55 protein-coding genes, 1 tRNA gene and 2 pseudogenes are annotated in these 49,295 nt (G+C 61.1%); 29 read left to right on the top strand and 29 right to left on the bottom strand.

The window, feature by feature from the left end; translation table 11 throughout:
- Positions 1-134, top strand: a 134-nt coding sequence (locus RHIBUN_RS35770; protein WP_025661889.1) for an ATP-binding protein, incomplete at its 5' end; no start/stop codon positions are given.
- A gap of 128 nt (positions 135-262) precedes the next feature.
- Here RHIBUN_RS35770 and RHIBUN_RS0126595 read toward each other — a convergent pair.
- Together RHIBUN_RS0126595 and RHIBUN_RS36545 are read right to left on the bottom strand one after the other, a co-directional pair.
- Positions 263-652 (bottom strand): annotated as a pseudogene (locus tag RHIBUN_RS0126595) (transposase); the annotation flags it as partial.
- A 197-nt stretch (positions 653-849) separates the two neighbouring features.
- Positions 850-993: pseudogene (locus RHIBUN_RS36545) on the bottom strand (TlpA family protein disulfide reductase); the annotation flags it as partial.
- A 125-nt stretch (positions 994-1,118) separates the two neighbouring features.
- Here RHIBUN_RS36545 and RHIBUN_RS0126585 point away from each other — a divergent pair.
- A complete protein-coding gene (locus RHIBUN_RS0126585; RefSeq protein ID WP_025661887.1) occupies positions 1,119-2,492 on the top strand; it encodes a hypothetical protein in 1,374 nt (457 codons plus the stop codon).
- Here the strand turns inward: RHIBUN_RS0126585 and RHIBUN_RS0126580 are convergent.
- Positions 2,470-3,132, bottom strand: coding sequence for a TlpA disulfide reductase family protein (locus tag RHIBUN_RS0126580; RefSeq protein ID WP_025661886.1), 663 nt, complete (start codon positions 3,130-3,132; stop codon positions 2,470-2,472). The two genes, RHIBUN_RS0126585 and RHIBUN_RS0126580, sit on opposite strands and share 23 nt — an antisense overlap.
- Positions 3,133-3,173: 41 nt before the next feature.
- Between RHIBUN_RS0126580 and argH the strand changes: the two genes are divergently transcribed.
- The 6 genes from argH to RHIBUN_RS0126550 all read left to right on the top strand — a co-directional run bounded on the left by argH (position 3,174) and on the right by RHIBUN_RS0126550 (position 10,170).
- Positions 3,174-4,574: an argininosuccinate lyase gene (gene argH, locus RHIBUN_RS0126575; protein WP_018857792.1), complete on the top strand. Its 1,401-nt coding sequence runs from the start codon at positions 3,174-3,176 to the stop codon at positions 4,572-4,574.
- Between the two features lie 79 nt (positions 4,575-4,653).
- Positions 4,654-4,848: a lipoprotein gene (locus RHIBUN_RS0126570; protein ID WP_018857791.1), complete on the top strand. Its 195-nt coding sequence runs from the start codon at positions 4,654-4,656 to the stop codon at positions 4,846-4,848.
- A gap of 114 nt (positions 4,849-4,962) precedes the next feature.
- Positions 4,963-6,231, top strand: coding sequence for a diaminopimelate decarboxylase (gene lysA / locus RHIBUN_RS0126565; protein ID WP_018857790.1), 1,269 nt, complete (start codon positions 4,963-4,965; stop codon positions 6,229-6,231).
- A 226-nt stretch (positions 6,232-6,457) separates the two neighbouring features.
- Complete coding sequence (locus RHIBUN_RS0126560) at positions 6,458-9,100, top strand: TIGR02302 family protein (RefSeq protein ID WP_025661885.1); 2,643 nt, start codon at positions 6,458-6,460, stop codon at positions 9,098-9,100.
- A gap of 118 nt (positions 9,101-9,218) precedes the next feature.
- Complete coding sequence (locus RHIBUN_RS0126555; RefSeq protein ID WP_018857787.1) at positions 9,219-9,551, top strand: hypothetical protein; 333 nt, start codon at positions 9,219-9,221, stop codon at positions 9,549-9,551.
- Positions 9,552-9,720: 169 nt separating this feature from the next.
- Complete coding sequence (locus RHIBUN_RS0126550) at positions 9,721-10,170, top strand: hypothetical protein (RefSeq protein WP_018857786.1); 450 nt, start codon at positions 9,721-9,723, stop codon at positions 10,168-10,170.
- A 27-nt stretch (positions 10,171-10,197) separates the two neighbouring features.
- On the opposite strand, the gene RHIBUN_RS0126545 is transcribed toward RHIBUN_RS0126550, so the two are convergent.
- The 3 genes from RHIBUN_RS0126545 to RHIBUN_RS0126535 form a co-directional block, all read right to left on the bottom strand.
- Positions 10,198-10,557 (bottom strand): response regulator, encoded by a 360-nt coding sequence (locus tag RHIBUN_RS0126545; RefSeq protein ID WP_007789408.1) that lies wholly within the window; start codon positions 10,555-10,557, stop codon positions 10,198-10,200.
- A 138-nt stretch (positions 10,558-10,695) separates the two neighbouring features.
- Entirely contained in the window at positions 10,696-11,238 is a 543-nt protein-coding gene (hpt, locus tag RHIBUN_RS0126540; protein ID WP_018857784.1) for a hypoxanthine phosphoribosyltransferase, read from the bottom strand.
- A gap of 75 nt (positions 11,239-11,313) precedes the next feature.
- A complete protein-coding gene (locus RHIBUN_RS0126535; RefSeq protein WP_025661884.1) occupies positions 11,314-12,021 on the bottom strand; it encodes a membrane protein in 708 nt (235 codons plus the stop codon).
- A gap of 148 nt (positions 12,022-12,169) precedes the next feature.
- Here RHIBUN_RS0126535 and ftsE point away from each other — a divergent pair, with 148 nt between their 5' ends.
- From ftsE to RHIBUN_RS0126515, 4 genes are all read left to right on the top strand, one after another.
- The gene (gene ftsE / locus RHIBUN_RS0126530) at positions 12,170-12,829 is read left to right on the top strand and encodes a cell division ATP-binding protein FtsE (RefSeq protein WP_007528031.1); all 660 of its coding nucleotides are present in this window, start codon (positions 12,170-12,172) and stop codon (positions 12,827-12,829) included.
- Positions 12,830-12,884: 55 nt separating this feature from the next.
- Positions 12,885-13,832, top strand: a complete 948-nt coding sequence (locus RHIBUN_RS0126525; protein WP_245267959.1) for an ABC transporter permease — start codon at positions 12,885-12,887, stop codon at positions 13,830-13,832.
- Positions 13,833-13,901: 69 nt separating this feature from the next.
- Positions 13,902-14,609: a YdcF family protein gene (locus RHIBUN_RS0126520; protein WP_025661883.1), complete on the top strand. Its 708-nt coding sequence runs from the start codon at positions 13,902-13,904 to the stop codon at positions 14,607-14,609.
- 84 nt (positions 14,610-14,693) lie between these two features.
- Positions 14,694-15,491 carry a 1-acyl-sn-glycerol-3-phosphate acyltransferase gene (locus RHIBUN_RS0126515; RefSeq protein WP_025661882.1) on the top strand — a complete coding sequence of 266 codons (798 nt, stop codon included), beginning with the start codon at positions 14,694-14,696 and terminating at the stop codon, positions 15,489-15,491.
- A 15-nt stretch (positions 15,492-15,506) separates the two neighbouring features.
- Here the strand turns inward: RHIBUN_RS0126515 and RHIBUN_RS0126510 are convergent, their stop codons facing one another.
- Entirely contained in the window at positions 15,507-16,040 is a 534-nt protein-coding gene (locus tag RHIBUN_RS0126510) for a gamma-glutamylcyclotransferase (RefSeq protein ID WP_018857778.1), read from the bottom strand.
- Between the two features lie 51 nt (positions 16,041-16,091).
- Here RHIBUN_RS0126510 and RHIBUN_RS0126505 point away from each other — a divergent pair, with 51 nt between their 5' ends.
- On the top strand, positions 16,092-17,087 hold the full coding sequence (locus tag RHIBUN_RS0126505) for a DUF2125 domain-containing protein (protein ID WP_025661881.1): 996 nt from the start codon (positions 16,092-16,094) through the stop codon (positions 17,085-17,087).
- Between the two features lie 10 nt (positions 17,088-17,097).
- Here the strand turns inward: RHIBUN_RS0126505 and RHIBUN_RS0126500 are convergent, their stop codons facing one another.
- From RHIBUN_RS0126500 to RHIBUN_RS0126490, 3 genes are all read right to left on the bottom strand, one after another.
- Positions 17,098-18,027, bottom strand: coding sequence for a prephenate/arogenate dehydrogenase family protein (locus RHIBUN_RS0126500; protein ID WP_025661880.1), 930 nt, complete (start codon positions 18,025-18,027; stop codon positions 17,098-17,100).
- On the bottom strand, positions 18,024-19,133 hold the full coding sequence (gene hisC / locus RHIBUN_RS0126495) for a histidinol-phosphate transaminase (RefSeq protein ID WP_025661879.1): 1,110 nt from the start codon (positions 19,131-19,133) through the stop codon (positions 18,024-18,026). Before hisC ends, RHIBUN_RS0126500 begins: the two co-directional genes overlap by 4 nt.
- Positions 19,134-19,229: 96 nt before the next feature.
- Positions 19,230-20,006, bottom strand: coding sequence for a class I SAM-dependent methyltransferase (locus RHIBUN_RS0126490; RefSeq protein ID WP_025661878.1), 777 nt, complete (start codon positions 20,004-20,006; stop codon positions 19,230-19,232).
- A gap of 54 nt (positions 20,007-20,060) precedes the next feature.
- On the opposite strand from RHIBUN_RS0126490, the gene gloB reads away from it, so the two are divergent.
- Together gloB and RHIBUN_RS0126480 are read left to right on the top strand one after the other, a co-directional pair.
- On the top strand, positions 20,061-20,831 hold the full coding sequence (gloB, locus tag RHIBUN_RS0126485; protein ID WP_025661877.1) for a hydroxyacylglutathione hydrolase: 771 nt from the start codon (positions 20,061-20,063) through the stop codon (positions 20,829-20,831).
- Positions 20,831-21,253, top strand: coding sequence for a cupin domain-containing protein (locus RHIBUN_RS0126480; protein ID WP_025661876.1), 423 nt, complete (start codon positions 20,831-20,833; stop codon positions 21,251-21,253). Before gloB ends, RHIBUN_RS0126480 begins: the two co-directional genes overlap by 1 nt.
- A gap of 13 nt (positions 21,254-21,266) precedes the next feature.
- On the opposite strand, the gene RHIBUN_RS0126475 is transcribed toward RHIBUN_RS0126480, so the two are convergent.
- Together RHIBUN_RS0126475 and RHIBUN_RS0126470 are read right to left on the bottom strand one after the other, a co-directional pair.
- Positions 21,267-22,160 (bottom strand): EamA family transporter, encoded by an 894-nt coding sequence (locus RHIBUN_RS0126475; protein ID WP_025661875.1) that lies wholly within the window; start codon positions 22,158-22,160, stop codon positions 21,267-21,269.
- Positions 22,161-22,190: 30 nt separating this feature from the next.
- Positions 22,191-22,967 (bottom strand): DUF3108 domain-containing protein, encoded by a 777-nt coding sequence (locus RHIBUN_RS0126470; protein WP_025661874.1) that lies wholly within the window; start codon positions 22,965-22,967, stop codon positions 22,191-22,193.
- Between the two features lie 238 nt (positions 22,968-23,205).
- Between RHIBUN_RS0126470 and rpmB the strand changes: the two genes are divergently transcribed.
- Entirely contained in the window at positions 23,206-23,502 is a 297-nt protein-coding gene (gene rpmB, locus RHIBUN_RS0126465) for a 50S ribosomal protein L28 (protein ID WP_024316182.1), read from the top strand.
- A gap of 115 nt (positions 23,503-23,617) precedes the next feature.
- Positions 23,618-24,253, top strand: coding sequence for a queuosine precursor transporter (locus tag RHIBUN_RS0126460; RefSeq protein ID WP_025661873.1), 636 nt, complete (start codon positions 23,618-23,620; stop codon positions 24,251-24,253).
- A gap of 138 nt (positions 24,254-24,391) precedes the next feature.
- On the opposite strand, the gene RHIBUN_RS0126455 is transcribed toward RHIBUN_RS0126460, so the two are convergent.
- The 4 genes from RHIBUN_RS0126455 to RHIBUN_RS0126440 all read right to left on the bottom strand — a co-directional run bounded on the left by RHIBUN_RS0126455 (position 24,392) and on the right by RHIBUN_RS0126440 (position 29,275).
- Positions 24,392-25,423 carry an esterase-like activity of phytase family protein gene (locus RHIBUN_RS0126455; protein ID WP_025661872.1) on the bottom strand — a complete coding sequence of 344 codons (1,032 nt, stop codon included), beginning with the start codon at positions 25,421-25,423 and terminating at the stop codon, positions 24,392-24,394.
- A 21-nt stretch (positions 25,424-25,444) separates the two neighbouring features.
- Positions 25,445-27,346: a cobaltochelatase subunit CobT gene (cobT, locus tag RHIBUN_RS0126450; protein ID WP_025661871.1), complete on the bottom strand. Its 1,902-nt coding sequence runs from the start codon at positions 27,344-27,346 to the stop codon at positions 25,445-25,447.
- A gap of 12 nt (positions 27,347-27,358) precedes the next feature.
- The gene (cobS, locus tag RHIBUN_RS0126445) at positions 27,359-28,351 is read right to left on the bottom strand and encodes a cobaltochelatase subunit CobS (protein WP_018857765.1); all 993 of its coding nucleotides are present in this window, start codon (positions 28,349-28,351) and stop codon (positions 27,359-27,361) included.
- 312 nt (positions 28,352-28,663) lie between these two features.
- Positions 28,664-29,275: a J domain-containing protein gene (locus RHIBUN_RS0126440; RefSeq protein ID WP_018857764.1), complete on the bottom strand. Its 612-nt coding sequence runs from the start codon at positions 29,273-29,275 to the stop codon at positions 28,664-28,666.
- Positions 29,276-29,375: 100 nt separating this feature from the next.
- Here RHIBUN_RS0126440 and RHIBUN_RS0126435 point away from each other — a divergent pair, with 100 nt between their 5' ends.
- Positions 29,376-29,657, top strand: coding sequence for a BolA family protein (locus RHIBUN_RS0126435; protein ID WP_025661870.1), 282 nt, complete (start codon positions 29,376-29,378; stop codon positions 29,655-29,657).
- Between the two features lie 55 nt (positions 29,658-29,712).
- Here RHIBUN_RS0126435 and RHIBUN_RS0126430 read toward each other — a convergent pair whose 3' ends face one another.
- The 4 genes from RHIBUN_RS0126430 to RHIBUN_RS0126415 are packed head-to-tail and all read right to left on the bottom strand — an operon-like array spanning position 29,713 to position 33,270.
- Positions 29,713-30,192 (bottom strand): DUF2938 domain-containing protein, encoded by a 480-nt coding sequence (locus RHIBUN_RS0126430; protein WP_025661869.1) that lies wholly within the window; start codon positions 30,190-30,192, stop codon positions 29,713-29,715.
- A 53-nt stretch (positions 30,193-30,245) separates the two neighbouring features.
- Positions 30,246-31,556, bottom strand: coding sequence for an HlyC/CorC family transporter (locus RHIBUN_RS0126425; protein WP_025661868.1), 1,311 nt, complete (start codon positions 31,554-31,556; stop codon positions 30,246-30,248).
- Entirely contained in the window at positions 31,553-32,683 is a 1,131-nt protein-coding gene (aroB, locus tag RHIBUN_RS0126420; protein ID WP_025661867.1) for a 3-dehydroquinate synthase, read from the bottom strand. The genes RHIBUN_RS0126425 and aroB overlap by 4 nt, the downstream gene beginning before the upstream one ends.
- Positions 32,683-33,270 (bottom strand): shikimate kinase, encoded by a 588-nt coding sequence (locus RHIBUN_RS0126415; RefSeq protein WP_025661866.1) that lies wholly within the window; start codon positions 33,268-33,270, stop codon positions 32,683-32,685. Before RHIBUN_RS0126415 ends, aroB begins: the two co-directional genes overlap by 1 nt.
- A gap of 146 nt (positions 33,271-33,416) precedes the next feature.
- Here RHIBUN_RS0126415 and RHIBUN_RS36975 point away from each other — a divergent pair, with 146 nt between their 5' ends.
- The 5 genes from RHIBUN_RS36975 to RHIBUN_RS0126390 all read left to right on the top strand — a co-directional run bounded on the left by RHIBUN_RS36975 (position 33,417) and on the right by RHIBUN_RS0126390 (position 37,207).
- Positions 33,417-33,593, top strand: a complete 177-nt coding sequence (locus RHIBUN_RS36975; protein ID WP_018857758.1) for a hypothetical protein — start codon at positions 33,417-33,419, stop codon at positions 33,591-33,593.
- A 4-nt stretch (positions 33,594-33,597) separates the two neighbouring features.
- The gene (gene xerD / locus RHIBUN_RS0126405) at positions 33,598-34,551 is read left to right on the top strand and encodes a site-specific tyrosine recombinase XerD (RefSeq protein ID WP_025661865.1); all 954 of its coding nucleotides are present in this window, start codon (positions 33,598-33,600) and stop codon (positions 34,549-34,551) included.
- A 61-nt stretch (positions 34,552-34,612) separates the two neighbouring features.
- Positions 34,613-35,566 carry an acetyl-CoA carboxylase carboxyltransferase subunit alpha gene (locus tag RHIBUN_RS0126400; protein ID WP_018857756.1) on the top strand — a complete coding sequence of 318 codons (954 nt, stop codon included), beginning with the start codon at positions 34,613-34,615 and terminating at the stop codon, positions 35,564-35,566.
- A gap of 188 nt (positions 35,567-35,754) precedes the next feature.
- Positions 35,755-36,978 (top strand): murein L,D-transpeptidase family protein, encoded by a 1,224-nt coding sequence (locus RHIBUN_RS0126395; RefSeq protein WP_018857755.1) that lies wholly within the window; start codon positions 35,755-35,757, stop codon positions 36,976-36,978.
- 4 nt (positions 36,979-36,982) lie between these two features.
- Complete coding sequence (locus RHIBUN_RS0126390; RefSeq protein WP_025661864.1) at positions 36,983-37,207, top strand: sulfurtransferase TusA family protein; 225 nt, start codon at positions 36,983-36,985, stop codon at positions 37,205-37,207.
- Position 37,208: 1 nt separating this feature from the next.
- Here the strand turns inward: RHIBUN_RS0126390 and RHIBUN_RS0126385 are convergent, their stop codons facing one another.
- Complete coding sequence (locus RHIBUN_RS0126385; RefSeq protein WP_025661863.1) at positions 37,209-38,369, bottom strand: GTP-binding protein; 1,161 nt, start codon at positions 38,367-38,369, stop codon at positions 37,209-37,211.
- Positions 38,370-38,381: 12 nt separating this feature from the next.
- Positions 38,382-39,506, bottom strand: coding sequence for a D-alanyl-D-alanine carboxypeptidase family protein (locus tag RHIBUN_RS0126380; RefSeq protein WP_025661862.1), 1,125 nt, complete (start codon positions 39,504-39,506; stop codon positions 38,382-38,384).
- Between the two features lie 157 nt (positions 39,507-39,663).
- Between RHIBUN_RS0126380 and RHIBUN_RS0126375 the strand changes: the two genes are divergently transcribed.
- Positions 39,664-40,827 carry a M20 aminoacylase family protein gene (locus RHIBUN_RS0126375; RefSeq protein WP_018857751.1) on the top strand — a complete coding sequence of 388 codons (1,164 nt, stop codon included), beginning with the start codon at positions 39,664-39,666 and terminating at the stop codon, positions 40,825-40,827.
- A 72-nt stretch (positions 40,828-40,899) separates the two neighbouring features.
- A tRNA-Arg gene (locus RHIBUN_RS0126370) sits at positions 40,900-40,976 on the top strand.
- 44 nt (positions 40,977-41,020) lie between these two features.
- Here RHIBUN_RS0126370 and RHIBUN_RS34055 read toward each other — a convergent pair.
- The 5 genes from RHIBUN_RS34055 to RHIBUN_RS0126345 form a co-directional block, all read right to left on the bottom strand.
- Positions 41,021-41,566: a hypothetical protein gene (locus tag RHIBUN_RS34055; protein WP_051420103.1), complete on the bottom strand. Its 546-nt coding sequence runs from the start codon at positions 41,564-41,566 to the stop codon at positions 41,021-41,023.
- A 119-nt stretch (positions 41,567-41,685) separates the two neighbouring features.
- Positions 41,686-42,483 carry a 3-methyl-2-oxobutanoate hydroxymethyltransferase gene (locus RHIBUN_RS0126360; RefSeq protein WP_025661861.1) on the bottom strand — a complete coding sequence of 266 codons (798 nt, stop codon included), beginning with the start codon at positions 42,481-42,483 and terminating at the stop codon, positions 41,686-41,688.
- Between the two features lie 29 nt (positions 42,484-42,512).
- The gene (locus RHIBUN_RS0126355) at positions 42,513-43,739 is read right to left on the bottom strand and encodes an FAD-dependent oxidoreductase (protein ID WP_025661860.1); all 1,227 of its coding nucleotides are present in this window, start codon (positions 43,737-43,739) and stop codon (positions 42,513-42,515) included.
- 10 nt (positions 43,740-43,749) lie between these two features.
- Positions 43,750-44,064: a MocE family 2Fe-2S type ferredoxin gene (locus RHIBUN_RS0126350; protein WP_018857747.1), complete on the bottom strand. Its 315-nt coding sequence runs from the start codon at positions 44,062-44,064 to the stop codon at positions 43,750-43,752.
- Positions 44,065-44,095: 31 nt separating this feature from the next.
- A complete protein-coding gene (locus tag RHIBUN_RS0126345; RefSeq protein ID WP_025661859.1) occupies positions 44,096-45,184 on the bottom strand; it encodes a fatty acid desaturase family protein in 1,089 nt (362 codons plus the stop codon).
- 143 nt (positions 45,185-45,327) lie between these two features.
- Between RHIBUN_RS0126345 and RHIBUN_RS0126340 the strand changes: the two genes are divergently transcribed.
- Positions 45,328-46,359 carry a LacI family DNA-binding transcriptional regulator gene (locus tag RHIBUN_RS0126340; protein WP_084659828.1) on the top strand — a complete coding sequence of 344 codons (1,032 nt, stop codon included), beginning with the start codon at positions 45,328-45,330 and terminating at the stop codon, positions 46,357-46,359.
- 25 nt (positions 46,360-46,384) lie between these two features.
- Here RHIBUN_RS0126340 and RHIBUN_RS0126335 read toward each other — a convergent pair whose 3' ends face one another.
- Positions 46,385-47,029 (bottom strand): ThuA domain-containing protein, encoded by a 645-nt coding sequence (locus RHIBUN_RS0126335; RefSeq protein WP_025661857.1) that lies wholly within the window; start codon positions 47,027-47,029, stop codon positions 46,385-46,387.
- Positions 47,030-47,203: 174 nt separating this feature from the next.
- Between RHIBUN_RS0126335 and RHIBUN_RS36970 the strand changes: the two genes are divergently transcribed.
- On the top strand, positions 47,204-47,350 hold the full coding sequence (locus RHIBUN_RS36970; RefSeq protein ID WP_167354926.1) for a hypothetical protein: 147 nt from the start codon (positions 47,204-47,206) through the stop codon (positions 47,348-47,350).
- 7 nt (positions 47,351-47,357) lie between these two features.
- On the opposite strand, the gene RHIBUN_RS0126325 is transcribed toward RHIBUN_RS36970, so the two are convergent.
- Positions 47,358-47,624, bottom strand: a complete 267-nt coding sequence (locus RHIBUN_RS0126325) for a BON domain-containing protein (RefSeq protein WP_025661856.1) — start codon at positions 47,622-47,624, stop codon at positions 47,358-47,360.
- Positions 47,625-47,816: 192 nt separating this feature from the next.
- Here RHIBUN_RS0126325 and dxr point away from each other — a divergent pair, with 192 nt between their 5' ends.
- Complete coding sequence (gene dxr / locus RHIBUN_RS0126320) at positions 47,817-49,010, top strand: 1-deoxy-D-xylulose-5-phosphate reductoisomerase (protein ID WP_025661855.1); 1,194 nt, start codon at positions 47,817-47,819, stop codon at positions 49,008-49,010.
- A 62-nt stretch (positions 49,011-49,072) separates the two neighbouring features.
- Positions 49,073-49,295 (top strand): transposase (locus RHIBUN_RS34050; RefSeq protein ID WP_198021180.1); only part of this gene is annotated, 223 nt, incomplete at its 3' end.

Below are 49,295 nucleotides of genomic sequence, written 5' to 3'. Positions count from 1 at the left end.
CGGTATCAGCCTGGCACGAGATCATCGGCAATCCAACCTATGCTGATGCCATCCTCGATCGACTCGTTCATAACGCCCATCGCATCGATCTATCCGGGGAGAGCTTGCGGCGAAATCAGCGCCGGAAATCTTGACTCCTAACGACGATCAACTGACAACAATCACAGCCAGCAGGACCCCAGCCTCAAGGGGGCGAGATCATCCCGGAATCCGGGGGCGCAATCATCTCGGAACAAAGGGGCGGCTTCATCGGAATCGGCAGATTGCGGGCCCCGACCAGCGTGCGCGTCAACATACTGTCAAATGACTTGATTCGGACCGCTTTGTAGAAGCCGGCTTCGGCCAGCTGGGCCAAGCCATCCGCATCGTTGGCATCTGTTTTGTTGAGCGTCTCGTTCAATACCTTTTGCGCGTGCCGCGCTTCGATGCAGATAGCGGGCACTCCCTCCGCCGTCAGCGCGTGATAGAACCACGTCGACAGCGGCCCAGTCTCGAATATGACGCGTTTGGCGTTCGGAGCGTGCTTGCGGATCACCTGCGCTAGCACCTTTGGATCCGAAGCGCGCTTCCCCCGCCAGATCCGCTTCCCGTCCTCTCGGATCGAGATCGCAGTATCTTTCAATGAAACGTCGAGCCCTATATATTGGTCCATGGTTGCCTCCATTCGATGTTTGGGCCCCCGGTTCCAATCGTGAGCCCGTATTTCCATCTTATCGGGGGCAACCAACCCAGCCAGCATCATCTTGCATAAAGTTGCCGGGGGCAGTCGCACCGCGATTACCCCATGTGTAGCAGATGCCACCTAGCCCATCCGCTGTTCTGCACGCAAGCGGCCATAAGCCGCCTTGCCTACGACCCTATCGCGCCCTTGATCAGCGCCTTGGCATCGTCGCTGTCCCAAGCGGCGGGGCCGTTCATGGCGGAGATCAAGCAGCCCTTGCCGTCGATCAAAAGCGTGACGGGGAGGCCTTCCTTCTTCAGGCTGTTGAAGACCTCACCGCGGCTTCGACGGCCACCGCGACGAGCTTCTGGCTGTGTCCGCTAAATAATGTCGCTCAAAAGCATATACGATTGCTGAAGGTTTATTGATTAGCCTTGGATCGAGCCGAGGGACATCGATGAACAGCACGAGCAAGAAAAGCGCTTCGAACGACATGCTGAAAAGGCTGGCGCAGCCAAATACATGGCTTCTTGCACTGGTGGCAGTGGTCGTGCCGAATCTGATCTTCCTGCTCGCAACTCCGTACTTTCTTGTCTACCGGCTGGTTTCGCCTCCCCTTTATTTCCTGGCAGCGATGATTTCCCTTTGGCTGCGGCCACCGTTTGTTTATGTCCTTTTCGGGCTCGTGGCGATTATCGACTTAAGCTTGGTGGTCGCAGTCATGTTCTACTTACCCCTGGCAACCGCCTTTCATACGATTCGCTATCTTGCATCGATCGATGTCGCCGCATCTGCTTTTTACATCGGCGCAATTTCTCTTTTTCTTTTCAACGCGCTTGGAACAGCTTGGCTCGTAAACCGGCATAGAAAGGCGCTTTGCGCTGCCTCGCCATTGCCCGCGGCCATCCTGGCCGCTGCGCTGCCCGTGGCAGATGGCTACGTCAATCGCTCATACGTAAAACAGCCTGCCTCACATTTTGAAAGTGCGATGGCACTGAACGGCCTTGATGCCGAAAGCATAACCAAGCGCGGACGGAACCTGCTGATCGTCATAGTGGAAGGGCTTGGCTCGTTTTCCGACCCCGGGATGAAAGCCCTCTTGGCCAGCAAATTTGAAAGTGCAGCAGTTAAAGCGGGCTACAGCGTACTCTCCGGCAGAAGCAACTTTGAGGGCTCAACCACCTCTGCCGAGTCACGCGAACTATGCGGGCGATGGGGGAATTTCACCGACTATCTGCGCGCCGAACAATACGACTGCCTTCCTCGACAACTTGCCGAAAGGGGTTTCGCTACAATCTCCTACCACGGCTATTCCAGCGAAATGTTCGATCGAGATGTCTGGTACCCCCGGATTGGCATAAAAGAATCCCATTTCCTCGACGACCTTGCACGCGATCGGCAGCTCTTCCCATCCCGATGCGGCAGCGTCTTCAACGGCCTTTGTGATGGCGAAGTTGGTGACGCAGTTCATCTCCGTCTTCTGGCCAAGAGCGCGCAGCCGATGATAGTCTACTGGTTGACGCTTAACTCGCACATACCCTACGTCGCGAAACCTGGCGGCCAGCTTCATTGCAGGACCAACGAAGCAGTCATTAAGAACCAGCGCGTTTGCGAATTGACCGAGATCTGGGCAGAGGTTTTCGACAAGATTTCCGAGATTGCAGCCGATCCAAAGCTACCATCGACGGATATCCTCGTTGTCGGTGACCATACAACGCCATTGTGGGAAAAGCGGGCGGCTGTCGCGTTTACGCGAGGCAAGGTCGACTGGTATTTTCTTCAAACGCGTCAAAGTGCTCAGACACAGCTTACGAACCTATCGCGCCCTTGATCAGCGCCTTGGCATCGTCGCTGTCCCAGGCGGCGGGACCGTTCATCGCAGAGATCAGGCAGCCTTTGCCGTCGATCAAAAGCGTGACCGGCAGGCCGAAGGCGAGGCCTTCCTTCTTCAGGCTGTTGAAGACCTCGATCGTGTTGTCGCGGTAAAGCTGCAGCGCGTTTACGCCGATCTCGCTGAGAAAGGCCTTCGGCTTCTCGTCGTCGCCGGTGTCGATGTTGACGGGCACGACCTGGAACCTGTCGCTGCCCAGCTCCTTCTCGAGCGCGTTCAGCGCCGGCATTTCCTCGCGGCAGGGTACGCACCACGTCGCCCAGAGATTGAAGAGCACGGTCTTGCCGGCGAAATTGTCGAGCGTCATCGATTTTCCGTCCCCGCCTTTGAAGGAAACGGTGGTAAGCCTGCGGTGCTCGTCAGGAGCGACCATCGCCGCCACCTGTCCCTTGAGCAGCGGCGCGATTCTCGCGGCGATCTCCTTTGTCGCCGCGCATTCGCCCGAGGCCGTTTGCGTCCTGCCATTGCCAGACCCGGCTTCCCTGATGTAAACCGCTGCCGCACCGGCAACAATGCCTGCGACGGCCGCAATCCCGATCAGCTTCAGGGATGGCACGCGCAGGGACTTTCTTGTCGTCATTTCATTCTCCGAGACACGCGTTCTTCAAGGCAGGCATCGTCATGGCCGACAGCACGGATACCAAATCTTCCAACCAGATGTGGGGCGGCCGTTTCGCCTCCGGTCCCGATGCGATCATGGAGGAGATAAATGCCTCGATCGGTTTCGACAAGAAGCTGTTTGCCCAGGACATCCGCGGTTCTATCGCCCATGCCACCATGCTTGCCCACCAGGGCATCATTTCGGCAGACGATAAAGTCAAGATCGTCGAAGGGCTAAACACGATCCTGTCAGAGATCGAGAGCGGCAGTTTCGAATTCTCCCGCAAGCTCGAAGACATTCATATGAACGTCGAGGCACGCCTCGCCACGCTGATAGGCCCGGCCGCCGGTCGCCTGCACACAGCCCGCTCCCGCAACGACCAGGTCGCGCTCGATTTCCGCCTCTGGGTCAAGGAAGAGCTGCAGAAGACCGAGCAGCTGCTGACCAACCTGATCGCCGCCTTCCTCGACCGCGCCGAAGAGCACGCCGAGACCGTCATGCCGGGCTTCACGCATCTGCAGACCGCCCAACCCGTCACCTTTGGCCACCATTGCATGGCCTATGTCGAAATGTTCGGCCGCGACCGCTCGCGCGTGCGCCATGCAATTGAGCATCTGGACGAGAGCCCGATCGGCGCGGCAGCGCTTGCCGGCACCGGCTATCCGATCGATCGCCACATGACGGCAAAGGCGCTCGGCTTCCGCGAGCCGACACGCAACTCGATTGACACGGTTTCGGACCGCGACTTCGCCATCGAGTTCCTGTCGATCGCCGCCATCGCAGGCATGCACCTGTCGCGTCTGGCGGAAGAAATCGTCATCTGGTCGACGCCGCAATTCGGCTTCGTGCGCCTGTCGGATGCCTTCTCCACCGGTTCGTCGATCATGCCGCAGAAGAAGAACCCTGACGCCGCTGAGCTGGTGCGCGCCAAGACCGGCCGCATCAACGGTTCGCTGATCGCACTTCTGACAATCATGAAGGGCCTGCCCCTCGCCTATTCCAAGGACATGCAGGAAGACAAGGAACAGGTCTTCGACGCTGCCGAAAGCCTGGAGCTGGCAGTATCAGCCATGACCGGCATGGTTCGCGACATGGCCGTCAACAGCGCGCGCATGAAGGCCGCTGCCGGTTCCGGGTATTCGACCGCGACCGACCTTGCCGACTGGCTGGTGCGCGAAGCCGGCCTGCCGTTCCGTGACGCGCATCACGTGACCGGCCGTGCGGTGGCGCTGGCCGAGAGCAAGGGCTGCGACTTGGCCGAGCTGTCGCTTGCCGATCTGCAGGCGATCAATGCCGGTATCACCGACAAGGTTTACGACGTGCTGACGGTCGAGGCATCGGTTGCAAGCCGCAAGAGCTTCGGCGGCACGGCGCCGTCGGAAGTGCGCAAGCAGATCGCCTATTGGCGAGCCCGCAACTGACCTCAACAATCAGGGTGCACAAGCTGGATAAACTTCGCTATGAAGGTGTCCACCAGTGCCGCTTCCCAAGAGGAATTCCATGCAGAAGAGCTTGCCGCAGATCGTCCGCCTGACGGTTGTTTTCGCCGTGATCGGCCTTGCCGTCGCCGGGTGCGGGCGAAAGGGCGATCTCGACCCGCCGAGCGCGAACGCAACGAAGACCGGTGACTCGTCCAAGCCGACGCCGCAGCCGGGCAGGGTCGACAGGCCCTTCATCCTCGATCCGCTTCTCTAAGGCACGCGGCGATCTTTCGGATTCGCCAGCAGCGCTTTAGCCTTTGTATTTATGCATGTCCTGATCCCGAAACCGGTTCCCACGTCGGGAGACATGCTTTGAGAGGCCACTGACGTGAACCATTTCGACTACCGCGACGGCGTTCTCTACGCCGAAAACGTTCCCGTTCCCGAGATCGCCAAGGCCGTCGGCACGCCTTTTTATGTCTATTCCACGGCCACTCTCGAGCGCCACTACCGCGTCTTCTCGGAAGCCTTCAGCGATGTCGACGCGATGGTCTGCTACGCCATGAAGGCGAATTCCAATCAGGCAGTGCTAAAGACGCTGGGCAATCTCGGCGCCGGCATCGACGTCGTATCCGAGGGAGAGCTGCGTCGCGCACTGGCCGCCGGCATCCCGGCATCGCGCATCATGTTCTCCGGCGTCGGCAAGACAGCGCGGGAGATGGACCTGGCCCTCGAGGCCGGCATCTATTGCTTCAACGTCGAGTCCGAGCCGGAACTCGAGATCCTCAACCAGCGCGCCGTCAGGGCAGGCAAGAAGGCCCCTGTCTCCTTCCGCATCAATCCCGATGTCGACGCCAGGACGCATGCGAAGATCTCGACTGGCAAGAAGGAAAACAAGTTCGGCATTTCCTGGGAGCGCGCCCGCGCCGTCTATGCCCGCGCAGCAAGCCTGCCCGGCATCGAAGTGACCGGCATCGACATGCATATCGGCAGCCAGATCACCGACCTGCAGCCATTCGAAGACGCCTTCAAGCTGCTGCGCGAACTGGTCGGCACGCTACGCGCAGAGGGCCACGATATCCATCACGTCGATGTGGGCGGCGGCCTTGGCATCCCCTACCGGGACGACAACAACCCGCCCCCATCGCCGGAAGCCTATGCTGCGATCGTCACGAACACTCTGCGCGACCTCAACTGCAAGATCGTCACTGAGCCCGGCCGCCTGATCGTCGGCAATGCCGGCATCCTGGTCACCGAAGTGATCTACGTGAAGGACGGCGGCGAGAAAACCTTCGTGATCGTCGATGGCGCGATGAACGACCTCATCCGTCCGACTCTCTATGAGGCCCATCACGAGATCCGCCCCGTAGTGATCTCGGCAGCGAACGCGCCGCGCATCAAGGCGGATATCGTCGGCCCCGTATGCGAAACCGGCGACTATCTGGCGCTCGACCGCGAAATGGCGATGCCGAAGTCCGGCGATCTCTTCGCCATCAGCACCGCCGGCGCCTATGGCGCGGTTCAGGCCGGCACCTATAACAGCCGCCTTCTGGTTCCTGAAGTGATCGTCAAGGGCAACGATTTCCACGTGATTCGCCCGCGCGGCACCTACGAAGAGCTCATCGCCCTCGATTCCATCCCGGCCTGGCTGGACTGATCACTGCCTGGCGGGGGCATCACTTTTTGGCGAAGAACCGTGAAAAACCGGCATTGGCTGGGGCTTGCCCTCGCCTTCGCCACAAAGAATGCTATCCTTGATCGAGAGCGAATTGCCCCGGCAATCGCCGGAAGCGCCCTCCTGCTTTGAACGTCAGCGCGCGGAGAACGGATTGAACAAGAGCTCCAGCAAGGAGAAAACCGGAGCATTTGCCCTGAGGCCTTCCTTGGCGCGCCTGGTCGCGGCCAAGCGCTTTCTGGCGCGCCTGGTCCTGCTGTTCGAACAGATCCTACCTCTCCTGCTGCCGATTCTGTCGGTTGTGGCGCTCTACCTCACAGCGTCTTGGTTCGGTGTCTTCCGCTACGCGCCCGAATGGATTCGCGTGGCGCTACTGATCATTTTTGCGGCTGCCACCCTCGTCACCCTCCTTCCGCTGCGCCGGCTTCATTGGCCCGATGTGGCTGCTGCCGATCGGTTGCTCGAGCAGCGCAACGGCCTGCAGCATCAGCCTGTTGCCGTTCAGGAAGACGAACCCGCCACCGACACGCCTTTCGCCCGCGCCCTTTGGCGCGAACATCAGACGCGGATGGCGGAGAAGATCGCGGCGCTCGATACCGGCTTCCCACGCCCCGACATCGCCTCCCACGACCGGCTGGCCTTGCGTGCCATCCCGGCATTGCTTGTGGTAATGGCTTTCGCCTATTCGCTATCGACGAGCGGCGGTTCGATCTCGGATGCGCTGCAGCCGCGGCCCGCGCCGCAGGCAGTTGATCCTGCCGTGCGTATCGACGCCTGGGTCACGCCCCCCTCCTACACCGGTCGCGCGCCGATCTATCTGACGGCAAACGGTACCGAGCAGACGGCGATCCGCGTCCCCGAACTCTCGAGCCTGACGGTCCGCGTCAGCGGCGGAAAGACGGCGGAGAAGGTTGTCTTCCGGCACGAGAATGGCGAGGCCGAGGACATCACGCCTCAGGAAGCCGCCAAGCCCCCTGTTACGCCAGTGGCCACTCAGCAGGCCGACGGCACGGCTCCCATCAATCCCGCGCTGTCCGCCACGACGCATCTGATGAAGCTCGAGGAAAACGGCAGGCTCGAGGTCAACGGTCGCGTGTGGAGCTTCGACGTTATTCCTGACAAGGCGCCCGAGATCGCCTTCAATGGAATACCGAAGCCGACCGTCAACGGCGCTCTCGAAATCGGCTTCACGGTCAAGGACGATTACGGCGTGCAGGAAGCGCGCGCGGAGATCGTTCCTGTCGACTCCGACCCGGCCGCAACGCCGCTTTATCCGCTGCCTGACTTCCGCCTGGAGATCCCCCGCCGCAATTCGCGTGACTCCAAGGGATTGACCAGCAAGAACCTGACCGAGCATCCGCTGTCGGGCAAGCGGGTCCGCATCACCCTTATTGCCAAGGACGCCGCCGGCCAGACGGGTCGCAGCTCGCCCTACGAGATGACGATGCCGTCCCGCCCGTTCCACGAGCCGCTGGCCGCCGCCGTCGCCGAAGAGCGGCAGGTCTTTTCGCTCGACACGCGTAAGATGCTGGAAGCGATCACGCTGAACGAGGCGCTGACGCTGCGCCCGGAAGAGACGATCCCGAAGCTGACTAACTACCTGCTGCTGCAATCCGCTCTGACGCGGATGAAGCTCGCCAAGAGCGAGGAGGCGCTGAAGGATACCGCCGACCACCTCTGGGATATCGCTGTAGGCATGGAGGATGGCGATCTGTCGCAGGCAGAACGCAATCTGCGCAACGCCCAGCAGAACCTGACCGACGCTCTCCAGCGCAACGCCCCTGATGCCGAGATCAAGAAGCTCATGGACGAGCTGCGCAAGGCGATGCAGGACTACATGAAGGAGCTTGCGCAGCGCATGCAGAATGCGCCGATGCAGCCGAACCAGAATGCTCAGAACATCCTTCGCCAGCAGGATCTGGAGCGGATGATGGACCAGATCGAGAATCTGGCGCGCTCCGGCAACCGCGACGCTGCCCAGCAGATGCTCTCCGAGCTGCAGCGAATGATGAACAACCTGCAGGCCGGCAGGCCACAGCAGGGGCAGCAGGGTCAGGACAACAGCCAGATGCGCCAGCAGATGGACAAGCTTGGCCAGATCCTGCGTGACCAGCAGAAGCTGATGGAAGAGACCTTCAAGCTGGACCAGCAGTTGAAGGATCGCATGCAGCGCGGCGATCCGAACATGGGGATGAACGATCCGCTGCTGGACGAGATGCCGATGGACAATGACGGCATGCAGCAGGATCAACACCAGGGACAGCAAGACCAGAGTCAGGACCCGAACCAGAACCAACAGCAGAGCCAGAACCAGCAGGGCCAGTCGCCTTCCGACCAGATGACGGCTGAGCAGCTGCGCGAAGCCTTGAAGCAGCTGCGTTCGCGCCAGGACGAACTTGGCAACCAGCTTGGCGAGCTGCAGAAGGGTCTCGGCGACATGGGCATCAAGCCCGGTCCGGGCTTCGGCCAGGCCCAGCGCGAAATGGAAGGCGCCGGACGCGAACTCGGTCAGGGTCACGGCGAACCGGCCATCCAGGGCCAGGGACGCGCCCTCGAGGCGCTCCGTCAGGGCGCGCGTGACATGATGAACCAGATGATGCAGGCCATGCAGGGCCAACAGGGACAAGGCCAGCAGGGCCAGGTCGGGCAAGGCAATCAGAACGGCCGCGACCCGCTTGGACGTCCGCGCCGCGCCGAAGGCCCCGATTTCGGCGATCAGGTGAAGGTCCCGGACGAGATCGACGTGCAGCGCGCCCGCGAAATCCTGGATGCCATTCGCGAGAAGCTCGGCAACAACCCGCCGCAGGAAATCGAACGGCGCTATCTGGAACGGCTTCTGGACATTCAATAGCTCGGCTGTGCCAATTCAGGTCACAATAGCGTGAGATTCGCCACCTCCACGCCAGCACTCCCTATGTCTATTTTGACGCAGATCGCGCGTCGTTTGGGCACGAGTTGAGGGTATTTCCATGAAAACGGAATGGAAGCTGATCGCAGCTGTCGCTCTTGGATTCGGCATGGCTGCAAGCACGGCAAGCGCAATGGATATTGGTGGTTTCGCAACGACCAACAGCGGCGGCAGGACCCTTGCTGCCGACGGCTACGAATCGAGCCGAAGCTGGGGCGGATCGAACAGCTACCGACCGGCTCCCTACAGCATGGAGACAACGGGGAGCATTTCGTCCAGCCGCTCCAGGGCACGGCAACCCGTCAACTGTCCGCCGAGGCCGATTCCCGGCACGCTGCAGACGCAGGGCGGAAACAGCGGAACGACCATAAATCCTGCCTGCCCCGACTATTGAGAAGCTACGGGTTGGACCTTGCCAACGAGGCCATCGTCTCCATGTGGCGCGGCGAAGGCATGATCTGTGCGTGACTCGATGACAAACTTCAAATTCCGCCACCGAGGCGAGTCCCGCCTGGCGAAAGCTTCGTCTTGTCACGCTGCAGCTGAATAACTATAGCGATTCGATGGCAATTCTTTTCAAGACCGTAATCGGTGAAAACGCGGCATTCGAGTTGATCGAGAATGCGCTCTCCCGTACCGGCGAATACGATGGCTACCTAAACGTCGTGGCTGACGAAGGCGAGAAGACTCTCCCTTGGTCACCCGGCATGCATGCCGAGCAGTTCCAGGCGGAAATCACGGAAATTCTCCGTTCGACCTGGGATATCTGCCGCTTCTGGGTGATCTACGAGCGGCGCGACGACCGGCAGGACGCAGAAGCCAACGCCATCCGCAACGCGGCGTTTAGGCTGACGCGCGGCTATGCCGGCGTCATCGTCGTGACGCTCAGCCTGCTCCACAAGCGCGACAGCCTGGCCGATATCGAACTGATCTTTGTATGTTTCCAGCAGGACTTCCAGCGACGCAATTTTCGCGTCCGCTATGAAGGCAAATTCATCCCCGATGAGGGCTGAATAGTCGAGATCATGCCGTTAGCCGCCTCAGGCGGCCAACGCACGCGCGACAGCCTTGCGGATATCGGGCAAGGCAAAGGGCTTCGAGACGACATCGACGATCTTCTCCGCCAAGTCGTCCGCGCGTTCGCGCTGTTCCGCGTAGCCAGTCATCAGCAGGATCTTCAGTGCCGGGAAGGCGGATTTTGCCTGATGCGCCAGTTCGATGCCGTCCATCACAGGCATGCGGATATCCGAGAGCAGCAGGTCGTAGACGCCGTCTCTGAGTTTTTCCAGTCCCTCCGCACCGTCAGCGGCTTCTTCGGTCTCATGACCGTCAAGACGCAAAGCGCGGGCTACGAAAGAGCGTAGGGAGTCCTCGTCTTCCGTAATCAGAATTTTTGCCATGGTGTGCATCACTCCGTTTCATGCCCCGCAACGGAAATCACACGAGTTTCCTTTGCGATCGGTAAACGGCAGGAAGGGATGGACGGGATGGTTAACAACCCGTCTCATCCTGGCACATTCAGGGTCAGGTCGTGATCCCTAGGCGTCGCCGGTGACGACGCCGACAAATGGGAGTTCGCGGAAGGCGTAGGCGACATCCATGCCGTAGCCGACGACGAAATAGTCGGGGCATTCGAAACCGACATAGTCGGCCTCGAGCTTTTCCTTGCGCTTGACGCTCTTGTCGAGGAGCACGGCGATGGTGACGTTGCGGGCGCCGCGCTCGTAGAGCAGTTCCTTGGCAAACAGCAGCGTACGGCCGGATTCCAGAATATCGTCGATCAGAAGAACGTCGCGATCCTTCACGTCGCTGTCGATATCCTTGACGATCCGCACGCCTTGCGAGACTGTGCCGGTGCCATAGCTCGAGAGAGTGATGAACTCGACCTCGGGCGCGAGGCCGCTGTCATGCAGCGCGCGGATGAGGTCCGCGGCAAAGATGAACGAGCCTTTCAGCACCGCAATAACCAGCAGGTCCTTCGTCGGTCCCGATGCAATCTGCTTCGCCATGGCATGATTGCGTTCGGCAATCTGCTCGGCTGTGAAGAGTGGCTCGATGTTTTTTCCGCGCACGACGGGCATAAGCAGGCTTGCTCCATGAATAGAAGCACAAGCCGTTACCACAAACGGCGCGATGAAACACCCCTTTAGAGCCCTTCAGGGCATGAACGAAAGCCGGATTTCCGGCATTTTTCCACCGGTGTATTGGACTCTCGTAGAAAATCCGCGGCTTTGCCCTGCGTAGATGACATCCACCGGCGGGTTGATGACGATGCTCGCGGTCAACTGCTCGCCGGCAAAAAAGTTGGCGCGGATCGGGCGAACGATCTGCGTCGTGCCGCTCTGGTTGTCGATGATGCCGTTGATCAGCAACACCTGCATCCCGTTTGCCTCGCGGGGCGTGATCGTGACATGCGAGAAATGCAGCGGTGCCTCTGCCGGTGCAGCGTCGCTTTCAGAGAGGCCGGAGAAGCCACCGACGAGACCAAACACCAGCACCGAAAGCGCGACCACCAGGGCGGCGAAAGTCTTGACCGATGCCTGCTGCAGCCAGGCTTCGCCCGCTCGGACGAATGATTCCATCGAAGCTCGCGGGGACGTCGGCCGGAGCATCGAAGGCGCCGGGGGACGTCGGCGATTGCCAGTGAAGCTCCGGGCATCAAAGGCCTGGGAGCGGTTGTTGATCACTACGAATTCGGCATCGGCCACATCGGCTGGGCGGGCTCGGCGGGCCTCGCGCTTGATCGGCTCGGGCGGCAGAAAATCATAGCTGCGGCCGGGCGCCTGGCGTCTGAACGAGGAGGAGGTCATGATGACGGCCTTTCCGGTGTCCACATGGTTTCGAGCCGGACGGAAATCCGGCATTGAAACGAATCCTCCTCAGTCGTAAATTTTAATGGTTAATGCTTCGCAAAGATCGCCATCAAAGCGGCGTCTTTCCCGTAAATTTACTGGTTGTTAATGCTGTTGGTTAACAAGTCGTGCGGTGAACAAACAAAAGACTGATCTATCGTTGATCCACTTCGAAAATGTCGGTTTGCGCTATGGGATGGGCCCGGAAATTCTCCGGGACCTGACGTTCGACATTCCGAAGAAATCGTTTCAGTTCCTGACCGGCCCCTCGGGCGCCGGCAAGACCACCTTGCTCAGGCTGCTGTTTCTATCGCTGCAGCCAACCCGCGGGCTGATCCGCATGTTCGGACGCGACATTTCCGATATCCCGCGGCCCGAGCTGCCGCTGCTGCGGCGCCGCGTCGGCATCATCTTCCAGGAATTCCGGCTCCTCGACCACTTGACGACCTATGAGAACGTGGCCCTCCCGCTGCGCGTTCGTGGCAAGGACGAGAGTTCCTACAAGACCGACGTGCTGGAACTTCTGAAGTGGGTCGGTCTCGGCGAGCGCATCAACGTTCTGCCGCCGGTGCTATCGGGCGGCGAAAAGCAGCGCGCCGCGATCGCGCGGGCCTTGATCGACCGTCCCGAGATTCTGCTTGCCGACGAGCCGACCGCCAACGTCGACCCGCCGATGGCCCGCCGTCTGCTCAATCTCTTCCTTGAGCTCAACCGTCTCGGAACGGCCGTTGTGATCGCCACCCACGATCTGGCCCTGATGGACCAGGTTGAAGCCCGCCGTATGATTCTCTCGGAAGGGCACCTCGATATCCATGACTAAAGCAGCGCCCAAACCGCCGGCGGAGGCCGCCCCGAAAGGTCAGAAGAGGCCGGAGATGAAGGTGCGGCCGACGGCGCCGATCCTGCCGTCTGCCAACATTCAGGGCAATGCGCTAATGGTGGTGATCGCCATCATGGCCTTTCTCGCCTGCCTGACGCTCGGCGGCGTCAGCATGGTGCGTTCCACAGCGGCGAGCTGGGAGAGCCAGATTTCCCGCGAGATCACCATCCAGATTAGGCCCGATGAGGGCTTGGACATGGAAAAGACGCTGGCGCAGGCGCGCGATCTCGCTCTGACATTCGTCGGCACCAAGGACGGTCAGATCGTCGACGAAGCGGCAACCGCCCGCCTACTCGAACCCTGGCTCGGCACAGGGCTCGACATCAAGGAACTTCCGGTCCCGCGGCTTGTCATTATCACCATCGACGAAAGCAACCCGCCTGATTTCGAGGCAATGCGCTCACTGCTCAAGGGGAGCATTCCGCAGGCCTCGCTCGACGATCACCGCACCTGGGTCGACCGTCTGGTGTCGATGGCCCACACGACGGTCATGATCGGCACCGGCATCCTGCTGCTTGTCTTCTCGGCCATGGTACTGACAGTCGTTTTCGCAACCCGAGGAGCTCTCTCTGGCAACCGCCATATCGTCGAGGTGCTGCATTTCGTTGGCGCCGAAAGCTCCTTCGTCGCCAACGAGTTTCAGAAGCACTTCCTGAAGATCAGCCTGAAGGGATCGGCGGTTGGGAGCGCCCTTGCAGCGCTGTTCTTCCTCACCGCCGGCTTCTTGCAGAGCCGGACCTTGGCGACGCCGCAGACGGACCAGGCCACCGCGCTCTTTGGCACGTTCTCGGTCGGCGCGCTTGGCTATCTCGGCATCTTTGCGACCATGATCGTCATCGCCCTGCTGACGACCTTCACGGCACGGCTGACGGTGATGCGGACGATTTACGAGATCGATACGTTGCGTTCCGACCCGACACGGGCGGATGGGCTCGTGAATTAAGCTTGTCATGCCTTTTTTGCCATGAAAGCGTCTGTTCGCCGCCGCAATCTGCATATATTTTTCCGATTCATGAGCATGGGACACATTCCGCGCACCCCGATTCGCCCTGGAGCGGAGCTTCTTCGCTCCGACGGGCGACCTGTTCGCGGCCCCGTGCGACGGATGCTGCGCTGGGGCGGCATGGCCTCCATCCTTGCCATCGCCCTGATTTTTGGTGGGTTCCTGCGCTTTGCCGATTCCGTCACGACCCTGAAACCTCCGCTTGACCCACGGGCAGACGCAATCGTCGTTCTGACGGGTGGCTACCAGCGAATCGACCAGGCCGTCGAACTGCTGCAGAAAGGCGCCGGAAAACGCCTGCTGATTTCGGGTGTGCATCCGACAACCACGCCGAAGCAGATCCGCAGGATGACCCAGGCCTCGCCGGAACTTTTCACATGCTGCGTCGACGTCGGCTACGACGCACTCGACACGATCGGCAATGCCCAGGAAGCATCGAACTGGATCCACCAGCGCGGCTACAAGAGCGTCCTCGTCGTCACCAACAACTACCACATGCCGCGCAGCCTGGCGGAACTCGCTTATGTCGACGCCGAAACGCAGTTCATTCCCTACCCCGTTGTGAACACGGACCTGAAGACCAGCGACTGGTTCACCGATCCCAACGCCGTGCGGGTCATGCTCGCCGAATATGCGAAAGTGCTCTTCGCCGGCGCGCGCAATCTGACGGGACTTGGCCGGCACCCTGGGCTCCGCTCGGCAGGCGTCTCCGGCTAAAGCCGAGGGAAACCTTTTTCTGAACGCCAATATCGTGTAGGAGGGCGCAACCGCCTCTTGCGGATATTGGCCTCGGGAAAATTTATGATCGCCCTGCGTTCCGTTCTCTTCAACACGATCTTCTACGCCAACCTCATCGTTCGCATGATCGTGCTCTCCCCCTATTATTTCGTCGCGCCACGCAAGGACGCCTACCGCATACCGAAGAACTGGGCACTGTCGAGCCACTGGCTGATGGAGAAGATCGTCGGCACGACCTTCGAGATCGAGGGCATGGAGAATCTGCCCGATGGCGGCTATATCCTGGCGCCGAAGCATCAGTCGTTCTGGGATACCTATGCCCTGCTGCCGTGGCTCAAGGATCCGGTCTACATTCTGAAGCGAGAGCTGATGTGGATCCCGCTCTTCGGTTGGTATGCCATGAAGCAGCGGATGATCCCGGTCAATCGCGGCGCCCGCGGCAAGGTGATGGTCGAGGCGTTGAGGCGAACCAAGGAAGAGCTGGCAACCGGCCGCCAGCTGATCATTTACCCCGAAGGCACGCGCCGCCCGCCCGGTGCCGAACCGCTCTACAAATACGGCATCGCCCGCATGTACCGCGACCTGCAGCTACCGGTCGTGCCGGTCGCCATGCACCCCGGCCTGTTCTGGCCGCGCCGCAGCACGTTGCGCTACCCCGGTCACTTCAAGGTGCGGATCCTGCCGCCAATCCAACCCGGCATGGACCCCGATGCCTTTTTCGCGCATCTGATCGAGGTGACCGAGAAGGCGAGCGATGAACTGCTGGTCGACACGGTCAAGCACAACCCGAACCTGCCGCTCCCGCCGACCGCCGCTCGTCGGCTCGCGGAATTGCAGAAAGCGAAGGCAACGACGGCCTGAACTCAGAGCCTGAACTCAGGCCGCGTTTCTTAGTCGTTCCACTTCGCCGACCACCTGCTCCAGCCAGTGGTCGCGAATGCCCATTTCCCGCAGGTGTGCCAGCGTATTGAAGACATAGGCGTCGTTCGGCCCTGATCGGCCCTCCGCACCGTGGACAACATGCGCCGCCGCGATCGCGTCGAGCCCACCGGCATATTGCGTATGCGCTCGATCGACGACGTAGGCGACCGCCTTGCTGCTCCGGCCGTCCGCCAACTGGAGGGGCAGGCAACGCTCAAGATAGACGTTGGTTACGAGCTCGCGCTCCCTCAGATAGTCGATTGTCTCGCCCCACTGATCCGGCGCGATCCGAAAGGCCATTCCACGGCAGGAACCACCACGATCAAGGCCGAGCACGAGGCCCGGTTTCTGCTGCGTGCCGCGATGCACCCAGGAATGCACGCAGAGCGACCGTCTATAGCCATAGACAAGCGCCTGAGAACGCTCCAAAAATTCGAAGCCCGGATTCCACATCAGTGATCCGTAGCCAAACACCCAAAATTCGTCCATATCGCACGCCAGACCCACATTCCCACTCGCGCGTCACCTTTGGAGAACATCATGGCAGCGTCAAGCCCATCCCGCAGCGGCAGAAAATTCTGGTGGCTCGGCTGCATCATCCTCCTGGTGATCGCGCTTTATACGAGTGGCTGGTTCTATGCCGCCGCGCAGCTGAAAACGACGGTGCTGAAGGCGATCGCGCCGGGCAACACCGCAGGCGTCAGCGCCGAATGCGCCGATATCGACTTCCGCGGCTATCCGTTCCGGATCGGCCTGTTCTGCTCGAAGGTCGATGTCGATGACAACGTCAACGGCGTGTCGGCGAGTTTTGGCGAGCTGCGCTCCGCAGCCCAGGTCTATGCTCCAGGGCATATCGTTTGGGAACTCGACGCGCCCGCCGAGATCCGCACCGCCCACGGCCTGACGCTCAATGCCGAATGGGCAAACCTGCAATCCAGCCTGATCACCAAGCTAAAGGGCATCGACCGCTCCTCCACCATCATCGACGGGCTCAAGGGGACGGCGGTTTCCCAGACCGGCCAGACGATCAATTTCGACGCTGCTCACACGGAGATCCACCTTCGCCAGAACAACGGCGACCTGGATGGCGCGATCTCGCTGAAGGATTCCAATACCGCCATCAAGGACTGGCCGGCATTCCCGAAGCTCTCGGCGAGCGCCGACGTGACGCTGGCCGGCAAGGCCGGCATGATCGACGGCAGCGACCAAAAGGGCCTCTACGGCGCCAGCGGCGAGCTGCGCAAGGTCGTGGCCGACATCGGCGACGGCAAGGTCATGACCCTGAGCGGCCCCTTCTCCTTCGACGAGGAGGGCTATCTGTCGGGCAAATTCAAGCTGGAGATCGAACAGCTCGGCCCCTGGCGCGACAGCGTCAAGCAGACCTTCCCTGAAATCGCCAAGACGGTCGACACCGCCGCCAAGCTGCTGAAAGCTTTGGCGGGCGGCGGCGACAAGGTTTCCGTCGATCTCGTTGTAGCACGTGGCAATGCCACGGTCGGCGGTTTCATTCCGTTGGGATCGATCCCGCCGATCTGAAATTGAGCCTTCAGGCTTTCTTTTCGAGCGGATGCGGACGGCCGAAGTCCGGCGCATCGACGTCCTGGCCGGCCTGGATGATCGAACGGCGGATGGCACGCGTGCGGGTGAACAGATCGAAGATCTTGTCGCCCTCGCCCCAGCGAATGGCCCGCTGCAGATAAGCGAGGTCCTCGGAGAAGCGCGCCAGCATTTCGAGGATCGCATCCTTGTTGTGCAGGCAGACGTCGCGCCACATCGTCGGATCGGAAGCGGCCAGACGCGTGAAGTCGCGGAAGCCGGACGCGGAATACTTGATCACTTCCGATTCCGTCACCGCCTCGAGATCATCCGCCGTGCCGACAATGTTGTAGGCGATGATGTGGGGCAGGTGCGAGACGATGGCGAGCACCTTGTCGTGGTGCTCCGGATCCATCTCGTCGACCTTGGAGCCGAGCGTTTCCCAGAACTGCTGCAACTTTTTCAATGCCGCTTGGTCAGTTCCGGCGATCGGGGTGAAGATGCACCAGCGCCCTTCGAAGAGCCCGGGGAATCCGGCGTCTGGGCCGGACTTCTCCGTGCCGGCAAGAGGATGGCCGGGAATGAAATGCACGTGCGGCGGCATATGCGGCTGCATTTGGGCAATGACGGATGCCTTGGTCGAACCGACATCGGTGACGATGGCACCGGGCTTCAGGCTGCCGGCGATTTCTTTCGCCACGCTCTCCGACGCGCCGACGGGAACCGACACGATCACCAGGTCCGCATCCTTGACGGCCTCTGGCGACGAGGTCGTATAGCGATCGCCCAGGCTCAACTCCTCCGCTCGCTTCAGCGTTTCGGCGCTGCGCGTCGAGACGACGATCTCACCTGAGAGACCGAGCCGCCTGATATCATAGGCCAGCGAAGAGCCGATCAGGCCGATCCCGATCAGCGCAATGCGATCGAACTGCACCGTCATGACTTGCGTCCCATGAACTCGCCGAGCGCTTCGATGACGCCACGGTTCGCCTCTTCCGGACCGATGCTCATGCGCAGCGCGTTCGGGAAGCCATAGCCCTTTACAGCGCGCAGGATATAGCCGCGGCTGGTCAGGAACTCATCGGCTTCCGGCGCGCGCTTGCCATCGACATCCGGGAAGTGGATGAGCACGAAGTTGGCGACCGACGGCGTCACCTTGAGGCCGAGAGCCTCGAGCGCACCCGTCAGCTTCTCGATCCACATCTGGTTGAAGGAGGCGGCCTCCTGCGTGAACGCCTGGTCGCGAATGGCTGCAGCACCCGCGGCAATGGCTGCGGCGTTCATGTTGAACGGGCCGCGGACGCGATTGACCGCATCGATGATGTCTGCCGGCGCATACATCCAGCCAACGCGAAGCGCGGCCAGGCCATAGACCTTGGAGAAGGTACGGGTCATGACGACGTTGGCATTCGACGAAACGATCTCGATGCCGGCCTCGTAGTCGTTGCGGCGGACATATTCCGCGTAGGCGGCATCGAGCACCAGAACGACCTGCTTCGGCAGGGATGCCTGAAGACGGCGGATTTCGCTGACCGCAACATAGGTACCCGTCGGATTGCCGGGATTGGCGATGAAGACGATCTTGGTCTTCGGCGTAACGGCCGCCAGAATGGCATCGACGTCGACCGTCTGATCCTTCTCCTTGACGACGACAGGCGTCGCACCCGCGCCCATGATCTGGATCTTGTAAACGAGAAAGCCGTGCTCGGTGATGATGCCTTCGTCGCCAGGCCCGAGATAGACATGGCAAAGCAGGCCGAGCAACTCGTCCGAGCCATTGCCGCACATGATGTTGGCGGGGTTCAGACCATGCACAGCCGCGATCGCCTCACGAAGTTCCGTCGCCTGGCCATCAGGATAGCGCTCGAGACTGCCGGCGGCATTGCGGAAAGCTTCGATCGCCTTCGGGCTCGCGCCAAGGGGTGTTTCATTGGAAGAGAGTTTGTAGACGCGGGCAACGCCCGGCGCATGTTCCTTGCCCGGCACATAGGCTGCGATATCCAGAATACCGGGACGCGGAACGGGCTTGCTCTTCTCTTCGCTCATGGGATCGACCTTGGAAATACCGGGAAAATTCGGCTGAAATTGCCCCGTGGCAATAGAACGGAACGGCGCCCTTGTCGAGTGCCACGGCTTTAGGCTCTAACGACTGCGCGTCGTTGGAACACCGTGCGGCGCCAGAACCGGTACGAAGACGCGCCGCGAGGCGCGGGCGGCAACCGGCAGGCCCTGATAGAGCCGCTTCTGCGCCTCGACGATAATAACGCCCGAGAATGCCGGCCATAAGGCGCGTCCCACGCGGTCGAAGACACTGCGCAGGCTCATCATCGTGCGCAGCTTCGAGGGTGGAAAGAACAATGCTTCCGCCGTCGCGCCGGGCGTGAAATTGGTCTCGCGCAGAAGGCTCGTCAGCTGCCCTCGCGAATAGGGGCGTCCAGAGCCGAACGGCGTGTGTTCCATGCGCGCCCAAACACCGCGGCGGTTCGGGACGACGATGACCAGCCGTCCGCCTGGCGCCAATACGCGCCACAGCTCCTTCAGGGTTTCCCGCGGGCTTTCGGCGAATTCCAGGGAATGGACCATCAGCACCCGGTCAATCGAGGAATCCGGCAGTGGCAATTCCTCGTCGAAGATCAGGGCGGTCGAGGAAAGAGCGCCTACCGGCCAGTTCACCGCCCCCTGCCCGGCCGGCATGAAGGCAAAGGTTCGCTCCGTGTCGGGTTGAAAGCGATCGAGGAAGGGAACCACGTAGCCGAGGCCAACGAGACGCTCCTGCGGTAGCCGCACCCAAAGCGACGAGAGGGCCATAGCGATCGAGTGCTCGGCAATGCGCCCGAGGTCGGAATGATAGAACTGGCGTAGGTCGACAATATCAGCGTGCATCAAGGCAAATGTTATCAGTGCACGGTTGGACTTCAAGGCGCGACCCTCTACATTCCCGATATACCCGCGATAAAGAGGCTGCCTGAAACTATGAAACCTTTGGATTTAGAGGTTTTTCTCTGCCGCTCCGACAATTTCGGTGTGTTGGTGCACGATCCTGAAACCGGCCTGACGGCATCGATCGACGCTCCGGATGCAGGCGCAGTGGAGAAGGCTGCGTCCCGCCGCGGCTGGACGATCTCGCATATCTTCACAACCCATCACCATACGGACCACGTCGAAGGCAATCTCGCGCTCAAGGAACAATATGGCTGCGAGATCATCGGCCCGATCAACGAGGCGGTGGCAATCCCCGGCCTCGACAAGACCATGGCCGATGGCGATACATTCCTGTTCGGCGATCACACGGTACAGGTCATCGAGACTCCCGGACATACGGCCGGGCATATCTGCTACCACTTCGTCGACGACAAGCTGCTTTTTGCCGCCGATACACTATTTGCGCTCGGCTGCGGGCGTCTTTTCGAGCGCCCGGCTGCCGATATGTGGCACTCGCTTCAGAAGCTTGCCGTGCTGCCTGACGAAACCGCGATCTACTTCGGCCACGAATACACACTGTCGAATGCACGTTTTGCGGTCACCATCGATCCGGACAACCAGCGACTGGTAGTCCGTGCGGCCGAAATCGAAGCTCTGCGGGCCGAAAACAAGTTCACCATCCCGACCACGCTGGCGCTTGAAAAAGAGACCAACCCGTTCCTGCGCGCCGCCGATCCGGCCATCCGTCGCAACCTGCTGATGGAGAACAAGAGCAACGAGGAAGTCTTCGCGGAGATCCGCCGGCGCAAGGACAATTTCTGATGTCGCCGGACGATATTATCCGCGAGCTTGGAATGCAGGCGCATCCCGAAGGCGGTTGGTACGTGCAGACGTTCCGAGACCTCAAGGGGGGATCGCGCGGCCACTCGACGGCGATCTACTATCTCCTGAAGGCGGGGCAGCGTTCCCACTGGCACCGCGTCCGTGATGCGGCGGAAGTCTGGCACCACTATGCCGGGGCTCCGCTTGCGCTTCACTGCTCTGAGGATGGCACCAGCAGCGAGACGCTGGTCCTTGGGACTGACATCCCCAAGGGCGAGCGTCCGCAGGCGATCATTCCCGCCAACTGGTGGCAGTCAGCCGAAACAACGGGCGATTACACGCTAGTCGGATGCACGGTTGCGCCCGGCTTCGAATTCGCATCCTTCGAAATGGCACCGCCGGACTGGAAGCCGGCGGATTAGAGCCTTTCAGCGTCTAGGCTATTGCGCCTTGCTCAACCATCGTGGCCTTGCGGCGAAACATCTCGTTTGCCGCAAGCACGGCACCGCCTGTCACGAGCACGCAGGCGAGCGCGATCCGCCAGCTCGGCTCGGCAAAGCCGAACAGCGTGAGGTTGAGGGTCGAGAGAAGCGGCGCGGCATAGCTTGCGGCACCCAGGATCTGGATATCGCCGTTCTTGACACCGTAGTCCCACGCATAAAAAGCCGCTCCCACAGGAAAGAGCCCGAGGCCAACCACCGCGATCCACTGCAACGCCGTTTCCGGCCAGACGGTTGTCTCGAGCCCGAGATGGCAAATGAGCGACAGGATCGAGGTCGCGATGCAGAAGCCGGTGACGACGTCGGTCGAGACCGCATCGAACCGCCGTGTCAGCAGCGAATAGCCCGACCATGTGAAGGCGCAGAGGAAAGCCGCTCCATAGCCGACGGCATAGGCGCCATCGAAATTGATGCCGTTGCGTCCGACGATCAGGAAGGTGCCGCAGAGACCGGCCAACGCCCCAGCCACATGATACCAGCGCAGTCGTTCGCCCGGCAGCAGCGCCGATCCGACGACGATCAAGAGCGGCCAGAGATAGGCAATCAGCCCGGCTTCGACGGCCGGGGCGTTTCTGATGGCCGTGAAATAGAGGAAATGATACCCGAACAGGCCGGCGATCCCTGTCACCCAGACCTTGGCCGGCTGCTTGAGCAGCGCCAGGCGCGAAGGATTGAGGAGCAGCACGACGATGCCGGGAATGCTGCCGATGGCAAAGCAGATAGCCGATAGCTGGAACGGCGGCATGGTGCCTGATGCAGCTGTCAATGGCGCCAGGATCGACCACATGAGAATGGCCGTAAAGCCGATTAGCGTTGCCCGAAGCTTCACCTGTCCCCCTTCACGGAGGCCCCTGCTCCGTCAGCTTGCACCGTACTTTACAGCGGTGATCGTCACCGGTCCGTATTGCGTCGGAATACGAACATAAACAGGAGCATATACATTTGCCGCGTCTGACTTGGCAAACCAGATTTCCATCCGGCTGCTCTTGCTCAGATAATCGATATCCTTCCGCCCCTTCTTGTAGCCGGAGCGAGGGACGAACCGCACACTGCAGACGGTCGCCTTGCCGTTGAAACCCGTGGTCGAGAAATTCTGGGCACCCTTCGGCGAGAGCACGAGATCCATGCGCATCTCGCCGTCATAAATCGGCAGCTTCTGCGCGCAGACATTGGCATCTGCGGGGAAGATCAGACCCGAGATCGGATCGAGGACCGAGCGCATGTCGCTTGCCGGTACGTTGACCCAGTTGTTCGGAGGCTTTCGGGGCGGCTTCACCGTCGTCGAGGTGATATTGCCGTTGCTGTAGCGCACCTCGTATGTCCGGGCGCGCTTGCCGCTCTTGTAGTAGAGATAGTAGCGGGACGCCTGCAGTCGGTCGCCGCGCAGAACGCCGTCGACGCTCGTCTTGGCGGAGATATTGGTAACGAGATCGGCAAGGCCGGCCGAGCTGATGTCACCCGACACCTGGTAGCTCTTGTCGTCCTCGATCTTCGTCAGGAAGGCGGCGCGCGCAATCGTCAGAATACCGAGCGAGACCCTGTATTCCGTCCGATGCACGATCTCGCTCGCGCTGGCCGGAATGGCCATCAGCGCCGCGACCCCGGAAACAATAATGCGTTTGCCCAGATGAGCCATGAAACGAACCTTATTCAAGCGGCTGGTAAAGCCGTTCATCACGGTCTATACGCCTGTGTCACGACGAAGCAAACACAAGCTTTTTGACAGAATTGCGGGAAACGCCAAGGTTTGGCTTGACGCACGCGGCCTGTCTGACTATAGAACCGCAACTTTCCAATCATGGCCTGTTGGATTGGTAGCCCGATTTTGCGCGGGTCCGCAACCGATGGCCGAGAAAAACAAGAATAGGTGTTCCATGTCCCGCATGTGCGAATTGACCGGCAAGGCAGTCCTGACTGGTAACAATGTCAGCCATGCCAACAACAAGACCAAGCGCCGGTTCCTCCCGAACCTGTGCCAGGTTACGCTGATCTCCGACGCGCTCGGCCAGCGTTATCGTCTTCGCGTTTCGGCTGCTGCTCTTCGTTCCGTCGAGCATCGCGGCGGTCTCGATGCCTTCCTGCTGAAGGCAAGCGAAAATGAACTGTCGATGCGCGCTCGTCTGCTGCGTCGCCAGATCGTCAAGAAGACTGCCGAAGCTGCTGCTGCGTAAGCTTCGACCGCTTCTTCTTCATACGGCTTCAAAAGGCTTGCACGGATAATATCCGGACAAGCCTTTTGCTTTGCCGATTGTTCCTCGAACTGGTGGCATACCCCAGGATAAAAAAATGCTGACGACTCGCTCTACGCTGATCTATGTCGCACTGATGACGCTGGTCGTCGTCGCCTCGAACTTCCTCGTCCAGTTCCCGCTGCATGCCGAGCTCGCCGGCATCAACCTGGCCGACATCCTGACCTGGGGCGCCTTTACCTATCCGGTCGCCTTCCTCATCACCGATTTGACCAACCGCCAGTTCGGCCCGCGGGCTGCCCGCAAGGTTGTCTTCGCCGGCTTCGTCGTTGGCGTGACGCTGTCCTTCTATACCTCGGTTCCGCGTATCGCGATCGCCTCCGGCTCGGCCTACCTCGCTGGGCAGTTGCTCGATATCTCGGTCTTCAACCGCCTGCGCCGGCAGGCCTGGTGGCGCGCACCGCTCGTCGGTTCGCTCATCGGGTCGATGCTGGACACGGTGATTTTCTTCTCCTTCGCCTTTGCGGCCTTCTTCGTCTTCCTCGGCCCGAACGATCCCTTCGCGCTTGAATCGGCGCCAATCCTCGGCGTCTTTTCCGCTGCGGCACCGCGCTGGATTTCCTGGGCGATTGGCGATTTCTCGGTAAAAATGATCGTCGGCCTCGTGATGCTGCTGCCCTATGGCGCACTGATGAACGTGCTGCGCCCGATGCAGGCCGCACGCGCCAACTAAAAAGCCCGAAGCCACTATCTCGGACGGACGACGGAGCCGATGCTCCGCCGTTTTGCGTTCGAGCACACGGAAACTCGCTGAACGATTGGCTATTTTGCGGTTACGCTGCTTCCAGTGATCGGCGACTGATGCCAGGTTTCAATTCTGTAAGCGAGCCGTGTCGCCGGCTCGCGGTTCCACCAACCGGAACTCCAGCATCAGATTTCGCTGCAGGATGGAGTGATTGTCATCGGAGACGATCACCACATGCGTGGTGCCGTCTTCGGCTGCGAAGGCATCCAGACCTTCCATATTGTCGATCTGGTAGCTGAAGTCGCCCTCCAGCAATATCTCTCCGTCCATGACGACGCCCGGGCGGATGTCGGCCGCCTTGATGCGGCGAATGCGCATTCCGATACCTTCGGCCATGTTGAAACGGCGCTCCAGGAGCAGGAGATCACCATTCGGCAGGAAGGCTCCGTCCGTCGCGTCGAAATCGCCATAGTGAGCGAGCGACAGGCGTCCCTTCTGCGGCCCGTCCAAGATCGCTGCATAGGCATTCCCGTCGGCATCCAGGCTGCGTTCCGCGACGATCAATGTGCCCCCTTTCAGAACGCTGTCGACGGGCGCAACGGCGATCGTCTCGAAGCCGCGATTCCCCCGCAGCGATTTCTTGGGAAAGGGAATCGGAAGGGCATCGATCGCACGCGATGTCTCGAAACCCGGATCGGGATAGACATCGACGCGATGATCCTGCTCGAAGGAAACGAGGATCCGGTCGCCATGCAGCGTCAGGCCCTCGGCATCCATATACCCCTTGCCTTCGAAGCTGCGCCCCAGGCGGTTCTTCATCGGCGTGATGGCGACTTCGGCGAGACCCGACAGGCGTCCCTGCGGATCGCGTTCGATATGGCCCGTCATCCAGTGACCGGTGTCCAGCACGCCGACGAAATGCGTCTTGTCCGATCGAAACCGGATCGACGACAGAGAGCCGAACAGTCGCTGCGGCGAGACCATTTCCAGCCCGCCGAGAAACTCGAGCGAGCCGAACTTGATCTCATCGGAGCCGATCTTGAATTCGGTGATGACGCGACTGCGGACCTCGACGTCGCCCTCGGCAAGCGCCGCCGACATGAGAGCCGCCAGCCCGAAAGCAATTGACATCAGGCTGGCGAAGGGCTTCCGGAGCATCCAGAAAGCGTCCTTTCGCGGTTAACCGGCGCGGCGGAGGCGACCGCCCCGCGGCTGGGCGGTCTTATCTTCAAACAGCGACGCAAGCTGCTCGGTCATGGCACCGGCCAGCTCGTCAGCATCGACGATCGTTACGGCGCGCCTGTAATAGCGCGTCACGTCATGGCCGATGCCGATTGCAAGCAGCTCTACCGGTGAGCGCGTCTCAATCCGGTCGATGACGGCGCGCAGATGTCGCTCCAGGTAGTTGCCCGGATTGACCGACAGCGTCGAGTCATCCACCGGCGCACCGTCGGAGATCATCATCAGGATCTTGCGCTGCTCACGGCGGCCGATCAGGCGGTTATGCGCCCACATAAGCGCTTCGCCGTCGATGTTCTCCTTGAGCAACCCTTCGCGCATCATCAGGCCGAGATTGGGCCGCGCGCGACGCCAGGGCGCGTCGGCCGACTTGTAGATGATATGCCGCAGATCGTTGAGACGGCCCGGCGTCTGCGGCTTGCCGCTGGCAAGCCACTTCTCGCGCGCCTGTCCGCCCTTCCAGGCCTTCGTCGTGAAGCCCAGGATCTCGACCTTGACGCCGCAACGCTCCAGCGTGCGGGCCAGGATATCGGCGCAGGTGGCGGCAACCGTGATCGGACGGCCGCGCATCGAGCCCGAGTTGTCGATCAGAAGCGTCACCACCGTATCGCGGAACTGCGTGTCGCGCTCCATCTTGAAGGAGAGCGCCTGCATCGGGTCGATGATCATGCGCGTTAGGCGTGCCGGGTCGAGATAGCCTTCCTCGAGATCGAAATCCCAGGAACGGTTCTGCTGCGCCATCAGGCGGCGTTGCAGGCGGTTGGCCAGTCGACCGACCGCGCCCTGCAGGTGCGCAAGCTGCTTGTCGAGGAAGGCCCGCAGGCGCTCGAGCTCGGCCGCGTCGCAAAGCTCTTCGGCGGTAATCGTCTCATCGAACTCCTCGGTGAAGACGTGGTAGTCCACCTTCTCGTTGAAGTCGTCGAAGGGCGTGTTCGGACGGCGGGTCTCGCCCGGCGTCTCGGAATCTTCCTCGCCTTCTTCCTGCATGTCGTCGTCGGAGATCTCGGCGCCTTCGGTCTCGCCGTCCTCCATCTGCTCGTCGGCGACCTCGCTGTCCTCTACGGGCGCGGCATCCGAACCCGCATCGTCATCGACCTCGTCCTGATCCTGCTCGTCGCCGTTCGGCTGGTCTTCCTGCTCCGAATCATCGTCGGACTCTGGCTGACTGTCGTCGTCACCGTATTCTTCCGCCATTTCCATGGCGGAGAGCATGTGGCGGATCACCTTGGAAAAGGCCTGCTGGTCGCCGATGACGGAGGGAAGGTCGTCGAGGTCGGACCCAGCCTTCTCCTCGATGAACGAGCGCCAGAGATCGAGCACTTTGCCGGCGGAGGCTGGCGGCTTCTCGCCCGTCAGCTTCTCACGCACCATCATGGCCATCGCTTCGCCGATCGGCGCGTCTTCCTGCCGCTCGATGCCGGAGAAATTCGCCTTGGAGTATTTCTCGTCGGTCATCGTCCGGAGATTCGTGGCCACGCCTTCCATCCGCAGCGCACCGATCGATTCCACGCGCGCCTGCTCGACGGCGTCGAAGATTGCCCGCGCGTCGGAGCCTTGCGGGGCCATCGTCGCATGAACCTTGTCGTCGTGGCATGCGAGCCGCAGCGCCATCGAGTCGCCGAGACCGCGCGTAATCGCCAGCTCACGCATGGTCGGGCGCTTGGAAAGCTCCGGCAGACGGATCCTTTCGGCCGTCATTCCAGGACGTTCATTGGCGAAGGTCACCTCGACGTCGCCGTCGCCGGCGATCGCGCGCACACTGCCGGTTATCGCCCGGCGCAACGGCTCGACGTCGACAGGCGAGCCGGGCTTTGCTTTCGAATTGTCACCGCGAGCAGCCATGATCGGTCGGCCTTAGGCCTCCAGGACGATGTTGGCAGCGCTTTCCTTCAGCTCGACGCCGAAGGCGCGCTGGTAATGCTCGGCAACCAACGGACGCTCCAGCTCGTCGCACTTGTTGAGGAAGGTGGTGCGGAAAGCGAAGGCGATGTCACCGAAAATCTCGGCATTCTCGGCCCAGGTGATAACCGTACGCGGGCTCATGACGGTCGACAGGTCACCGTTCATGAAGGAAGCGCGGGTCAGATCGGCGACGCGCACCATCTTGGAGACAAGATCGCGACCTTCCTTGTTCTTCCCGAAGCTCTTCACCTTTGAAGCGACGATGTTCACTTCATGGTCGTGCGGCAGGTAGTTCAGTGTGGTGACGATCGACCAGCGGTCCATCTGCGCCTGGTTGATCTGCTGCGTGCCGTGATAGAGGCCGGTCGTGTCACCAAGACCAATCGTGTTTGCCGTCGCAAACAGGCGGAAGGCCGGGTGAGGACGGATGACACGGCTCTGGTCGAGCAGCGTCAGGCGGCCGGACGATTCCAGCACGCGCTGGATGACGAACATGACGTCAGGGCGGCCGGCATCGTATTCGTCAAAGACGAGCGCGACATTGTGCTGGTATGCCCAGGGCAGGATGCCGTCCTTGAATTCGGTGACCTGCAGGCCGTCCTTGAGCACGATTGCGTCCTTGCCGACGAGGTCGATACGGCTGACATGGCTGTCGAGGTTGATACGCACGCAGGGCCAGTTGAGGCGGGCGGCGACCTGTTCGATGTGCGAGGACTTACCCGTGCCGTGATAGCCTGAAATCATCACGCGTCGGTTATGGGCGAAGCCGGCAAGAATGGCGAGCGTCGTCTCGCGGTCGAAGAGATAGTCGGGGTCGAGGTCCGGAACATAGGCGCTGCCCTGGCTGTAGGCCGGCACGCGAATGTCGGAATCGATACCAAAGACCTCCCTGACCGAAACGGTGGTGTCCGGAAGCTCCGAAATATCAAGGTCAATCTTGCTCATCATGTCTCCAAGGCGGGTGCCCGACACCCGACCATACTGTCTCAGCCCATTTCGCAACCATGACGCCGCAGTTTACCCCGCGCTCGTTCATGTCGGAACGTCGGCGATGCTTCTCCGGGACTGAAACGAAACCTCGGGGGCGATAATCTACCGCTAGCGAGCATTCTTGAACAAAGTCCCGGACAAGAAACGCCGCGCCCGGAAGTGGCCGAGGCGCCTGTGGGACAAACGCAGAAACTTATGCCGCGGTTGCCTGCGGCCTCAGCCGATTTGGGACCATACCTGATTGAAGACCAAGAGCAAGGACGGGAATTAACAAAAACCGTTCTGCTTCAATAATTGATAGGCCTGGATGACGGCGCGGAAGCGTTCCTCCGAGCCGCGGTCGCCGCCATTGGCGTCGGGATGGTGCTTCTTGACCAGTTCCTTGTAGCGGCTCTTGATCTCAGAGGAGGTGGCGCTGGCATCAAGCCCCATCGTGTCGAAGGCCTTGGCTTCCAGGCTTTTCAGCTTGCGCTGCTCGGGAAAGCGCGGGCCGCTCCCCTTCGTGCCGTTGACGAAGCCGAAGGGATCGCGCACCCGGTAGGAGCCCGAGCGCATATCGGAGTGCAGCGGGCTGTTCTTGGCGGCCTTGTTGACGCCGACCGTCCAGGTCGGGCGATGCCCTGTTATCGCTTCCTTCTGGTAGCGCGCAATCTCGCCGTCGGAAAGGCCGGAGAAGTAGTTGTAGCCCTTGTTGTATTCCTTGACGTGCTCGAAGCAGAACAGGAAGAACTGTCCCTCGGCATTGCGTCCGACGGGAGCGCGATGCACGCCTTTTTTGTCGCAGCCATCCCACTGACAGGCAGGGGGTGCCTGTTCGGTTTCCTGCTCGCGTTTGCGGCGGGTGCGGATGCGGTCGAAATATTTGGAATCGAGTCTCATGACGGCGCTAATTATGGGCCTGCGAAGAGGCGACAACAAGAATTGACAAACCGGAATGTTGCTGGCTTGGTGGGAACCTTTTTCGCAAAGCAACGAGACCATGAAACTGCAGACCCGCATCGAAGAAAAGCTGACCGCCGCGTTCGCGCCGGAGCGCCTCAGCGTCATCAACGAAAGCCATCTTCATGCGGGCCATCAGCCTGACATGACGGGCACCGGCGAGACCCATATCCGGGTGCGCATCGTATCCGCCAAGTTTGCCGGCATGCCGCGACTGGCGCGGCACCGTGCGATCACGGAGCTTCTGAAGCCAGAACTGGATGCCGGATTGCATGCACTCGCCGTCGAACCGGCAGCCCCTGGGGAGCCGGTGCGCTGGTAGGCGGCTGCGTGAATATAGGAACTGGGCGGCGCTCTCCCAAGAGCGCCGCAAAGACTTAGCGGATGAGAAGCGCCGTGCCGTAGAGCCCGAGCGAAAAGAAGGTATGCGCAACGAGATTGAGAACGCGCACCTTGTTCGGATTGGGCGTCTTGGAGGCCGCCACTCCGAGCCCCATGCCCGGCTGCATCAGGAACCAGCCGGCGCCGACGGTGACGATGGCGAAGATCCAGGCAGGCAGGAAAGTCGGCGTATCGAGCCAGGCGGAGCCGACGATCAGCACCAGCAGCAGACCGTAGATAATGCCGACGGCATAATGGCCAATCCAGCCGAGCGCCCGCTCGTGCCGATAGGGTTCGGCGGCATTGATGTCGCCGTGAAAGACGCGGCCCTTGGCCACTTCCTTGAACCAGCGCCCGGCCGGCGCCCAATTCGGCAGCCCGCCACCAGACGTGACGCCGTAGAGCACGGTCCAGATATCCATGAGCGCGGTCGCGCCGATACCGATGATCACAGAGCGCCAGATAATATCAAGCATGTGAAATCCCATCAAAAATGTGCCGCCGGCCCCCTCGGCCAGATCGGCGAAGGTCAGGCCGGCTTCGCCCCGTCCTCCTCGGCCGAGCGGATACGAAGCCTGGTGATACGGTTCTTCTCGCGCTTCATGACGATGAAGCGCTTCCCATGAAAGGTGAAGGCCTGGCGCTCTTCCGGAATGGTCATGGATTCGTGGATGACCAGACCAGCGATCGTCGTCGCCTCCTCATCCGGCAGGTGCCAGTCGAGCGCCCGGTTGAGATCGCGGATCGGCACCGTTCCGTCGACGACGATCGAGCCGTCGGCCTCCTGGCGCACGCCCTGCATCTCGATATCGTGCTCGTCGGAAATATCGCCGACAATCTCTTCCAGAATGTCCTCCAGCGTCACGATGCCCTGCACCTCGCCATATTCGTCCACGACGACGGCAAAGTGCTGCTTGCGGCGCAGGAAGGCGTTGAGCTGGTTCTCGAGACTGGTGCTATCGGGCACAAACCAGGGCTTCTGGGCGATCTTCGAAATGTCGAGATTCTCCGGCTCGACATTCGGCTCGGCAAGCGCCCTCAGAAGATCCTTCGCATGAACAACGCCAATAATATTATCCGTCGTGCCACGCCAGAGCGGCATGCGGGTAAAGGGGCTTTCAAGGATTGTCCGTACGACGACCTCAGGCGGATCGTCGGCATTGATCGCCCGCATCGCGGTGCGGTGGACCATGATGTCGGAGAGTTCGAGTTCGCCGAGATCAAGGACGCCGCCCAGACGGTCGCGGTCCGCCTTCACCACCGATCCTTCGCGATGCAGCAGATCGACGGCGCCGCGCAGTTCCTCGTGCGCGGAGAGCATCGAGACTTCGCGCGAGAGATTGATGCCGAAGAGCGACAGTATCCGGCGAACGATCGCATTCACAAAGGACGAAACCGGACCGACGACGGCGACAAACATCTTGACTGCAGGAGCCGTGTTCAGCGCAAACCGATCGGGGGTGGAAATCGCCCAGCTCTTCGGCAGCACTTCGGCGAAGATGACCAGGATGACGGTCATCGCCAAGGTGGCGAGCGCCACGCCGGAATTGCCGAAGACGCCAAGAAACAGGCTGGTCGCCAGCGACGAGGACAGGATGTTGGCGAGGTTGTTGCCGATGAGCAGCGCGCCGATCAGTCGGTCGCGGCGTTCGATAAGCTGACGCACGATCCCCGCACGTTGCTCGCCGTTGGCTTCGAGCGTGTGGATGCGGCTGCGGGAGACGGCGGTCAGCGCGGTCTCCGAGCCGGAGAAGAACGCCGACATGAGGACGAGGGCCACGATAGAGACAATTTCCGGCCAGTATGCGGAAAGAAATGCCAACGTGCCGTCGAGGGTCATCGCGGGTGTTTCTCCTTGAGGAAGCTCAGCACTTCCGACGCAGGTACGTCATCGGCGACGAAGGACTGCCCGATGCCGCGGGTCAGGATGAAGGTCAGCTTGCCGGCCTTCACCTTCTTGTCCTGGGCAATCGTGTCCATCAGCATTTCGGCCGGCGGCAGCGCTCCCGGAATTTCCGACATGCGGGTGGGCAGGCCGACGGCCTTCAGGTGGGTTTCGACACGGCGGGCGTCATCCTTGCTTGCCAGGTTCATGCGCGCCGAGAACTCGTGCGCCAGAACCATGCCGATCGAAACACCTTCGCCATGAACGAGGCGAGCGCTGTCATAGGCGGTCGCAGCCTCCAGCGCGTGGCCGAAGGTGTGGCCGAGATTGAGGAGGGCGCGTTGTCCAGTTTCGCGCTCGTCGGCAACGACGACATCCGACTTTGCCTGACAGCTGGTGGCAATCGCCTCGATGCGCGCGGCACCGCCGGCAAAGACTGCCTGCCAGTTGGCTTCCAGCCAGGAGAAGAAATCAGGCTTGTCGATCAGTCCGTATTTCGCGACCTCGGCGTAGCCCGCGCGAAACTCGCGAGCGCTCAGCGAATTCAGGACATCGGTATCGGCGAGCACCAGATCCGGCTGATGAAAAACGCCGATCAGGTTCTTGCCGTGGCGGCTGTTGATACCCGTCTTGCCGCCGACCGAGGAATCGACCTGCGACAGCAGCGAGGTCGGAACCTGCACGAAACGCACGCCGCGGCGCACGATGCCCGCCGCAAAGCCCGTGAGGTCGCCGATAACGCCGCCGCCAAGGGCAATCACGTGGTCGTTGCGCTCGATCCGCGCTTCGAGGACCTTGTCGCAAACGGTCATCAGGTGCTCGAAGCTCTTGGTCTTCTCGCCCGCCGGAAGCACGAGGGTCGCAGACGCGATGCCCGCCGCCTCGAGGCTTTGAACCAGCGCATCCAGATAGAGCGGCGCCACATGTGCGTCGGTGATGACAGCCGCCTTGCGGCCCTTCAGGCGCGAGGCGATCTCAGTACCGGCGCGTGCGATCAGGCCCGGCCCGATCAGGATATCGTAGGCGCGCTCTCCGAGCGGTACGTGAACCTTGCGTTCGGAGGCGGAGGCATCAACATTCATCAGGCTGCACTTTCGGTTCGGGCGTCGATCACGGCTTTGAGTACTTCTTCCGCCATCAGTTCCTTGCGCACATCGCGCGACAGGACGGTGAGGTCGGCGAGCTCGTAGATCGGATAACGCGCATTCATCAAGGTTTCGAGGGTCTGCTTGGGATTCTCGGTCTTGAGCAACGGCCGCGTGTCACGCTTGTTGACCCGCTCCCAGAGAACGTCGAGGTCGGCCTTCAGCCAGACGGAGACGCCGCCCTTCTTGATATGCTTGCGCGTCCGGTCGTTGATGAAGGCGCCGCCGCCGGTGGAGACCACCCGCGGACCATTCTTCAACAGGCGTTTCATGACGCGGGTTTCGAGCGCCCGGAATTCTTCTTCGCCATAGGCGGCGAAGAGCTCACCGATGGACATGCGGGAGACCCTCTCGATCTCGGCGTCGCTATCGACGAAAGGGATGCCGAGCTGATGCGCGACGATCCGGCCGACGGAGGACTTGCCCGCGCCCATCAATCCGACGAGGATCAGATTACGAGAACCGAGCGCAGCACGAGCCCTGTCTTTCAAGCTTTCGGCAACGGTCAGAACTGGGTCGCTCATTGGTCCATTCACACTTTGTTTGCGAACGGTATCGACAAATGCAGGTGTAGCGTCAAGTCGCGGGCAAGGGAAACATAGTCCAAATGCACCTTCTTGCACTTGCAAACATGCTTCTTCATAAAGAAGCAGAGCCATGGAGTCGCTGAATGCCGAGTCTGTTCCGTTTTCTCGCCATATTGGCGATCATCGCCGGTGCGATATACGGAACGATGTGGGCATTGGTTGCTTTTGTCGAGCCACAGGAGCGCGACGTGACGATCCGCCTTCCGTCCGAGCGGGTCAATCCTCCGGCCACCGGCGCCATTAACCCGTCCAAGAAGTGAGACAATGAAGGATCTCGGCTGGGTTCACGTCGAAGCCTTTCTGGAAATGATGAGCGCGGAGCGGGGAGCTGCGGCCAATACACTCTCTTCCTATGAGCGGGATCTTGACGATCTGCACGGTTTCCTGAACGGCAAGGGAGTGCGCCTGCTGGAGGCGGCGTCGGCCGATCTTTCGGCCTACCTGTCTTCCCTTGCCGCCCAAGGCTTCAAACCTTCCTCGCAGGCGCGGCGACTGGCGGCAATGCGCCAGTTTTATAAGTTCCTTTACGCCGAGGGTCTGCGCACCGACGATCCGACCGGCGTTCTCGATGCGCCGAAGAAAGGCCGGGCTCTGCCGAAAACGATGGGGGTCGACGAAGTTGGCCGGTTGCTCGAGCAGGCGGAAACCGAAGCGCAGGATTCCGCGCCCGGACAGTTGCAGCGCCTTCGCATGCTGGCCCTGCTCGAACTGCTCTACGCAACGGGGATGCGCGTCAGCGAACTCGTCTCGCTTCCGGCCCGCGTGCTCGACCAGGACGGACGCTTCCTGATGATCCGCGGCAAGGGCAACAAGGAACGGCTTGTGCCGCTATCGCAGTCGGCGATCGTGGCGCTCAAGCTCTACGGCCGTATGCTCGCCGCTGAAAACGACGCCGCCAAAGTGCCGCAGGAAAGCCCTTGGCTGTTTCCCGCAGCGTCCAAGGAGGGCTATCTGCCGCGTCAGGTTTTCGCGCGTGATTTGAAAAATCTTGCGATCCGGGCAGGTCTTACCCCATCTATGATCTCGCCGCATGTCATGCGGCATGCATTTGCAAGTCATCTTCTCGCCAACGGCGCGGATCTTCGCGTTGTTCAGGAACTGCTCGGCCACTCGGACATTTCAACCACGCAAATCTATACGCATGTGTTGGAGGAACGGCTTCAACAACTGGTCCAAACGCACCACCCCCTTGCCAAACAGGCCAAAAAGCAGGAATAGGACCGGCGACAAAGGGCGAGCTCATCAAACTAGCCCCGGCAAAGGAACGGAAACGCACCTCATGCACAACTATCTCGACTTCGAAAAGCCGATCTCCGACCTCGAAGGCAAGATCATCGAACTGAAGAAGCTCGCCACGGAAGACGAGAGCATCGACACGTCAGATGAAATCGGCAGGCTCGAAGTTCGCGTTCGCGAAGCGATGGTCGACATCTACTCGAAGCTCAACGCCTGGCAGAAGACGCAGGTTGCGCGCCATCCGCAGCGACCGCATTTCGTCGACTATGCCAAGACGCTGTTTCAGGAATTCACGCCGCTTGCCGGCGACCGCAAGTTCTCCGAAGATGCCGCAATCCAGGCAGGCCTTGCCCGCTTCCGCGGCCAGCCCGTCGCCGTTCTCGGCCAGGAAAAGGGCAACGACACGAAGAGCCGCCTGAAGCACAATTTCGGCAGCGCCCGCCCCGAAGGCTATCGCAAGGCGATCCGCGTTCTCGAGATGGCTGACCGCTTCGGCCTTCCTGTTATCACGCTCGTCGACACGGCAGGCGCCTATCCGGGCGTCGGCGCCGAAGAGCGTGGCCAGGCCGAAGCCATCGCCCGCTCGACGGAAATGTGTCTCTCTGTGAAGGTACCGATCGTTTCCGTCGTCATCGGCGAAGGCGGCTCGGGCGGCGCGATCGCGATCGCCACCGGCAACCGCGTCTACATGCTGGAGCATGCGATCTACAGCGTCATCTCGCCGGAAGGTGCAGCCTCGATCCTCTGGCGCGATTCCGCTCGCGCCAAGGAAGCCGCCACCAACATGAAGATCACGTCCGAGGACCTGAAGGCGCTCGGCATCATCGACGGCGTCATCAGCGAGCCGCTGGGCGGCGCGCATCGCGATCCGGACAGCGTAATCGCCACGACCGGTGATGTCATTGCCAAAGCTCTGGGCGAGCTTTCCAACCGCACCGGCGAGCAGCTTCGCAACGAGCGTCGGCAGAAATTCCTCAACATGGGCCGCAATTTGTAGTGCACAAACGCGCGGCTGCGCCGTGAATGAGGCCAAACCTTGGCCACAATAATGTTATCAATAACATTACTACTTGCGGGGGACGCGAGCGCGCTTCATAGGCTGCTAAGAGTTTGTGAACCATAGTCAGCCTATGATTCGCTCCGCGTGCCGGGGCCGGGTTGCATACTGTTGATGGGCTTTTTTGAATGCGCATTCGTCATTTTGCATATGTTTCCCTGATGGCGCTGGCTTTGGCCGGCTGCAACGATGCATTGGAAACCGCCCAGGTCGATCTTTCCAGCGTCAAGAACAAGGTCGAGCAGCCATTGCCGCCACGCATCCTGTCCGAGATGTCGGCCAAGAGCATGCAGCGCAACTCGCCGATCATGATCCGCATCTTCAAGGAAGAAGGCGCGCTGGAGATCTGGAAGGCGAAAACCGACAATCGCTTCGACAAGATCGCCGACTACAAGATCTGCGCCTGGTCTGGCCGCCTCGGCCCGAAGGTAAAAGAGGGCGACCGGCAGGCCCCGGAAGGCTTCTACAACCTGACGCGCGCCAATCTCAATCCGAACTCCAAATACTACCTCGCGATCAACACCGGCTTTCCGAACCGCTATGACGCTGTGAACGGCCACAATGGCACCAACCTGATGATTCACGGCGCCTGCTCTTCGTCGGGCTGCTACTCGATGACCGACCAGCAGGTACTGGAGATCTACGCCTTTGCCCGTGACGCCTTTGCCGGCGGCCAGTCGACAGTGCAGCTTCAGGCCTTCCCCTTCCGCATGACCGCGGAAAACATGGTGCGCCATCGCCTGAACCCGAACATCGAGTTCTGGAACATGCTGAAGGTCGGCTACGACAATTTCGAGGTCACCAAGCGTCCTCCCGAGGTGAATTTCTGCGAGAAGAAATACGTCTTCAACCAGCAGTCAACCGACAATGGCGAGTTCAATCCGGCCGGCAAGTGCCCGGCAATGTCGACGCCGCCGGCGCTGACCGCCGCGCTTGCCTCCTACGGCAAGACCTACGATGCCGACTACGCCAAGGCCATGAAGAAGTATGATGGCATGGCCTGGTACGATCCGAGCGAGGCGGAGCGCAAGGCCGTGGTCGCTAAGCTGCGAAAGGGTCGCGAACTGGCCTATGCACCGACCGGCACCTCGCTGGAGGCGGGCAAGATGGTCAAGGTCGCGGACCTCGAAGAGATGATGGCGAGCAAGACCGCGTCCGCGGTTGCCGCAAATGCGGCACCCAATGCTACGCCGGCATCCTCCGAAGCAAAGGAAATTGCCGTCGCCGCTGCCGTTCCGGCTCAGGTTCCGATCCCAACGCCGAGCCCGCTGGCATTCGCGCCGGTACAACAGCCCGAACCGGTGGAAGTCGCCTCGAAGAAGCCGTTCTGGAAATTCTGGGGCAGGGACTGACGGCGTGAGCGCCTTCCTCTATGACCTACGCGGGCTAAAGTGCCCGCTTCCCGTGCTGAAGACCCGCCGCAAGATGTCCTCCCTTCCGAGCGGCTCACTGATCCGCGTCGAAACGACAGATCCGCTCGCTGGCATCGACATCCCTCATTTCTGCAACGAAGACGGCCACGAACTGATCGAGGCTGAGACGACGGAAGGCGGCCACCGCTTCCTCATCCGCAAGCGATAGATTAAAATCGCATGCCCGGCACGGCAAGCGGATTGTCGTGCAGCGCGGTGCGATCCGGCGTGTCGATGCGCGGCTTGCCGAGAAACGCGTCGAACAGATCCTTGACGAAGGCTTCCGGCAGATTCTTGGTGATCAGCACCATGCGCGTGCGCTTGTCCTGAGGGTCGGGCCATGCGGGCAGGCGCGATGGCTGATGGAAGATGCTCTGCACGCCGTGAAGCACCAGCGGCCGATCCGGGCGGTCCGAGACCGCGACGATCGCCTTCATCCGCAGGAGCTTGTCGCCATGCGCCGAACGCAAGAGATCGATGAACATGTCGAGCGCCATCGGGTCGATCGGCTTGTCCTCGACGATCGAGAAGGACCGGATCGAGGCATCGTGGCGGTTCACATCATGTGGGTCCTGGTGATCGTTCCCGTGATGATGATGGTGATGGTCGTCAGCACCATGGTGATGATGGTCATGCTGGTGATGCGCCTCATGCGCATCCTCATCCCGCAGCCAGCGTCCGACGTCGGCAATCTTGTTTGTCGGATCGTAGAGGCCGTTGACGAGCACACTGACCTGCCCTGCTTCGGCGCTGTCGGCATCCATCAATGCGGCACGCGGATTGAGCGCATCGAGACGCGCCTCCAGTGCTTCCAACACTTCTGGCGAAGCCATTGTCCGCTTGGAGAGAATCAGCCGATCGGCAACCGCGGCCTGTTTCACCGCTTCCTCGTGATTGTCGAGGGTCTGCGAGCCGTTGACTGCATCGACCACCGTCACGATGCCATCGAGGTCGAAATTGGTGGCGATGATGGGGTTGCCCATGATCGCCTGCATGACCGGTGCCGGATCAGCAAGGCCGGTCGTCTCGATCACGACGCGCTTCACCGGCTTGACGCGGCCCGTCTGTACCGCGTCCATCAGATTTGCGAGGGTATCGACGAGCTCTCCGCGCACCGTGCAGCATAGGCAGCCGTCCGACAGTTCGATGATCGCATCGCCCGAGCTTTCCACCAGTAGATGATCGATGCCGACATCACCGAATTCGTTGATGATCACGGCGGCGTCCTTCATAGCCGGATCCTTGAGGACCCGGTTCAGCAATGTGGATTTGCCGGCGCCAAGAAAGCCGGTCAGGATGGTGACCGGTATCCGATCGGAAGCAGCGCTCATGTCAAAGAGGCCTCAGAAAGTGGTCGGGCGTGGCAGCGGAACCGGGACCTTGGCAATCGTTCCCGCGGTATCCGCGGTCGCCAACTTGTCCGGCTGCGGTTCGTTCTGGCCCGGGATCAGTCCTGCGAAGACGAAGTTGGGGTCGTGGTCCATTTCCTGGATATAGGGAGACTGAACCTTCATGCGGCCCACTTCGTCGCGCGTTTCGCTGCGGACCTTGGCACCCTTGGCGCTGCAGATATCGGCGGTAATATCGGCGACCTGATCCTGACCCGGGCCATATGGCCGTAATGAACTGAGCGTATCGGGCGCGGCAAACTGCGAAGTGAAGCCCTTTTGCAGCAGGTCGGCGGAGGCATCCGCCCGCGCCGCAAGACTGTCTGTGCCGAGCACGACAGAGATCAAAGTGCGGCCGTTGCGCGTCGCCGAACCGATCTGGTTGAAGCCCGAGGCGCAGATGAAGCCGGTTTTCATGCCATCGGCGCCGGCAAAACGACCGATCAGCACGTTGATGCTCGGCACGTTCTTGGTGCCAGTCGTGATGCCTTCAAGCGAGAAGTATCCGGCGTATTGCGGGAACTCGCGACGAAGCGCCACGGAAAGGACCGCAAGATCGCGCGCCGTCGTATACTGGCCCTTGCCGGGCAGGCCGTTCGGATTGACGAAATGCGAGTCGGTCATGCCGAGCTTCGCCGCCTCGGCGTTCATCTTCAGCACAAAGGCTTCCTGCGTGCCGCCGACGGCCTCGGCAACGGCAACCGCAATGTCGTTTGCCGACTTGACCATCAGGATCTTCAGCGCGCTGTCGAGCGTCAGCTTCTGTCCCGGCTTGAAATACATTTTTGCCGGCGGCTGGGCTGCCGCCCGCTTGCTCATGACGATGGGGGTATCGAGGCTGATCTGGCCGGCGCGAACCGCGTCGAAAACCGTATAGACGGTCATAAGCTTGGTGAGCGAAGCCGGATACCATTTGCGGAAGGCTTCCTCGTGCTCCAGCACGCGGCCGCTCTGCACATCCACCAGAATATGCGGATTCGCATAGGCCTGAGCGGAGGCCGAGAGCGCGATGGCGGCTGCGGAAGCTACGATTGAAAGCGGCCGCAAGGCGGCAAGCAAACGGTTCTGGCGCGTCAACACGGTTCGTCCTTAAAGATGTCCGGAAGTCTCGAAAGTTTCCCCTATTTAACGTATATGGCCATGACATGGCAAAGGGCCTTGATTAAGTTATTTCTGCGGCATCGTGTCCTTGCGACCCGATCCCGTCCCCGTTTCGATTTCACGACAGGAAGCTGACATGCCGATTTTGAACAGAGCCGCCGAACTTCAAGACGAGGTGACAGAGTGGCGCCGGCATATCCATGCACGCCCCGAACTTCTTTTTGCGGTCGAGAACACCGCCGCCTTCGTGGCTGAAAAACTCAAGGAATTCGGCGTCGACGAGATCGTCACCGGCATCGGCAGGACCGGCGTCGTCGGTCTGATCAAAGGCAAGGGCGAGGGCGGGCGCACCATCGGTTTGCGCGCCGACATGGACGCGTTACCGCTTACCGAAATCAGCGGCAAGCCCTGGGCTTCCACGACACCTGGCAAGATGCATGCCTGCGGTCACGACGGCCATACGGCCATGCTGCTCGGCGCGGCCAAGTATCTGGCCGAGACGCGCAACTTCAACGGCAACATCGCGGTCATCTTCCAGCCCGCGGAAGAAGGCGGCGGCGGTGGCAACCTGATGGTCAAGGACGGCATGATGGAGCGCTTCGGCATCGAAGAGGTCTACGGCATGCACAATCTGCCGGGTCTTCCTGTCGGGCACTTTGCAATCCGTAGCGGCGCGATCATGGCCGCCACCGACGAATTCACCATCGCCATCAAGGGCCGCGGCGGCCATGCGGCCCAGCCGCACCGCACGATCGACCCGATCGCCATCGGCGCTCAGATCGTCAGCAATCTGCAGCTGATTGCCTCCCGCAATGTCGATCCGCTGCGTTCGGTCGTCGTCTCGGTCACCAAGTTCAACGCGGGCTTCGCCCACAACGTCATCCCGAACGACGCGACGATCGCCGGCACCGTGCGCACGCTCAATGAGGAGGTGCGTAACCTCGCCGAGACCCGCCTGAAGCAGGTCGTCAACGGCCTCGTTGCCGCCCACGGCGCAGAGGTTGATATCGACTTCAACCGGAATTATCCCGTCACCTTCAACCACGCGACGGAAACCGGCCACGCCGTCCGCATCGCCGGCGAGATTGCTGGCGCAGGCAACGTCAATGCGGAGATCGACCCGATGATGGGCGGCGAGGATTTCTCCTACATGCTGAACGCCCGTCCCGGCGCCTTCATCTTCATCGGCAACGGCGACACGGCCGGCCTGCACAACCCCGCCTACGATTTCAACGACGAAACCATCGCCCACGGCATTTCCTACTGGGTGCGGCTCGCCGAACAGCGCCTCGGCGCCTGAAATCTGACGTCAGTTACACATGCAAAAGAGCTTGGCTTCCGGCCAAGCCTTTTGTATGCATGACGCTCAAGTGGTCCCGTAGCTCAGCAGGATAGAGCATCAGATTCCTAATCTGAGGGTCACGCGTTCGAATCGCGTCGGGATCACCATTATTTTCAGTAACCGTGTCGGACTGCACGCTTCCGCTCTGAGTTCAGGGCAACGGAACCGCCGCGTCGCCGAGCGTTCGCAGATATGCGATCACGTTCAGTCGATCAGTTTCATCAGGCGCTCCACGAATCTCCATGTTTACGCCTGGGGTTGTGAGGGTTGGACCGGTGAGAAAAATGTGAGGTCCTCGAACGTCCAGGTCCCCTCCCACGCCAACAGGGTCTGGGAGTAGCGGTTGAAATTCGCCGATGCCTTGTCGCGCCCGACAACCTTCCAGAGGTTCCGGCCACCTGGTGGCCCCGCTCTGCGCCTTTGTTGCATGGCGCGTGGCGCAGTTGGAGACAAAGAACGCCGCGCCCTTTGTCGGATCACCGTTGGCCAGCTTGGCGGAAATCGGCTCGGGTTTTTGAATAATGACGCCATGAGCCAACAGGTAGGCTGCGATCTCGGGGTGGTTGTCGCGCCTTGCAAGGTGGTAGGGCGTGATGATGGCCGGCAGACGAGCCGGATCTCCCCGCACCCATGTGGCGTTGACGTCTGCGCCAGCTTCAACAAGCACTTTGACGCAATCGAGACAACGGTTCGCCACAGCGATCTGCCTTGCCGGCGGTCACGCGCGCCTTCTCGACCCACTTGGCGGCGATCATTTCCACGTGCCAGCGAGGTAGTCAGGCGATGAGGAGAGAAACGCTTTTGGTCTCCGGCTACCTAAAGCCGTGACAAAAAACCTTCCAACTCCTCCGCATCGACAGACACGCGATGCCGTTCCTCCGGATAGGCGCCGCTGGCGATGTCGGTAGCGTATTCGCGGAATGCCGCGATCCGTTCAGCCTGGATGCGGTCATATTCGGCCGCCAGGTTGCGATAGACCTTGGCATGGCGCGGATATTTCCCGCGGTTTAGGCCGAGCACGTCCTCGGAGAAGAGATACTGGGCGTCGCATCCGCTGCCGGCGCCCATGGAGATCATGAGCATGGAGGTGCGTTCAGAAATCGCTGCCGCTACCTCGGCCGGCACGACCTCGATCTCCGCGCTGAAGGCACCCGCGGCCTCCAGATCCTTCACTTGCTTGTAGACAAGAGCCGCCGTTTCGGCCGTCTTGCCGACCGCGCGAAAGCCGCCCGTCCATGTGGCATGCGACGGGATAAGCCCCGTGTGTCCGCAGACCGGAATATGCTCGTCGCGCAGCCGCCGGATCGTCTGCAGGCTGGCGGCGCAATAGATGGCATCGGCCGAGGCCGCCCGCATCTTTACCGCCGAGCGCAGGATCTCATCGGTGGTGGCGCCGCTCTGGCCGTATTCGCCACCCGGAATGGCAAAACGCCCCGGGGCGGCATCGCGGAACCGCGGATCGAAAAGAAGTTCCGGCGGCACGGAAATTAGGTCGATGCCGGCAGCCTCGGCCGCTTCCGCCTCTTCGAGCGACACGACGCGCAGCATGCTGAGTTGCCGCTTGCCCTTCATCGCTAGGAGGTCATGCACAGTCGGTCGCAGTTGTTTGCCCATCGCCGATACCTTGAGAATGCGGCAGCCGGTCAGGCGGCCAGGAGGGATTTCAGTTTGACGCTGCTTGCGACAAGCGCTGCCGGATCCGGATGCGCGCGCGCCGCAATCAGCATTTCGGCAAGCCGGATATCGCGCGCGACCACGTTGCCGCGACCGATGCCGCTGGCCGCAAGCAGCCTGCCGGCTTCATCGAGATGAAAGAGAATGAAAGCGCCGTCGCCGAGGTCGCGGCGCAAATGCTGAACGGCGCCCTCCGCCAGGCCGGCGATCTGCAGCGTTACGTCATACTGGTCGGACCAGAACCAGGGGACGGCGGAAACGGCTGTGCCAAGCCCCATCATGTTGGCGGCGGCGAGTGCGCCCTGCTCTTGGGCATTCCGCCAGGATTCGAGCCGCACACGCCGGCCGCCATAGATCGCGAGGGGGAAGGAGCAGCAGTCGCCGGCTGCGTAGATGTCAGGCGCCGAGGTGCGCAGGAATTCATCGACGGCAATGCCGTTGTCGATTGTGAGACCAGCGCGAGCGGCAAGCTCCGTATTGGGAGTGGCGCCAATGCCGATAAGCACGAGATCCGCGCCGATCATGTTGCCGTCAGCCAGGTGGATCTTGGCGCTTTCGTCGTCTTCCGCAATACCTGTTATCGCCACCCCGCAACGGATATCGACGCCCTCGAGCGAATGCCGTTCGCAGATCACCCCGGCAACTTCCTCCGGGACGCCGCGCTTCAGCACGCGTTCCAGGCCCTCGAGGACCGTTACGGCAGTTCCGAGCGCACGCGCCGTCGCGGCAAGCTCCAGGCCGATAAAGCCGCCGCCAATGATCACGATATGCTTCCCCGGCACCATTGCCTTGCGAAGTGCGACCGCATCGGCATGGGTGCGCAGCGAGCGGATATGCTTGCTGTCCTCGGCAATATCAGGAAGCACCCGCGCACGGGCGCCGGTCGCGAGCAACAGCTTGTCATAGGCAATGGTACGGCCATCGGAAAGCGTAACGGACTTTGCTTCAGGATCGAGATCCTGAACCGTCAGGCCGGTCAGCAGACTGATGCCGCCTGCGGCATATCTCTCCAGCTCCGCGATGAATTTCGGTTCCGCAGTCCCTTGGTCGGACGCCTTCGAAAGCGGCGGCCGCTCGTACGGCGCGAGCGCCTCGCTTCCAATCAGCGTGATCTCGCCGTCAAATCCCTTCTCGCGCAGCGCAAATGCCGCGCGGGCGCCGCATTCCCCTGCCCCGATGATCACGAAATGGGTCATGACAGCTTCCTCAGATCGAGATGAAGACAGCACCGTCTTCGACCTTCACGGGATAGGTGCCGAGGTTGACGCAAACCGGCGCCCCCTTCGCCTGCCCCGTCTTGTAGTTGAAACGGCCGTTATGCTTGGGACATTCGATGATCTCGTCCATGACCAGACCGTCGGCCAGATGGACCTGCTCGTGCGTGCACAACCCGTCCGTTGCGAAGAACTCGTCGTCGGGGCTGCGATAGACCGCGAACGTCCTGCCCTGGTGATCGAACCGCATCACGTCCTCTTCGTCGATGTCCTCGACGGCACAGACCTCGATCCAATTTCCGCTCATCTCGTCCTCCCAGGCTTATGCTTGGCGTTGTTTATTGGGCAGCCGGCGCAAGCTCGGCGTGGAATTCCTCGCGATAGGGACGCGCCGTCGCCGGCAGTTCGCGCTTCAGGAAATAGTCCTCATTGCGCAGCTGGCGCAGGAATGCCGGGAGCATCTCGCGATAGCCGGACCAGATCGACGGGTTTGCCGCCGGCAGGTCGTGCTTGATCATCGCATGCAGGCGCGGCAGCGCGTGGTAAGGCACCATCGGGAACATGTGGTGCTCGACGTGATAGTTCATGTTCCAGTAGATGAAGCGGCTGATGGGGTTCATGTGAACCGTGCGGCTGTTCAGACGATGGTCGATGACATTGTCCGCGAGGCCCCCATGCTGCAAGAGTCCGGTCAGCACATGATGCCACGCGCCATAGAGCCTGGGCAGGCCAATCAGCACCAGCGGCAGGATGGAGCTCATCGCAATCGCAACAGCGATCGTCGCGACATAGATGGCAAGCCAGATGCGGGCGATAAGGATCGCGCGGGGCTGTTCCATCTCGGGGATGAAGGTCCTCTCCTCCGCGCCGATGACGCCGACGGCATTGCGCATCATGTCGACCATCGCGTGCCAGACATCGAGAATGCCGAAGAAGTTCAGGATCAGCCGCAGCAGATCCGGCGGACGCATCACCGCAATTTCGGGATCGCGGCCGACGATGACAGTGTCGGTATGATGGCGCGTATGGCTCCAGCGCCAGGTCACCGGATTGCGCATGATCATGAAGCAGGCGATCTGATAGACTGCGTCGTTCATCCAGCGCGTCTTGAAGGCCGTGCCGTGACCACACTCGTGCCAGCGGCTATCCGATGCCGAACCGTAAAGCACCCCATATGCCAGAAAGAAGGGCACGCAGAGCCACGAGCCCCAGAAGTAGACGCCAAGTCCGCCAAGGAGGATCATTGCGCCCAGCCAGATGATCGTGTCACGGATAGCCGGAGCGTCGGAGCGCTGCATCAGCGCTTTCATGTCCTTGCGCGCAACCTCGGTGTGATACCACTCGGCGGCGGCCAATCCCATGTCAACGGCTGTGCGGCCGCTTTCACCGAGCAGGCTGTAGTCGCGCTTCCTCGTCTGATCAGCCATCTCAACCTCCCGCATGCCATCCCTCCCGGCCTATGCAGACGAGAATATGTTGACTTTCATCAAGCGACAATGCAGCCTTGATGTATTCTATCAAAAGACATCATTGCGACCACATCACAATGATGGATTCTTGCAAGGACCGAATGGTGAAGCGACCGACAATACAGGATCTGGCGAATGCTTCGGGCGTCAGCGTCGCGACGGTCGATCGTGTGCTGAACGGCCGGCATCGGGTTAGGGAGGAGACGGCACGGCGGGTCTATAACGCGGCGGCCTCTATCGGCTACCATGCGGTCGGCCTGCTCCGGCAACGGGTATTCCAGGACCTCCCGCATCATCGGCTGGGCTTTCTTCTGCAGCGTCCGACGCAGTCGTTCTACCAAACGCTCGCCAGGGAAATCGAGCAAGCAGCGCATGCCAACACATCGTCTCGCATAACCGCCCAGATCGAATATGCGACGGCGTCCACGCCTGCTGCGATCATTGAAAAGCTGAAGCTTCTCGCCAGCCGCAACCAGGCGATCGCATTGGTCGGTCCGGACTATCCGGCCGTCACGGCCGAGGTTGAAGATCTGAAGGCCAGGGGCATTCCTGCCTTTTCCATTCTGTCCGATCTCGCCAGTGGCGTGCGACAGGGTTATATCGGGCTGAACAATCGAAAGGTCGGCCGCACGGCCGCCTGGATGATCGCAAAGGCTGCCAAGAAACCCGGCAAGGTCGCCTGCTTCGTCGGCAGCCACCGCTATCATGGACATGAACTGCGCGAGATCGGCTTCCGCTCGTATTTTCGAGAGAATGCCCCTGATTTCGAGGTTCTCGAGACGCTGATCAACCTCGAAACTCCGGAGATAACGCACGAAGCCACCATCAATCTCCTCAAGCAGCACCCTGATCTCGTCGGCTTCTATGTCTGCGGCGGCGGCATGGAAGGCGCGATCTCCGCCGTTCGCGAAGAAGGTCTCGCCGGCAAGCTTGTCGTCGTCGTCAACGAACTGACACCGGACTCGCGCTCGGCACTCGCCGACGACGTGGTGACCATGGCGATCGCGACGCCCGTCAGGAACCTCTGCAACGATCTGATCACCTTGATGACAGCCTCGATAGGATCAGAGGGCGACGCGGTTCCGGGACAATCGTTCCTGCCTTTCGATATCTATACCTCGGAGAACATCTAGCCCTGCCGGCGACCCGTCTTCGGCCTTAGCGCCGTGCGGCCCAGGACAGGCCGCGGCGAAGAATGAGGCGCATATAGGGGTGGTCGAACTCGCTCGCGACATGGCCGAGAGCGGAATAGAAGACACGCCCTTGTCCGAACTGGCGCTTGAAGGCAACGGGCATTGTCACGTTGCGGGCGGCCGAATCATACTCTCCGGAAAAGCGCGTCGTCGCCAGGATTTCGATCGACGGATCGTAGTGGAGGTAGTACTGCTCGGACCGATAGTCGAAGTCGGGAATCCCCTCCATCACAGGATCATGCTGACGGGTCACGTTGACGCGGAAATCGATGATGTTGCCGGGATGGGAGACCCAGGTCACCCCAGAGACATACCGGAACGGTGCGCTCTCCTTGAACGACGTCGCCAGCGCGCCGTGATGTCCCCCGAGGCCGAGACCACCGCGTACAGCCTCCAGCAGCGCGTCTGCGTGCGCCTTCTCGATTTTCTCGCCGGTGATGACAGGCACGAGCAGATCGGCGCCCGCGATCGCAGCTGACCCGAAGATGCCAAGGTCGCCGGTCACCTCGACGGCAAAGCCATCCTCGCGCAACAGGTCCGCGACGCGGTGGGCACACGCTTCAGGCTCGTGGCCGCTCCAACCGCCCCAGACGATGATCGCTTTGCGCATAAGCACCTCCCTTGCCGAACACATTGGGCCGCCGAGAGCGGCCAGATCTTCTTTACGACAAGAGGGGTCGAGCAAGCCAGTGCAAGCCTTGCCGGACCATATTTTCTTCCGACGCTCGGAGGCGGAACTTTCCGACCCGTTCCGCGTTTCGCGGAAAACGAGGGAGTGCTCGCCATGCGTATGAAACTGACGTTGCTTGCATTCGCATATCTTGTCGTCAGCGGCCTGTTGCTGGCAACCACCTATAAATCGGCAGGCCCGATCACGACGCCAAAGACAGATCGGGTCGCAGCCTTCCAGATGGAACGCTTCGCCGGCTGAGGGATAACTACGCTGCCTTGATATCATTGCGCACGGGCCGCGTTCCCGCGAGAGCGCGCGCGACGGCGGTTGCACGCTCGATCTCGGCTGCCGTGGAAACCATGCCGGTTAGCACGACCGCACGACCTTCAAGCGTCACCTTCACATCAGCCGCATCAATCCCACCAGCGACAGCCAAGGCATTCGCTACGGCCTCCTCGAGCGCGGCATCCTGGTTAGCTCCAGTCTCAGGTTCGAAGGGTTCGCCATAGAACGTCGGTTGCTTGAAAACCATGTGCCTTCCTCCTGTCTCGACTACGAAACGCAGCAACTGGCCGATTGGTTTCGCACCACCCTCTTTGACATGGCAAGGGAGGGCGGCCGCCCTCTCCCGGATTCGCAGGATTTCTGCTGCGCCGCACACTTGCCGCTCATTTCAATCCCCTGTACAGCCAGAGCCAATGCAAGAGTTTTGGCGAAATCATCGATGATGGCAGGCGAAAGTGCGCCGAGGCGCCTCAGTATTTTTGGCTCAACCGGCTCGATCGGACAAAATACGCTCGACGTTGTCGAGCAGTTGGGCGGGCGGGACTGCTATGAGATCTCGGTCGTAACGGGCAACGAGAACGTCCAGCTTCTGGCGCAGCAGGCGAAATCGTCAGGCGCCAAGCTTGCGGTCACCGCGAGCGACGGCAAATATCACTCGCTGAAGGAAGAACTGTCCGGCAGCGGCATTGCGGTTGCCGCTGGCGTATCAGGCCTGACGGAGGCCGCCGACCTCGAGGCGGATTGGGTGATGGCCGCCATCGTCGGCACGGCCGGCCTCGCGCCGACACTGGCCGCTGCCCGCAAGGGCGCAACGATCGCGCTCGCCAACAAGGAATGCCTGGTGTCGGCCGGCGACTTGTTCGTCGATGCAGTGGCAAAGGGCGGCGGACGGCTGATCCCCGTCGACAGCGAACACAGCGCGATCTTTCAGTCTCTCGACGAAGACCAGCGGCACGCCGTCGAACGGATCATCCTGACGGCTTCGGGCGGTCCGTTCCGCACCTGGTCGCGCGCCGACATGGCGAATGTGACGGCGGCTACGGCGCGAGCCCACCCGAACTGGTCGATGGGGCTGAAGATCTCGGTCGGAAGTGCCTCGATGTTCAACAAGGCGCTGGAGATGATCGAGGCGAAGCATCTCTTCGGCGTTCGCCCGGACCAGATCGAAGTGATCGTCCACCCGCAGTCGATCATTCACTCGATGGTCGGCTACACGGATGGATCGATCATCGCCCAGCTCGGCAGCCCCGATATGCGGACGGCGATCGGTTACGCGCTCGACTATCCGCGCCGACCGACACTAAACGTCGAGCGGCTGGATTTCGCCAAGCTCTCGCGCCTCGACTTCGAGGCGCCGGATGAAGAGCGTTTCCCGGCGCTGAGACTGGCGCGCACCGCGCTGGAACGCGGCGGCCTACAGGGCGCCATCATGAATGCGGCCGAGGAAATTGCGTTTCACGCGTTTGTCGAAGAGCGGATCGGTTTCCTTGCCATGGCCGATATTGCCGAAGCGGTGATGGACAAGATGATCGCGTCAGGGGAAGCGAAGACGATGGACGACGTCTTTGCCGCCGATGCGGAAGCTCGCAGGCTCGCTGCCGAACTGGTAGCCCTCAACGAAAAGGCCGCCTGACGGCGGCCCCAGACTGCTGACAAACCCCTGGCCTCGTCCAGGGGTTTGTGATTCACTGGGTCATGTTGAAGAAACCTGCTCCCGAACAGACGGCTCTCGAGATGGTGACGCTCGATCAGCTTGTTCCGAAGGATCACCTGCTTCGCAAGATCGACGCGGTAATCGACTTTTCCTTCATCCATGATCGGGTTGCCGGTCTTTACTGTGCTGATAACGGCCGCCCGCCGCTCGATCCGACCTTGATGTTCAAGGCGCTGTTCATCGGTTATCTCTATGGCGTGCGCT

Origin of the sequence: Rhizobium sp. IBUN, assembly GCF_000510625.1 — a bacterium.
GTDB lineage: Bacteria > Pseudomonadota > Alphaproteobacteria > Rhizobiales > Rhizobiaceae > Rhizobium > Rhizobium altiplani.
The sequence above is the reverse complement of the archived record's forward strand: the minus strand, read 5'-3'. Positions and strand labels throughout refer to the sequence as shown.

Bases quoted from the DNA above. Each gene is read 5' to 3' on its own strand.
- RHIBUN_RS0126555 (WP_018857787.1), top strand. From the start codon at position 9,219: ATGAAAACGGAATGGAAGCTGATCGCAGCTGTCGCTCTTGGATTCGGC.
- RHIBUN_RS0126525 (WP_245267959.1), top strand. From the start codon at position 12,885: ATGAAGGTGCGGCCGACGGCGCCGATCCTGCCGTCTGCCAACATTCAG.
- RHIBUN_RS0126480 (WP_025661876.1), top strand. From the start codon at position 20,831: ATGTCGCCGGACGATATTATCCGCGAGCTTGGAATGCAGGCGCATCCC.
- dxr (WP_025661855.1), top strand. From the start codon at position 47,817: ATGATGGCAGGCGAAAGTGCGCCGAGGCGCCTCAGTATTTTTGGCTCA.
- RHIBUN_RS0126385 (WP_025661863.1), bottom strand. From the start codon at position 38,369: ATGAGCGCTGCTTCCGATCGGATACCGGTCACCATCCTGACCGGCTTT.
- xerD (WP_025661865.1), top strand. From the start codon at position 33,598: ATGAAGGATCTCGGCTGGGTTCACGTCGAAGCCTTTCTGGAAATGATG.
- RHIBUN_RS0126550 (WP_018857786.1), top strand. From the start codon at position 9,721: ATGGCAATTCTTTTCAAGACCGTAATCGGTGAAAACGCGGCATTCGAG.
- RHIBUN_RS0126455 (WP_025661872.1), bottom strand. From the start codon at position 25,423: ATGCTCCGGAAGCCCTTCGCCAGCCTGATGTCAATTGCTTTCGGGCTG.
- RHIBUN_RS0126335 (WP_025661857.1), bottom strand. From the start codon at position 47,029: ATGCGCAAAGCGATCATCGTCTGGGGCGGTTGGAGCGGCCACGAGCCT.
- RHIBUN_RS0126520 (WP_025661883.1), top strand. From the start codon at position 13,902: ATGAGCATGGGACACATTCCGCGCACCCCGATTCGCCCTGGAGCGGAG.
- RHIBUN_RS0126350 (WP_018857747.1), bottom strand. From the start codon at position 44,064: ATGAGCGGAAATTGGATCGAGGTCTGTGCCGTCGAGGACATCGACGAA.
- argH (WP_018857792.1), top strand. From the start codon at position 3,174: ATGGCCGACAGCACGGATACCAAATCTTCCAACCAGATGTGGGGCGGC.
- RHIBUN_RS0126435 (WP_025661870.1), top strand. From the start codon at position 29,376: ATGAAACTGCAGACCCGCATCGAAGAAAAGCTGACCGCCGCGTTCGCG.
- cobS (WP_018857765.1), bottom strand. From the start codon at position 28,351: ATGAGCAAGATTGACCTTGATATTTCGGAGCTTCCGGACACCACCGTT.
- hisC (WP_025661879.1), bottom strand. From the start codon at position 19,133: ATGAGCGAAGAGAAGAGCAAGCCCGTTCCGCGTCCCGGTATTCTGGAT.
- aroB (WP_025661867.1), bottom strand. From the start codon at position 32,683: ATGAATGTTGATGCCTCCGCCTCCGAACGCAAGGTTCACGTACCGCTC.
- RHIBUN_RS0126360 (WP_025661861.1), bottom strand. From the start codon at position 42,483: ATGGGCAAACAACTGCGACCGACTGTGCATGACCTCCTAGCGATGAAG.
- RHIBUN_RS0126515 (WP_025661882.1), top strand. From the start codon at position 14,694: ATGATCGCCCTGCGTTCCGTTCTCTTCAACACGATCTTCTACGCCAAC.
- RHIBUN_RS0126505 (WP_025661881.1), top strand. From the start codon at position 16,092: ATGGCAGCGTCAAGCCCATCCCGCAGCGGCAGAAAATTCTGGTGGCTC.
- RHIBUN_RS0126545 (WP_007789408.1), bottom strand. From the start codon at position 10,557: ATGGCAAAAATTCTGATTACGGAAGACGAGGACTCCCTACGCTCTTTC.
- RHIBUN_RS0126415 (WP_025661866.1), bottom strand. From the start codon at position 33,270: ATGAGCGACCCAGTTCTGACCGTTGCCGAAAGCTTGAAAGACAGGGCT.
- RHIBUN_RS0126400 (WP_018857756.1), top strand. From the start codon at position 34,613: ATGCACAACTATCTCGACTTCGAAAAGCCGATCTCCGACCTCGAAGGC.
- RHIBUN_RS36970 (WP_167354926.1), top strand. From the start codon at position 47,204: ATGCGTATGAAACTGACGTTGCTTGCATTCGCATATCTTGTCGTCAGC.
- RHIBUN_RS0126510 (WP_018857778.1), bottom strand. From the start codon at position 16,040: ATGGACGAATTTTGGGTGTTTGGCTACGGATCACTGATGTGGAATCCG.
- cobT (WP_025661871.1), bottom strand. From the start codon at position 27,346: ATGGCTGCTCGCGGTGACAATTCGAAAGCAAAGCCCGGCTCGCCTGTC.
- RHIBUN_RS0126375 (WP_018857751.1), top strand. From the start codon at position 39,664: ATGCCGATTTTGAACAGAGCCGCCGAACTTCAAGACGAGGTGACAGAG.
- RHIBUN_RS0126570 (WP_018857791.1), top strand. From the start codon at position 4,654: ATGCAGAAGAGCTTGCCGCAGATCGTCCGCCTGACGGTTGTTTTCGCC.
- RHIBUN_RS0126325 (WP_025661856.1), bottom strand. From the start codon at position 47,624: ATGGTTTTCAAGCAACCGACGTTCTATGGCGAACCCTTCGAACCTGAG.
- RHIBUN_RS0126535 (WP_025661884.1), bottom strand. From the start codon at position 12,021: ATGCCGGATTTCCGTCCGGCTCGAAACCATGTGGACACCGGAAAGGCC.
- RHIBUN_RS0126345 (WP_025661859.1), bottom strand. From the start codon at position 45,184: ATGGCTGATCAGACGAGGAAGCGCGACTACAGCCTGCTCGGTGAAAGC.
- RHIBUN_RS0126440 (WP_018857764.1), bottom strand. From the start codon at position 29,275: ATGAGACTCGATTCCAAATATTTCGACCGCATCCGCACCCGCCGCAAA.
- RHIBUN_RS0126470 (WP_025661874.1), bottom strand. From the start codon at position 22,967: ATGGCTCATCTGGGCAAACGCATTATTGTTTCCGGGGTCGCGGCGCTG.
- gloB (WP_025661877.1), top strand. From the start codon at position 20,061: ATGAAACCTTTGGATTTAGAGGTTTTTCTCTGCCGCTCCGACAATTTC.
- RHIBUN_RS0126500 (WP_025661880.1), bottom strand. From the start codon at position 18,027: ATGACGGTGCAGTTCGATCGCATTGCGCTGATCGGGATCGGCCTGATC.
- rpmB (WP_024316182.1), top strand. From the start codon at position 23,206: ATGTCCCGCATGTGCGAATTGACCGGCAAGGCAGTCCTGACTGGTAAC.
- RHIBUN_RS0126460 (WP_025661873.1), top strand. From the start codon at position 23,618: ATGCTGACGACTCGCTCTACGCTGATCTATGTCGCACTGATGACGCTG.
- RHIBUN_RS0126395 (WP_018857755.1), top strand. From the start codon at position 35,755: ATGCGCATTCGTCATTTTGCATATGTTTCCCTGATGGCGCTGGCTTTG.
- RHIBUN_RS0126425 (WP_025661868.1), bottom strand. From the start codon at position 31,556: ATGACCCTCGACGGCACGTTGGCATTTCTTTCCGCATACTGGCCGGAA.
- RHIBUN_RS36975 (WP_018857758.1), top strand. From the start codon at position 33,417: ATGCCGAGTCTGTTCCGTTTTCTCGCCATATTGGCGATCATCGCCGGT.
- RHIBUN_RS0126340 (WP_084659828.1), top strand. From the start codon at position 45,328: ATGGTGAAGCGACCGACAATACAGGATCTGGCGAATGCTTCGGGCGTC.
- RHIBUN_RS0126585 (WP_025661887.1), top strand. From the start codon at position 1,119: ATGAACAGCACGAGCAAGAAAAGCGCTTCGAACGACATGCTGAAAAGG.
- RHIBUN_RS0126580 (WP_025661886.1), bottom strand. From the start codon at position 3,132: ATGACGACAAGAAAGTCCCTGCGCGTGCCATCCCTGAAGCTGATCGGG.
- RHIBUN_RS0126430 (WP_025661869.1), bottom strand. From the start codon at position 30,192: ATGCTTGATATTATCTGGCGCTCTGTGATCATCGGTATCGGCGCGACC.
- hpt (WP_018857784.1), bottom strand. From the start codon at position 11,238: ATGCCCGTCGTGCGCGGAAAAAACATCGAGCCACTCTTCACAGCCGAG.
- RHIBUN_RS0126355 (WP_025661860.1), bottom strand. From the start codon at position 43,739: ATGACCCATTTCGTGATCATCGGGGCAGGGGAATGCGGCGCCCGCGCG.